We start from the raw sequence: 56,753 nt of genomic DNA on the forward strand, positions 1-56,753 counted from the left end.
GTAAATGGTTTATTTATTTATCAGAAGACCTTAAAAGCTGTGGAGGATATAATTGGTAGCATTAAATCTTAATTATCTCTCTTTTTTAGTTTAAATGCTCAATTATCAGGGATTTCTAAACACGCTGTATACATTATCTTAGACGGCACCAAATTTGTTAGTATTTAAAAATAAGGAAAAATGGGTGTAGTTTTTAATTGGATACAATCTAAATTATCAAAAACTGCATGTTTTTTGATAATAATTCTCCTATTTCTAATTTTACAAGCTAAATTCTGGCTTTTAACTAAAGTAGGATGTGGAAAACCATTTAAGTGATATTTATCTAATTAAAATACCCTAAAGTGTAAAAGACATAAATTCGGAACGTTGATAATTATCTAATTTTTTAATTTAACTGCTTTTATTAAGGTTCCCGATCACGCTGTAAACTTTATCGTAAATAGCATCGAATTTTAAACCAGCAAATTCATAGGATATCTCAAACAGCAGGAAATATAAAAAGGTCTGAATTCCTAAGAAGTAAATTCCATAGATTTTAAAGTCCGGATAAAAGCTTTGAATAACTCCAAGTACTGCAAGTATTAAAATCGCTGTTTTAAGGGCAAATCTGTATTCAAAAAATATTTTCAGTATCCTGCTTTTTTCATAAATTCTTTTGTTATCGTTGCCTATTTCATCTATATAAGCTGCGATTGTGCATATGGCTAATGTGCCTATTCCAATTGCAGGAAAACCTAATAAAAACACAATTACAACAAATATAAGTGCTGTAACTATGTGGTTAATACAGTTCACTTTTTTTGAAAGGAAAGTCCCAAGGAAAACCCCAAAGAATATATAAGCTGCGTCTATGCTAATTGTAACTAAATATCCTAACATAAATCCGCATAAAATCCCTGCAAGTGTTCCAAGGACCATATTATTTTTTTTATCATGCATATCATCTGATATTTTCATAAAAAATCCAGATAAAGCGTAAAGGGGTATCTCTAACATAAAAATCACTGGTTAAATAATTAAAGGTAGAAAATTTTTTTATTATACATTTAAAAGTTTTTATAAGCTTAATAATAGATTAAAAAAACATTAAGTTGGTATCTTGAATTATTTTAATTAAAATGTAAAATTTTCTGGGGTAATTCAACAAACTATCAAATGTTATCTTTGAGTTTAAAGTAATTTAAGTTTTTGGAGATATATGATTTAATAATTATTTACAAAAAATTATTATATTAAGAAAAACATAACAGGTACCATATAATAAAAGGGGGGTGGTCATAGGACGGTAAAGAAAAACCGGTATTATGAGTACACTTATGTCCATCTTACCAAAAATGCATAAAAAAGCTTTAAAACATATAATACCGGCTTGAAGATGCTTGTAGAAAAAATATATATTTATTTTCCAAAAATTCAGTAATACCTGTAAATACTTCTTGAGAGGATGGATCATACAATAAAACCGAAAACTATTTTTTTGTTTTTACATTACTTAATTATAAGCCGTTAAAATTGGAAGTTTCCATGTGAAAATTCTACGAATTTTCGGACATGTAAAAACCAAAGATTTTTGGTGTAGAAAAACTTTCGAAATCAAAGATTTCGAATGCACAAAAACTTAATGTTTTTGCACGCTTCGTTTTTCTAACTTTCAGTTTTGCAAACATTGAAAATCTTTGATTTTCAATAGCTTCGTAGCATCCAAAATTTTAAATTTTTGATAGGTGGTGTAAAAATGGGTTTAGATCTTGAAAAAGAAATGACAGCAGGCACCGTAATGAATGTGTTTGTAGATCCCGTATTTAAAAAAGAAGTTGATCCAAGTACAGCTAAACACGTGGCAGGATACGATGGTAAAACATATTATTTCTGTTCACTTTGCAGTAAAAAGCTCTTTCTGGAACACCCAGAAAGGTATGTTGAAAGTTAATCTCAGTTAGATTAACTCGTATCAAAAAATAGGCGTAATTTACGTCTATTTTAATTAATTTTTTAGCTAATTAGTGGATTCCATTTAAAAATTTGGTTATATTCACAATTGTAAGTAATAAACTCATTTTAATGAACTATTTCATATGGTCAGCGTGCTATAATTTCCCTTGCACCTGCAACCATCATTGGAAAGATTATAGTTACATCCCCAATTACAGTTACAAGGTTAGAACCAGCTTTTGCCTTTGCCCAGGATTTTGCTTCTTCTAAAGGTGCTCCACTTAAACTCCCAGTTTCACTCCTATCCATGGTAACTTGAATAGCCGCATCTACACCGCCTTTAAGGAGGTTGGATGCAAGGGCATAGTGTTTAGGTAAACCTCCTCCAAGGAGCACAGCTGTTACCTTTTTAGCATCAAATACAATATCTGAAAGCTCATGCATGTCTCCAACAGCATCAAGGTGGAGTTCTTTATCCTGGGTAAACATCCAGAGCTGAAGACCAAGCATGCTGTCGATTATACCTGGCGCATAAATAGGAACGCCTTTTTCGGCTGCTATTTTAAGTATTGAATTTTCATCTTCAATCATGTTTCCAATTTCAAACAGGAACTCTCTAATTGAAATGATTTTCTTTTTTTCCGCGATTTTACTTAAAATTTCGCTGATCTTTTCCTCAAATACTTCAAAATCATGTGATTTAGTGTAAACATCGCCAATTCTTCCCATTCCATGCTTCTGCAGCTCTTCATCATCGGCACTGATGCCCCTGTAATGTCCCCCGCCGAAGGATTCAACCAGATCATGGGTTATATTGGCCCCGCTTGTTATTAAAACATCTACAAAGCCGTCATTTATAAGATCAAAAATTATTTTTCGAAGTCCCCCCGGCACCATAGGGCCTGCAACACTTAAAAAAATTGATGTGTCTTCATCTTTAATTGAATCTGCAAATAATTGTGTAGCTTTAGATACTCTGCCCGCGCCTAAAACTCCTGATTTACCCATCTCTTCTATTAAATCAAGAACGCTCATGTTTTCTTTGACTTCCATGTGTTGAATTTTCAAGTTTTCACATCCATAATCAATCAAATTAAAATTAATTAAAACTAAAAGTAACTATTTAAATTTATTTTCCATATAGTTTATGGGTGGCTTAATAAAATTAATTAAATTTAAAATATACAGTTAAATTAAAAAAAGTTTTGAATTATTTTATACCTGCTATTTTATCCAGAAGATCGGTTCTTGTTACGATACCAAGGGGAAGATTATCGTTATCCACCACAATAAGCCTGCCTATTTTGTTTTTATTCATAACTTCAATGGCGTCTGCAATCATAAGGTCTTTTTCAACAGTTATGATATTTTTTGACATGAGTTCTGTGATTTTGAGGTTTTCTTTTCCATCTGCAATTGCCTTTGATATATCGCTTAAGGTTAAAATCCCCACTACTTCTTCATTTTCAATTATAGGGGCACCTTCTATTTTGTGTTCAGAAAGCACTGTTGCAGCATCTTTTACGTTCATGGAAGGCTTCAATGTTATGAGGTTGTGGCTTGCAACTTCGATCACTGATTTTTTGGGGATACTCCTTATATTTGTGGTATCAAGGAGCAGAAGGTTGTCCACATCGTCTCTTCCCACCACCATACCATTTACTATGAGCTTGTTCACGGGTGTTGGGCCCACTTTTATCCTGTCTCCCAGATCAAGCTGTTTTATGTTTCCCACAACTTTTATGGCGGCTTCACATTCTCCGGGGTGGGGAATACTTGTAAATTCTATTTTGGCAACGCTTAAGTCTCCCACTCTTTTCCCTTTTTTGAATATGGGCACCAGAGCTTCTTTATCAATTGCACTGATGTTTAAAGTGTGATATGCTTCTATCGTCGGTTTGTACCCCCCTCTGGGTCCGGGGACACCTTTAACAAGTCCTAGACTTCTTAGGGACTGCATCTGGTTCCGTATAGTCCCTGGGTTACGGCTCATAAGCTCGGCAATTTCTTCTCCTTTAATGGATTTGCCTTTTGATTTCCTGTAAAGGTTTATCAAGCTTTGCAATATTTCTTTTTGAACAGATGTAAGCATCAAACCACTCTTTTTTAATTTGTTATTATTTATAATTATAATTATAAATCTATCATGTTTATGTATATATAAGTCTTTTTATTTTTTTTGTAAAGTTAATACTCGTTTTTAAAAATGAGCCTTTTACTGAACTCCAGTTTGTAAAGTATTCTTACTAAACCCCGGATGTTAAAGAGACTGTAAAAAAAGTTTAAACTTTAATGTGCTATTTATACAATCCTGCATTATTTTAATGTAAGATTTTAAGTATATAAAGGTTTCTCTTTGAGGTTTAAGGAATTGTGGTTTTTTGATCCTAAAAATAAAACGGGGGTATGCGGCCTAAACCACATAAATTTTAGCTGCTGCACTGCAGTGTTTTAGTTTTCCTTCATATTTTACTAACAGGTTGTAAGTACCCTTCTCGTTAAGGGTAAATCCATCAGGATTGGCATTAGCTGTGAAAAAGTTAGTTATTGCTGTATCTGACCATACTAAGTCCCCATTACTTCCATCTGCATTTGATTTATACACGTAAAAATTTAAATAGCGACATATTTGAGGGATCCATTGAGCATTTACCTGATCAACAGTGTACCAGTACCAGTATAATCTAGCCTGTAATTCTATGGAATCTCCAGCGTTAACTGTTATATCTTGCAGTGGTTCACCGTTTTTCATTGCTATTTTTGTATCTTCTAGCTGCGGGTTAGCAGCAAATATGGGCTGAGCTAGAGAAAATGCCATTAAAACCATCAAAAATAACGGTAATATTTTCATTTTCATTTTATTTAACCTCCCTTTAAACTATCTATGCGTAAATTTAAGAATTTGAATATTTTAAACCATTTAGGCCTTTTTATATAAATATAAATAATAGCTATTGCATTTAAAACTACTAGAAGTACCTTATCCACATTATCTCCAAAAATTAGCTCTAAAACAGTGCCCAATAAAAAAAACCCAATACTAAATAATAATATGCGTGTTTTAGATCCACATTCTGTGGTTTTATTATTAATTTCTTCTTTATTCATTTTAATAACCATTTCACGCTTTTGGGTAAGCTATGAAATAAATCCTCTGCTAGTGCAGTGATCTTCTTATCTAACTTATAATGTAAAAGTTTAGATATATAAATGTTTCTATATAAAAAATTATTCATTCGTAGAGATATTATTAACGGATTTGAAATAACTGTTTGATTAAAAATAAGGTTTTTATTTTTTAACCAACAACATGAATTCAGGAGTATTTACAGATAGATAAAAAGTGAAAAATTTGGTGATTAAATGGAAAATTATGCTTTAAAGAAGGAGTATGCTGGAATATTAAATGTTACATTAAAACCGGAAGACAGTATAACGGCTGAAGATAAAGAGAGATTAAAAGACCAGATTAAAGGTCAAACTGTTGATATGTGTGGAACCCCTTATATTATTCTAGATTCGTGGATTGATGGTTGGGGATATCTGGTATAAAGCAGTTGTAAGTGGATAAAAATAATACGCTCATGCTTGAATGTTGTGTAAATAATATCGCTTCATTTTCGTGTGTCTGGTTAAGTAAATTGCATTTTTTTTAAGATAAATCCTATATAATCAATTAAAAATTACAATTTAACGTAAAGTATAACTCATGCACAGGATCATGGAAATGAGCGAATAAAAAATAGTAGAAGTTAGGGGTATGATAAAATTATCCTAAAAATATTGAATTAATTAAATATTAATTTTTAAATACTGATAACAAAACTTATGCAATTTTAATGTAAGATTTTAGTCAAGGTTTTTGAATTTTTAGGATATTGATATATTTAAAACCAGATTTAGAAATTAAAAACTAATAACTTATTTTTGTATTATTATGGAAATTCAGGAATATCTTTTAAATTGTCAGAATTTTTATCGTTATTGTCTGTGCGGATATATTTTTTTCCATTTACAGTAACTATACTTATATCTAATCCTTTTTTTAATCTATCGCCGTGTTTTAAAACTGTTATGAAAGTTTTTCCTTTCTCAAATTCTGAAATCACTTTAGTCCGCAGCCAGTTTTCTCGTATTCCAAAGGAACTACCTGTGAATTCACCGACTTTAACCCATTCAATGTGTTTGCCGATACTATCATATTTAACTCCAGTAATACCATAATCTGCCATATTATTCCTCTTTTAATTCAATAAAATATGTAATGGAGTTTAAAAAATTAAAAAATAGATAAATTTAAATGAAAATTAAATTTTAAAAGCTCATGATCCGTAGTTTTAATGATAAGACGTGACATCTTAATAAAAAAACGTTCACTATAATTGTAGTACAATTTGAAGCATTAATATAGATTAAGAGCATTAAAAATTAACTTAAAACCTAAATTAAGCTATTCTACTACGTCTGCAAAAGCAAAGTTTCTTCTTACAGAATTGATTTTAATTTTAACTTCATCGCCTTTTTTAGCTCCATTTACAAAAACTATGAAACCTTCTATTTTAGCGATTCCGTCTCCATCTCTTCCCATATCTTCTATTTTAACATCGTATTCTTCACCTTCGTTTATAGGAGAAGAATTTCCTTTATTATCTCTTCCGTAATTATTTTTAAACAATTTTTCACGTCCTTAATATAGCCTAAAAAGGCTTGAATAACTTTCTATTTTTGATACTATATAAAATGATGTATTTTAAAAAATAAAAGGAATAAATTAATCTAATCATTTTGCTTAAACAGTTTTGTTTTAGCTTTTTTCCATACTATTTGCATAATGAGCAGTTACTACTCTTTAAATATGCGAGTAACACCTATCTAAATTGTATTTGGTAACGGCATTTTTTATCTAAATTATTTAATTGTGTTATCTCCAGAGTGTTTTCAGGTCAAAGGGCGTCCAGTCTACAAAATAGTCGGGGTTTGGTACTTTGAGCCAGATCTTTCTCTTTGAGACATCGGTCACTACCTGATGGGTGGTCTGGTCGATGTCTATTTTGGTGGGCTTGGTACATCCCTTACCTATGGTACCGTCTGCCTCGAACAGCGGCAGGTCCATGAGTTCACATGTCTTTTTCACGTCAATACTGCCTTTATTTTCGTCTAACCTGCGGGTCATGTTGGATAAACGTTCCAGTGAGTGGCTTAGTGTGTCTCGCCTGTGGATTCCCCAGTCTGGGTTTAAAAATGAATTGACAGCCACCATAGAATTATTGTCTGAAAGTCGAACCCGGTTACCGCCTAAAGAGGAACATTCCATGGATGCTGCACTTGATTCATCTGCAAGATTCAAAATTAAGGATGCACTGCAGTTGGTACCGTTTAAACGTTTAATAAGCCCTTCTACTGATGCAGTATCTGAAATTATGTCACTTAGTATGCCCGTAATCGGCGGTCGATCCTTATAAATTACGATCCCTCCCATGCTGGTACCATCGTGGACATCCAGGTAAACACCGTGTTCATTAAGTGCAGTGAGGGCGCAGTATATTCCTGGCCATCCAATGCTTGCATAGCGGTAGCGGCCGTCATCAGGATTGATTACAGTTAAAACCTGGGGGAACTCGTTGTACTGCATACTCCAATCCATATTTCGTCCGATATACATGTGCCCGTCCTTGGAGAAGTTTTTCCAGGCGAAAATAGATGTGCACCCTGAAAAAGTATGTAAAGCAGCTTGATAAGCTCCAAATTCCATTAACTGATCGAGTATGCCTATTTTAACCTGTGACCATCCCGTACTTTTTTCTAAACCTTTATAAAACTCCCGGTTATGGTTTGAAAATGTTGAAACTGCTCTTTCAGCCCACACCTTGGCATCTTCATCTGCGAGAACGCCTGATTTGAATGCAGGCTTCACCAGCACATCGTAAGCCTTTTGCATTGATTCTACCATCATGGTTCCATACTGGGTACCCATTTCCCTGCTGGAACCGGAGAGAACAGGGACTAAAAACCCTTTGCATTCATACAACTTTCCATTACCTTCTTCAGCTATTAAATTTAGCTCTTCTTCGGGTTTAGCAGTCTTTATCATTATTTATCACCATCCCATCTGCAATTCCATTTAACTGCTTTTTTATTGGACATTTTTTCATCTCTTTTCATTTCATTTTGTTTAAATATTCAAAATATCTTTTAAGGAGTATAAAATATTATATATGTGAATCCTGTCATTTTAACTAGTTTAAATAACTAAATTTGGATATATTATCCCTTATTTAAGTTATTATCTTTTTTATTTAAAATATTACTTATTACATTTTTTAAAATATTTATAATTATGGAATTTATTAGTTAGTGTTCCTTCACAGGCCCACAATCAAAAAATTTGACATTATTTTTCTGTGGATCATGCTATAAGTTAATGAAATACAGATGGGCAGGCTTAAGTTTGCACCAATTATATGGTGGTTTAATTCAGCCCCTATTGATTTAATTACATTGAATTACTCTGATAAATCACTTAAAATCTATGATTTTCAGGGACAAGATTGGAAATTGCTGATTGAAAAACAATAGAATTTTATAAAAAATTCTTGGATAAAAAATTGATGAATGGGAAGGGCCATTTGATTAATGGCTTGTAACAACTGGGGGAGAAGATGAACCTGTATAAAATGGTGTAAAATATCAAAGGGGTAATGTGGTTAAAAATACGATCGTTTTTTTAATTTTCTGGAGGAACAGCTAAAAAAATTGAAAATGCTGGCTGAAGATGATGGTTGAAAAACAGACAGTTCCCAATGCAGGTGCCATGGCTGCATTTGAAGATACAGGGGGGTAAAGTGTCAGTGATACTGGAACCTGTAGCCGTAGGATAAAATGTTTAACTTCCCAGCTTTTTTACTGTTTTTCAAGCTTTGCAGACTAAAAATAAAAAAATTAGCAGTTTGTAGAGTTCATACGCTATTTTTTTCCTGTACTTGCCGGTGCTTTTTCACCTAATTTCCAGACAATGGATCTTAAAATGACTATAATAAATACTGCTAAGCGTTATACCGAAGATTTTATAGAAAATTTATTTTTAACTTTTCCTGTTAAATCTAAACTTTCTTCGATAAAGTAATCACTTTTTGGATCTATACCATAGGTTTCGGGTCTTGTACCTGAAATCACACTGATTTTAGGTTCGATACTTAATTTGGATAAAACTCTGTCTATAATTTTATAATTTTCGCTCATGCCCAGAATGTTGTGTAAATACTATCACTTCACTCGTGTGTCTGGTTAAGTAAATTGCATTTTTTTTAAGATAAATTCCATATAATCAATTAAAACCACAATTTAACATAATAGTATAACTCATACACAGGATCATTGACATGTAAAAATCGCAGATTTTTACGGTCACAAAAACCGAAGTTTTTGTGAACATGAGCGATAATTTTATTTTATCATTGATGTCTTTTACTTCACTAGTTCCAACTGGGGCTAAAAGGAATTTATGGCCATTTAACATCTTAATTTTAATTTTGAATAAATTTCAATTTGTGGATTGATCTTAAAAATTAATGAGTTTAAAAGGGGATGAAAGGAGATGAAAAAAACAATGTTTACTACATCTCCTTAAGTGGAGCGATTAATTCCACTTAACTTATAATGTAAACGTTTTAGTATATAAATATTTCCTTTTAACTTATAAGTTATATTCTTAACGCAGTGTTTGGTGAAATGATAATATGTGTTTTAAGCTTTACTTTAAAATGTAAAACTGTATCGTTCATGTTGGAGTATTGTGCAAATGTTAGCATTTAAATTATTATGTAACCTTTGATTAAATGGAATTTTTTAAAAACAAGTTCAACTTAAATTAACCAGTAAACATGTTAATGAAGAAAAACTATGTACATGGTAATATGCCTGAACGAACTGTATTTATAATATAATTAATAATTAGTGCAGTTTAGAGGCTAAATTTTGATTTAGATTTTTTAAAAAAATTCAATATGCATAGCTTCATGATTATTTTCATTTAGACATGTAAATTTGTGTCATCTGGCCTTTTGACATATTTGCATTACTATTAAACATAACTTAATAACTGTATAACTTATAAAGTGAACAACTGATTAAGTTAATCTGGTTATCATATTATTTATCTGATGCTGTATCAATTTTTAATTAATTTGAAGATTCAGCTTATGATTTAAGCCATAAATTCAAAAATCTGAAACTATATCCATCTGAAAAAGTATTTGTAGGTCAAATTACATATTAAACATGTGCAAAATATGATTAACTCTATTTTTTAAAATTGATTGCCACAAAAACAATTTTTGTTTAATCATAGAAAATATGGTTTAAAAGGAGTTTTAATTGATGTTTATGGAGTTAGTGGTATTTTTAGAAGAGTTTATAGTCACTTATGGTTCATGGGGTATCTTTTTTGGAAGTGTCCTTGAGGAGATCATTGCTCCCATACCATCAACAGCTGTTATAATGGGTTCGAGCTTTTTTATAATGGAAAATATCCCTATTTCGTTTCATGCATTCCAGATCCTTTTAATTAATATAGCTGTACCTGCGGCGGCAGGGGTTACCCTTGGATCTTTACTTATTTATGGGATTGTTTATTATGCAGGTAAGCCTTTTATCGACCGCTGGGGGAAATATCTTGGGCTGTCATGGAATGAAATAGAAAAAACAGAAGAGAATTATTCCAAAAATAATTTAATGGCATTATCTATTTTTACTGCGAGGGCTCTTCCTATAGTACCAAGTGTTGTTGTCAGCGCATTTTGCGGCTTTATCAAATATGATATTAAAAGGTATATTACAATTACTTTCCTTGGAACTTTAGTAAAAGCATTTATTTTTGGAGTTATGGCATGGCAATTTGGAAGTTTATACAGGACTATAGAAACAGAAATTGGCATATTTGAAGAAATAGTAGTTATTGGATTTGTGATAGTGGTGATATGTTTCATCATTTATAAAAAATATAAAAAGTAAAAATTAATTTAATTGATAATTTTGACGTGTAAGCATGAACGAATTTCTGTTAATCCTATTATTTTCGTTACTACCTGCTTTAGGGACTTTTGCAGGGGGTATATCGGCTGAATTTTTAAAAATAGACAGAAAAAATTTAAGTTTAGCTTTGCACGTAGCGGCAGGGATTATACTTGCTGTAATTAGTATAGAATTAATGCCTGAAATTTTAAAATCGAACACGCCATGGATAACTATTTTAGCATTTATTGTGGGTGGCATTTTTTTTATTACTATTGATCAACTGATTAACTTCGTACAGGGCAGATTAGGTAATGTAAATCACTCAACAACTGCTTGGGCAATCTTTTTTGGCGTTGCAATAGATTCATTTACTGATGGTCTTTTAATCGGTGCAGGGTCTTTAATAGATTTACAAATTGGTTTTTTAGTTGCATTAGGTGTAGTTTCTGCAGATATACCTGAAAGTTTTGCAACCATTGCATCCTTTAAAGAGAGGGGTATTAAAAAGAATTTAAGGATAGTTCTAAACCTTCTTGCAAGTTTACCTGTTTTGTTAGGTGCATCTGCAGGGTATTTCCTTGTTAAAGGGCAGCCTCCGATTGTAGAATATATCATACTGGCTTTTGCTGCAGGTATTTTATTAACAATAACTGCTGAAGAAATTATACCTGAATCTCACAGAAATGGGGAAGCAAGGCTTGCAGCATTAGCTTTTATTGGAGGTTTTGCTTTTTTTGCATTTATTTCAAGCTATTTGAGAATTTAAAAAAATATTTTGCTCTTAATCAGCCTACTTTATTTTTAGAGCACATCTGGGCCATGCTGCCTAAAACGGCACTGCTAAAAGGTATTAGATAATTAGTAGCTACATAACTTATGAAGTGAGTAACTGAATAAGTTACTAATTCCTTTAATCTTGCTGTATGTAAATATTCCTTTAAAAACTAATTTTTGTAAATAAAATTTACTGAGTAAAAATAAAAAATACAGCTATTTATTCTTTTAATGTCCAGTAGCACCTTTTAGGGGAATAAATAGTTTCATCTTTTTTAAGTTCTTTCATTATTTTGGCAACTTCTTTTTTGTCTACACCAGAAATCGGGCTGACTTTGGTGGCTCCAGCGAAAATTAAAAATTTTCGATGTACCAAACACGAAGCCCTCGAAACTTTGTTTTTTGGGCGTCAAAATTCATAGAATTTTGACAGTGTTTGAGTGCTGCAAAATTCATAGATTTTTGCAAGCTTTGATTATTTTTTCTTTATTTTCCATGATATCACATTAGTTAAATTATTCTTTTAACCATATATTTGTTATATAGTTTAAAAGGTATAATAAAATAGTACTTAATTGAATATAGTGTCGAACAGGTGCATATTTTAAAGTTAGATATCCCATGGAATTGTAGAATATACATTTTAGAGAAGTTAACACTTTGAACTAAAAATACATAACTAAAATTAATTGTTGAGTATATTTTAGGAGAAATTAATGTCCTGGACTGAAAAAGTAGAATTTTCTATAAATCATCATATATTGGTAAATCAATTAATTTGTATTTAACATTGGCTTAGGGACACTCAGTATAGGAGTGTAAGCGAGTGTCCCTAAGTGGTAGGTGTTTGTTTTTTTAGTGGTCTAACACCTTTGAGGGCGTATAGATACAAATTGGTAAAATACGCAATATCCATTATTAATTTTAAATTATTTAAAGTAAATGGTCCATTATGTGATTTTAATCACATTAACAACAAAATAAAAACATTTAACATTATATTCCACTACAGATAACCATGAATCAAATTTAATTTACATATTATACATTATTAGTGGTGTGAATTTATAAATAGAATGTTTATTATGTATATTTCATAAAATTTATGCTGCATATTCTTAGTTAAAAATTTAAATTTAAATTTAATTGTGAAAAGATATTTATTTATATTAAATCAAATTAAATAATAATTTAGATGGGGGAGGCTTATTATGGGTAAGGAAAAAGCTATTAAAATTTTACGAAAACATTTTAAGGCATTGTATGATTATGCGGGGATGGAATGGACTTCTGATGATGATGAAGATTTAGAACAATTAGTTGATGAACTTGGAGAAATTATCGAAGAGAAATCAGGTTTTCCGGAATCTAAAAATATTCTGTAGATACTATTTTGAAGTAAAAATTTCAATAAACTTTAACTATTAAACATGTAACATATTTAGAATGGGTAAATGTCCAAAGATATGGACTTTTTTTAGATATCTTAAACAGTATTAAAAAATATTTATGTAATAATTTATTTAATAATAGTATGAATATTAAAGGGGATACCCTGATAAAAATTGTTAAATTAGGAAGGCCGATGTTCCTATTTGATGGATTTTTGCTTTTTATTATGGGTGCCCTGTTAGCGGTTATTTTCAATGCTGAATTTAGTTTAACTAAATTTATAATGGGTTATTCAATTTTGCTTTTATGCCATCTTGCTGTTCACTACAGTAATGATTATTATGACTTTAAAACAGACAGCCTTTCAGGGCCCAGCACTGTTTCTGCAGGTAGCGGCGTACTACTTGAAAACCCTGAATTAAAGCAATTTTCAAAGGGATTTGCTGTTGTGCTTAACTTGCTGTCAGTCGTTCTTGCAGCTGTTTTCACTGTTATTTTTTCATACCCTGCTGAATTTTTCTTACTGGCAGTATTTGGTAATTTTTTAGCATGGTTTTACACCGCACCTCCTTTAAAATTAGCTTACAACAGGCTTGGCGAAGTTTCAAATGCACTTTATGGGATTTTACTGCCTTCTGCCGGATTTTTTACTTTAATGGGAACTTTAACTATTCCCATGCTGATTTTTACTATACCTCTTGCTTTTTCAAGACTTTTTTTAACTAACAGTGCCAATATTCCAGATATGGAAGGAGATAAATTAGGTGGTAAAATAACTTTAGTTGTAGCAAATGGCCGTAGATTTGGTTTTAAGTTTATTGGAGTTTCTGCGTTTATGATGACACTATCTTTTGCTTTAATATCAGTTACAAGTCTTTATCCACAGGTCCTAAATTTTAAGGTGATTACTTTTATTTCATTAATTCCGTTAAGTTTGGGGATATTGGAGCTGCTGAAGATGCCTTTAGATAGAGAATCAGCTACTAAATATGCTACATTCAATATTAAATCAATATTTTTAATTGGAATTTTAATTAACAGCTATTTTGTATTTCTAATTTTATCGTGAAAGTTTTTGATGTTATGTTTAAAAATATAATGGAGGAAAGTTAGTATGAGCTGGTTAATAGATATAATATGGAAATTTGTGAGCTTTTGGCTTCTTTCAAAGTTTGGAATATTTGGACGTATTGTAATTGGAATGGCTATATTGAATAGGTTGGTTAAAAGCACATTTATGTTATTTAGATTCATGAGCTGGTTTATGAGATAAATAAGTTCATGCTTTAAATTGTATCCATTGATAATTATCATTTTAAACTTGGGCGTTATTTAGATATAAATACATTTACTTACTTTTTTTTATATTATTGGGTTATAAATGCTTTTTTTCACTGTAATTAAAATTCATTCTGATTTTTTAGGGATGTAGGACATTTTTTTAAGGTATTTTGATTTTGACTATAACTCTTGCATAGTGCAAGTATATATGTGATGAATATCATACCCCCTAACACTTGCTCCATGCAATTATTGATGGACGCAAGAGTACTGAACTTATAATTTTCAACAAGAAAATTTTCAATTTTTTTGGAGGCTATCAAAAATCATAAATGATTTTTGGAACCCCAAAATGGAAAATTTTGGAGGTAAAAAATGACAGATGAAACTAAAAATGCAGATAGCAGGATTAAATTGATAACCGGAGATCCTAAACGAGCCATAAGAAATTTATCTTTTCCCATGATGTTAATTATGATCCTTATAGTTAGTTATCAAATAGTTGACAGTATATGGGTAGCAGGACTCGGTGCTGATGCACTGGCTGCTTTAGGATTTATTTCGCCAATATTTATGGTAATTGTAGGGCTTGCACAGGGCTTAGGGGCAGGTGCTACTTCCCTTATAGCTCGGTGTATAGGGGCAAAAGATAAAGATAATGCAGATAATGCAGCTATGCATGCAATTTTAATAACTGCCGTACTTTCTGTGGTGCTCCCTGTTGTTTTGATTCTTCTTTTAAAGGATATACTACTTGCAATCGGTGCGGCAAGTGTGTTAACCCTTGCAACACAATATGGGCAAATTATATTTGCCGGGTCTTTTGCATTGCTGTTTAATTCAGTTGGGTCCAGTATTCTACGTGCAGAAGGGGACATGAAGAGGGCCACCTATGCAATTGCAATAAGCAGTATATTGAACATGGTTATAGCTCCCATATTTATTTACACACTCAACATGGGAATTAGCGGGGCAGCAGTAGCTACTGTATTATCCTCATCTGTAGCAGCAGTTGCCATATTTTACTGGATACTTATAAAAAGGGATACATACTTGGCATTTAAATTTAAGGATTTCCACTTTGATCCAAGGATCATTAAAGATATACTTGGAGTAACATTACCTGCAAGTGTAGAGCAGTTTATAATGTCTGTGCTGACAGTGGGCATTAATACAATGTTAGTTATTGCCGCTGGAACAACTGCTGTGGCTGTTTATACTGCTGGATGGAGAATCGTGTCAATGGGAATAATTCCTGCTCTTGGAATAGAAACGGCCGTACTAACCGTTGCGGGAGTCGCCTATGGTGCAAAGAACTATAAAAATTTAGAGATAAGCTGTCATTATGCCATAAAATTAGGGGGGATTATATCTCTGGTTTTAGCTGTAACAACCTACATTTTCGCCCCAAATATTGCCTGGTTATTTGCTTATTCTGCAAACAGTGGAGATATGATACCGATGATCGCAGAATTCCTTAGAATTTTCTGTGTATTCTTTATGGCAATTCCATTTGGGCTTGCATCTACTGCTGTTTTCCAGGCAGCGGGTAAAGGAACTACCTCACTGCTTTTAGTTGTTATAAGAGACTTGGTCTTATCATTAATTGCTGCCTATATCCTGGGAATTGTGCTCCATTTAGGAGCTACAGGAATTTACTGGGGAATAGTGATTGGTGTTATTTTAGGGTCTGCTATCAGTTATCTATACTTCAGGCTGTTTTTAAGGAGTTTAAAAAGGGAAGAGATGGGAGATGTGAATATAAGAAAATTTAAAGGAGAAAGGATAAACTAATCTGCTTTTTTCTCCTTTTTTTTAAATACAAAAAACATTAAAATTAAAAATAAGGTTACTTAAATATAAAAATCGGGAGAAAAATGAAAGAAAGAGGACGTTTATCAAAGGAAGAAATTTTGGACATGCCCTTAGGGTCTTTAATAACCACTATCAGCAGATCTCACATGGCTTTTTTATTTAGTGAAATAGAAAAGTTAGGGATTGGGGGGCAGTTTCAATTTTTAATGGGTTTAGCCCGTGAAGACGGCATAATTCAGGAAGAACTGGCAAGTAGATTTCACTTGAACGAAAGTACAATAGCAAGGGCATTGAGAAAATTGGAAGATGCAGGTATGGTCCAACGTAAAGTTGATGAAAACAACCGCAGAAGAAAGATAATTACAGTTACAGAAAAAGGAAGGGCTGCGGTAGATGCTATTTCAGAAATAGATAAGAAATGGGAAGAAAGAGTTCAGTCTTTATCACTTGATGAAAAAAACAAATTAAAAGAGATGTTACAGGTTTTGGCTGTTGAATCTATGGAATTGATGTATGAATTCAGGAAAGGAAAGCGTTAACATTTTATATTTCTATTTATGGATTATTTTTGTATTTTAATATTTATATGAGGTTATTCAGTTAATAACTGTATAACTTATTCAGTGAATAACTTACTCATACTATTCTATTGTACGGTGTTTTAGATGTTAAGTAAAACAATTTAAAAAGTGTATATACACGGGCATCAAAGATGAGCATTTTTTTATAGAATCCCTTAGATGGATCCAGAATTTAGTCTTAGAATAGTAGCCCCTAGCGGGAAATTAGGCCTTTTGAGAATTAGAAGTGATTAGTTCCTTGGGAAAGCTTTGCAGTATTGCAACCCTGGATAAAAAGGACGGTAGTTCTATTGGATGTACCACAAGTGAATCCATTAAAAGGTACCTATCAAATGAATTCAATAAAAGAGACCAATAAATGAATTCTATTAATGGCTTCTTTTTTTATGAAATTATGAGAGATGATGGTGATTAGTGGAGAAATAAAGTTGAATAATCTTTGAATGGTTACATTTGTTTTAAAGATAATGCTTTTTCTATGAAATTACTTTTTGTAATAGCTACAGCCATAAAGCAGGTCATACATGTTACTATAATAAGCACAATGTGGGGAGTAGAGCCTTTACCGATCATTATCAAAAATCTGCCAATTATGATTATAGCTAGTATAGTAATAGCATAACAGGCCCACCCTTGCCAACATATAGGTTTAGGGAACTGTAAAAACGCTTCAAATTTAAACCAATGTTTTTTAGGATATGTTTCCATAATAATCACATTCTCATAATATTATTTATAATTAATGAATTCTATTGATGGCTTCTTTTTTACGAAATCATATCAAATGAGGTTCTTTTAACGATTCCAATAATGAAATCTTTAATGAAACCATAAACGGGGGCTAGAAAGTAAGATTAATATCTAATCCGCCCTAGTCGTTAAATTCTTGAGATATTACGTCCGGTCGCAGGCTCCCAAGCTTTGAAAAAAAAATAAAAAATTTTTTAAAAACTTCGTAATATCTCGTTTAACAAAATAGCCCACTACCTCCCAGTAAAAAACTGAGTCTAAGGGCTGCAATTACCGCTTCGCGGGTTTATATTAGTATTACTAATTAAACAGTTAATTTAAATATTATAATCTCATAAAATTAGGTAAAACTAAATCAGTCATTAAATAAAAAAATAGGATGATTAAAAAATGGAAGCAGTTATTAAATCAATTATTTATTTTATAGTTGCAGGATTTTGTGAAATCGGGGAGGCTATTTAATATGGCTCTGGTTACGTGAAGGAGGAGCTATATGGCTTGCAGTTTTAGGAGGAATAATTTTGGTTTTATATGGAGTAGTAGCAACGCTTCAACCTGCAAATTTTGGAAGAGTTTACGCTGCATACGGGGGAATTTTTATAGCAATGGCCATAATCTGGGGATGGCAAGTAGATAAAGTAACCCCTGACCGATTTGACATTATAGGTGGGTTAATATGTCTTGTAGGAATGGCGATGATAATGTACTGGCCAAGAAATTAGAGTTTAAAAAAGAAATATTAATAGGTTTCGTAGCTGTAGCCTAGCAGAACTAAATAAATTTCTAGAAATGATTGGATAAATATTTTTTTTAAAGTGGTGGGGTCCGTTTCAGTACAGTAAATTGGATGGATTGTCTGAAAAATGGTAGTACTATGGCCCCTTGCAGAATTTTAGGATTATTTTCAGGTGCAAACAAGTATCTGGAATGAGTTCAAGTAAAATTATTTTGAAATTAAACAGCAGGTGCCGAACAAGTACTGCGGAAAAGTTCAGTGTATTTAATTTTAAATTGTTCCCTACGGGTTTAGAGTGTAAATTTCGGATACACTCAAATCAATAAAAAACTATTAAATCTATAATGGGTTGAAATAGAATAAATAGAAAGTTAATTTAGATAGATATGCTTATTTGATAAATTTATATTGAAATTGGGTTTTACCTATCTGCATAACTTAATAACTGTATAACTTATAAACTTAATAAGTAAATAACTCATTGATTTTATGGAAATAGTTTATTTAGCAGTTCTTTTTATTAAAATGGGGCATAAAATTCCATATTATTTGTGGTGTATGGCTTTAGTTAAAAGTAAAAAGTGAATAAGTGAATAACTTATTCATTTCTTAATTGTTTTACTTCTGTCCAGATTTCAGGATACTCTTTTTCCAGGTATTCCTGCAGAACCCTGGAAATTTCTTTACTGATACTGAACTTGGGTTTGGTTTCTTTAAGATAATTCAGGACAATTTTAGATTCAGGGTCCCAGAATGAGATTCGTGGTTGATTTTTAATTTTATCGTGAAGTTCCTCGAGTAATATTGCATTAATTTTTTCAGATGCAAATTCTGATTTTTGAGATTTTTTCTTTTCCCTGCGCTCTAACATGGATCCCATGTCTGAACCTAGTCCTCCTTTATTCATTGTTCTCCCTCGCTAAAAATTCATCTGCCAGTTCAATGTAGGCTTTGCTACCTGCACAATCTGGATCATAGACGATCACTGGCTTGTTGTACCCTGGAGCTTCAGATACCTTAATGTTATCTGGAATGGTGGTTTTAAATAGTTCGTTTTTAAAATATTTCTGCACTTCTGCTTTAACCTCTTTACCTAACTTTGTATTGGCTCTAAATTTAGTTATAAGAACTCCTTTGATTTCTGTAGGGCTGTTAAGGTCTTCTGCTATAATATCAATAACTTCAAGCAGGTCTACCATTCCCTCCAGTGCAAATGGGTCTGCCTGGATTGGTATAATTACGCTGTCTGCTGCCGTAAGCACATTTGTGGCTATAATGTTTAATGTGGGGGGTGCGTCTATGAAGATGTAGTCATAGTCCTCCTTGATATTTTTCAGCTTACTTTTTAATACTGAAATGGGGGAAGTTTGAGCATTGAGATACCCTTCAATACCTGAGAGTTTTATGTTTGATGGAATTAATTCCAGCCCATCATATTCAGTAATCCGTACTGCATCTTTAGCATCGATCTTCTCGTGAAGTACGTCTCGCATGGTATTTTTCATTTCTCTTTTCATCAACCCCAGATAGGTTGTTGCATTACCTTGGGGGTCAAAGTCTACTAGTGCTATTTTTTTACCCTTTTTTGCCAGTGCTGTAGCTAAATTTACGGCAGTGGTTGTTTTTCCACTTCCTCCTTTCTGATTAAGGACTGCTATAATTTCTGCCATGTATTTTCTCCTTTTTATTAATAATGTGTTATTAAGGTATAACTGATTAAGTTGCTAACTTATGTGGTTGTTAAGGTATAACCTGGTTAAGTTATTAAGTTATACCTTACTAAGTTACTCATAGTTTGAGTATTTAAATATAAAAAGATTTCTACAAGTTACAGATGTAATATTAATCAAAAATATAATTCTGTACAAAAATAGGCACTAAAGGCCCATTTATATACAAATTAATATTTAATAATGTATTTGGTTGTATTAAAGATTTTATTTGGTATTTTCATATGTTTAATACGTTTATTATACAATTTTTTGGATTAAAAAGATATTTTTTAGCTTTTATTTTGATATAAAATACTATTTATTATTGTGAAAAGATTATATTGGGCTAGTATGATATATAGGATATCTAGTGAGAATTGTGTACTGAAAGATATAATCACCAAATATTTGGAGAGGATTTCATGGATCTATTTGTTAAAGAGACAGGCAGAGAAAATGAAGAGTCAATAGTTTTTATAACTGGTGGCGGGCTATCGGGCTGGATGTGGGATAAACAACTGGAAGAATTTGCAGATTATCATTGTTTAGTCCCTGATCTTCCTGAACATGGAAAAAGTAAGCATATAACTCCTTTTACAATTGAAACAGCTGCAGAACAAATTATAGAACTTATTAAAGAGCGGGCCCATAATAAAAAAGCACATATAGTTGGAATATCTCTTGGCGGCCAGTTAGTGATACAGATTTTAGGTACGGCGCCGGAAGTTGTAGATCATGCAATGGCAAGTGGAACAGTAGTACGGCCTTATTATGGAAGGTTTGCTTTAACAATGATGCCTTTGAGCATCATATTTCGGCCTTTTTTGAAATCTGATTTTATATTAAAGAAATTTCTGGAAAATGGAAAAATACCCCTTGAATATTCGGAAAATTATAGAAAAGACATAATGGAGTTTAACACTTACGGCCTTACTAAACGTATGTTAAATGAAAATGCAGCATTTAGAATTCCTAAAGGATTATGTAAAGTAGAAAACTCGGTTTTAATAACTATGGGTGAAACAGAATGGGAAATAGTGCATGAATCCGCTGAAGACTTAAATAAATGTCTTGCCCATTCTCAAATCTTCAAAGCTCCAGGTTTATATCATTTATGGAATTTACAATCACCAGAACTTTTTAATAAAACAGTAAGGGCATGGATAAATGATAAAGACTTACTTTAATTGATTACAATAGATGAATTCATGCTTTATTTATTTGCTATTAACAATGAAGAGTCAGTTCCATTATCTTTAATTTAAAATGAGGTTAATTTTCATATTCAAACTTTAATTTTATTTTTGATTTAAATTTTAGAATCAACCCCCTGAATATTTAGACCATATACAGTACCTTGAAATAATAATAAATACAATATAATTAATACGATTAAAGAGGTAAAAATTATGACACATCAAAAGCTTTATGAAATGTTGGAACATGACCATGAAGAAGTTAAAGAAATGTTTAAAGAAGCAATAGAAAATGAAGATCCTTCTAAGTATAAAGAAATTAAAAAAGAATTAGAAGTGCACATGAAAGGGGAAGAAGATTTTTATTATCCCAAAGCAAAAAAAGCTGATGAAGACTTAGTTGAGCACGGTATTGAAGAGCATGAAGAAGCTAAAGGATTAATAAAAGAATTAGATCGGCTTGGAAAGAATGATGGGCAATTCATGCCTAAACTAAAAGAATTAAAGGATTCTGTAGAACATCATGTTGATGAGGAAGAGCATAAATTGTTCCCTAAGTCTAAAGACACTCTAAGTGATAATGAAGAGAAAAAAATTGCTGAAAAGATTGAAGAAGAAAAATCAAAAATGATGTAATTTTTTTGATGATCTTGTAAAATAGAGTCTAGAATGTATTTATAAAACAACTTAATTATTTTTTTTCTAAATTTTGCTTGCATATTACTTCAATAGGACATGTGTGAACGCTGACCATTTTAATAGATTCAACATTGTTAATTATGTTTTGTTCAACCTCATGTGCTATTTTATGAGATTTTTCAAGTTTTAAATCTTTATTTAATTCAATATGCAGTTCCGCAGATGCATAAGGCCCCATATTATTCACTTTTACATCATGGACACCTTTAACACACTCTGATAATAATGCTGCGCTTTTAATATCTTCAATAAGCTCTTTTGAGGGTATTTTACCCATTAACGTGTTAAAATTGTCCAGTGCTAGATGAAAAGCTGTATTAAGTATTATTATAGCTATAAATACTGATACAATAGTATCTATGATAGGTATTCCAAATTGAGATATTACAACTCCAATTAGAACAGTTATGCATGAGAATATATCCACTCTTTGATGTTTCCCATCAGCTACAAGCGCAGGGCTATTAATTCTTTCTCCAGATCTTGTAAGATAGGTACTCATTGTATAGTTTATCCCTATTCCAATTGCAGCCATTAGGGCAGCTATCAAACCTGGAGGTGCAACTATTTCTCCAAGAATAATTTTGGCATAAGCCCCATATATTATCTCATAAGCCACGATTAATAAAAACACAACAATAATAAGCCCTACAATAGGCTCTGCTCTACCATGACCATAATGATGTTCTTCATCCGCTGGTTTCATACCTATTTTAAAACCTATAAATGCTATAACTGAAGTTAAAACATCAGATAATGTGTGAAAGCCTTCAGCTACAAGTGCGGTACTTCCAGAAAAAATCCCAACGATTATATTAAATAGTGTAAGGACTATATTTCCAGATATAGCTACATAAGATGCTTGTTTACCTATTTTTTCTCTCTCTGATGCATTCTGCAATTTGCACCCTCCAAATGTGATCTTATTTTTATTTTAATTGTTTATGATATTTTGGATTTAATGAAAATCTTTAAATGCACCAGTTATGTTACTAATTCAAATGGTATAAACTAATTAAACATAGATATGTTTTTTAGGGAATTTACTAACATTATTAACATTAATCAGTGATTATACAGTAAATAACTGCATGAAATCTTTAATTTTTAAATTAAATACTTAATTAATACCAAACTGTTTTAGATTGCCCAGATGTAAGTAATAATAAAAATATAAGATATAACAACACATTTGTATACGTGTTTCAAAATAATATTTTGGGTAAAATCATGATTTATATAAATAGTGAGACTGTAAAATGTAAAAACTGTGGAAATAATTATGCTATTCCTAAAGCAAGCAGAATAAGGGTATTAAACAGCGAAAATTTGGAATTAGAAGATAAAACTAAATGCCCATTTTGTGGTGATTCTAATTTTGAAGCTGTTTAAATGTGTATTTCTTTGGAAGTAGCTTTGGAATGTAATGGATTTTAAAATGTTTTACTGTATTTAAACCAGCTTAAGCATATTGTTGTAACTATTTGTATTTACGTGGAATATAGATTTAAACATAATTTTTAAAACCCTTGAAAAATAATTCATATCGTTAAAATTTAACGAATAATTTAAAATGTCAATATTAAAACAAAAGAAACATTGAATTTAATCTTCGAATGTAACGCCAATTTCTGGCCCTTTGAATGTATTTAAAACTTTTATTTTAGCATTATTTAAATCCTTATGACTTATTTTTGCATCTAGTTCTATGCTTTTGATTATATCATTAAGATCTTCTTCGATAGTTAAAGAGTATTGTGTTTTATATTTATTTAAAATATTAATTAACTTCTGATATTCAGTTTCTGGAAGCGGCATGTAATATAACCTCTGTTAATTTAATTAGATAATCCAATTTCAAATGATATTTTCATAAAAATACGAAACTAAGTAATAAAATATTGTCTTTATGTAATATATTATTGGAAATCAACTTTTAGGGCTATTTATGTTGAATTGCAAATGAGGGGGGATATGTCCTATGTGGTTATTAATAAGAGCTAATATTAGAGATTCATTATTTATAAAATAAGCGGCCGATGATTTAAAATTATAATTGAATTATTAAAACTGCGGGGGAGCATGTTTGGATTATTTAATTTATTTATCCATTAAAAAGGTCTTAATATGAAATTAGAAAAATTAAAAAATATAAAATGTTAGCCCTAATGGCTATTTATTAAAAAGAAATGGAATGGGTTGTATTTTAGCTTAAAATAAACCACTTTCCTTTAATTTTTCTTCTGTCCACTGAGCACGTTTGTCTACCTTCTCTTTAATCAAAAGTGTTAGAACAAAGGCTAAAATTGGGAATACTGTCAGATACAGGATATTATACCAGTATGTGCTCCATATAACTCCTGCAACTACTTCTCTTAGGGCTCCAACTCCGTATGTAAGGGGTAAATATGGATGTATCGCCTGGAAAAATGGAGGCAGTATCTCCAGTGGGAAAATTCCCGCGGTTGCTGTAATTTGCAGTACAAGTATTATGATGGCCAGTGCTTTTCCAGCGTTTCCAAAAGCAGACGTCATTGAATAAACTATTATCATGGCGCATATACCAATATACAGTGTGGTCAAAACAAACAGCAGCGCTGATGAAATCTGCACATGCAGGTATAATGACCCTATTGCAACTAATAATGCCTGTAGTATGGCTATTATTAAGAAGATTCCCATTCTTCCAAGATAAACGCTGGCAGCATTATATATTCGGCCTGTTTTTACCCTCATGCTTATCATTGCCACGGCTATGATACATCCTATCCACAGTGATATTGGTATATAAAATGGAGCTAGAGCAGATCCGTAGTTATCCACTGGATACATGCTTTCTTTATCTAATTCTACTGGGCTTTCGAAGTAATTTTTAACATCACCCTGGTTGGTATCTGAGAATGCTATTAATTTGTCTATATCTGCTACATTTATTGAGTTTAGTTTGGCTGCAGCTATGGGTATGGCACTTTTAACTGTAGGCCATTTTGAGTTGACTAAACTTAACTTGGCCGCTGCGCTGTTAATTTTTTGATTTATGCTTGCTTTGTTAGCTACTAATGTATTCACTCCATCGTCCATTTCGTCGATTAAAGTTTTTAATTGCGTTAATTCTCCTTTTGGATTTTTACCTTCTTTTATAGCAGTTTCTACTTTTTGTAATACAGCTAATGCCTGATTTCCATAGCCAATATCAGTTTCAATTTGTGTGATGATTGGTTTTAACTGAGCGTCCCCTGTTGCATTGTATAAACTGGTTAAAATAGCATCAACGTATTTAAGGCCAGTTATAGTTGTGTTTAACTGCGTTTCCATGTTTTGAACTTTACTTAAAGCTGCTTGAGGATTGGATTCAATTTGATTATATAATGAATCATAATTTTCCCTTATAGCATTGGAATAGTTCTGTATCTCTGGTAGTGCTGCGCTAACTTTGGGCCATATTTCCTGTATAGTACTCATGTCTGAATTTGCTTCTGATATATCTGAGTTTATAGCACTTATTTTTCCGTTCAGTTCATTTACAAATGATCTTAGTTTAAGGAATTCTGCTTTGTTTTCCTTAGCTATGTCCCCTACATCACTGAGCTTACCAAAAATAATCCCGTCCACAGTTTTAACTATCTCATTGTTAATTTTAGTTTGTACTTCATCAGCCCCTGCATTTGTAAGCCTTGGAGCGACTGGATTTAATTTATCATTAACTATGTATTGTATTTTAGCCTGTTGGGGGGTTGTTGTTTCAATGGAAAGTAAATCTTCACTGAAATTACTTGGAATTATTAATGCGGCATAATATGTTCCATTTTTAACGCCGTTTAGGGCGGTATCTTTATCAACAAACTGCCAGCTAAAATTTTTATTATTTTTTAATTCATCAACTAACGTGTTTCCAACATTATAGTGCGTACCATTGGTGTTATAACCGGAATCAATGTTAACTACTGCGACTTTAATATTCTGAGTTTCGCTGTAGGGATCCCATGTTGCTTGCATATTAAGTAATGCATAAAGTGCAGGTATACAGATAATTACGAGTAATACAAACATGACTACTGGGTTACGTATAATGGCTTTAATATCATTTTTAAAGATTTCTGTTATCCCTTTTATCATTAATCTCCGTCCTTATTTTTAAATAGTTATATTGAATAATTATGTGAATAATCAAGTGTGGTAGTTATGCGCATGACAACTACGTAAAGAAATATATAAAGGACCATTAACTATATAAACTTTTTGATAGTAGTTGTGTTAAAAACTACTCATTGGAGGTATTAAAAAATTTGTAAAGATCGTATATGCTGAAAAAAAATCTTAAAAAGTTGTAAAAGAGTAATTACTGATTTTTATATTGAATTAATTTTTTTGGCTTATTCCAGCGGCACTTCGGGAGTATGCTCCCATACTGCACCGGCTATTATATTCACAAGTCCGATAAGATAAGGGTTTTTTGATGTAACGCCAGACTTGGTCTTTCCAGGATATGGGGGTACAAACATAAATTCATTGTCATCGATGAATATGAATATGGATTTAGCATACTGTTCTGGAGGTAGGGGAAGACTATCTAAATATTTAGAAAGATCCCCGAAGTCTAAAACATCTATTTCATGTCCATCATGCACAGTTAAGTTTTTTAAGTTGTAACGGCTTGCAAGAGAAGTATCCTTTCCAAATATTAATAATTCAATTTTTAAGTCTTTGTTAGTTACAAAAGAAAGAAAATCTATATATTCTGTAGGGAGAAGAACCTTTATTGACTTTTTGGCTTTACTTATTAACTCTTCCATACTGTGCTCAACATTATTTTCGCCAAATAGAGTCCATATGATTTCAGAATCTTCCGCCTCTAAATTACTTTTTTCAAGATGCTCTAATTCTTCTAAAGCGCTTTTTTCTGCATTTTTATGTACTTCTATCAAATGTCTAAGGGCTATTTTGGGAGGGGTGGCCCTGTAAATTGCAGGTTTGGAACTAACCATCATTACCAGGCCTTTGTCCATTAATCCTTTTAAACTTTGGTATACACTTGGTTTGGGCACGTTTAAATATTCATATATTCGTTTAACCTCTGCACGTTCAAATAGTACCAAAGTAGAGTACACTTTGGCCTCGTATTCGGCTAATCCCATGGTTTTCAATGATTCGATTAGGTTGGTTGATATTTCATTCATATTAATAGATCCTAAAGTTAGTAGTTTTTAACTAAACTAATATAGATCAGTCATAAGGATAAAAATTGCGGTTGTAAAAAAATAATATAGATATGTATTTTACAAATTCGAGCTGTTAGTATACTTCAAACTTGATTATAACTAATTTAAAGCTATTTTTCTTTCATTGATTCTATGTACCAGTCTATAATTTCTCGGGATATGCTCATATTTGAAGGCAGCTCTGGAAGAGTATTTACATCGAACCATTTTGCATCTGTTATCTCATAATTATCAACACATATTTTACCGCTTTCATAATCGGATATAAAACCAATCATCAGTGAATGGGGAAATGGCCATGGTTGACTTCCAAAATATCTTATATTTTTAACCTTTAGTCCTACTTCTTCCATAACTTCTCTTTTTACACATTCTTCAAGGGTTTCCCCAGGTTCTACAAATCCTGCAATAATACTGTACCAGTTTTTGGGGAAATTACTGCCACGCGCCAGGAGAATTTTATCATCCTTTAAAACTGCGGTTATTATGGCTGGAGAAATACGGGTGTAACTTATAAATCCGCATTCTGGGCAGATCTTTGCATTTTCACCATTTACCTCTTCTGTCTGAGTGCCGCACCTACCACAGTACTGGTGTGTCTGATCCCAATTTACAATCTGAAAAGCTTTTCCAGCCAGAAGGAATATATCTTCCTCTAAAACGCAGTATAATGAACGCAGCTCTCTAAAATCCATTTTTTTCAGCTCATCTGTATCAGAATTGACTTCTGCAGAGTAACAGGGATGTCCATTTAATGTTCCAAGATACTGAGTTCTAATTGGAAAAATATCAACTTCTTCTATATTTTTTGTGCAGGGAATCTTAATCTCGTTATCTGTTATCAACATTTTATTCTGGTTAAACACGAACCAGTATGGGCAATTATCATTTTCGGGATCGGGAATAACTGTAGGAATGTATCGATTATAAATGCTTTCTCTTGACATAATTAATAGTAATTTAACATTTTGGTAAATAATTATTTGTATATGATGTGCAGTTTGTTTAATTATAATACTGCAAATTATGGCAGACTTTAAAGTCTCAAAATATAGGTAAACAATTTTTTATTATTTCAAAATTTTTACCCCCTATTTTTAAATAGGAGAAAAAATAATATAAATAATCTTCAAATCTCAAATTTACAATTTAAATTTTTCTATTTAATTGCAATAAAAAGAAACATATATGTAGATAAGACATAAGTAACATTGCTTATTTTACCTTATCTCCATTGGAAAATTTTAAATAAAAATGGAGAAATGAAGTTCAAGGCGTAAGACTGTATAATTAAATTATAAAAAGGAGAGAAAAATTAAATGGTAGATGCAGAGTTTTATGAAAAATTAATTGAAATATCAAATTTTATGGAAGAAAAAGGCGACGGAATTAGTTATATTCGTAATGAAGCTGATTATTATACCATTGGAACAAGAAAATACAGTGAAGAAATAGCCAAATATCTTGATGAAAATGTGGAAAAATGGGAAGGTAGTGAAGACTACATAAACGAGAATAAAAAGAAAGGAAAGAGATCTGAAACCGCAAAAAGAATTGGTTATATCTGGAAAATTCCACTGACTGCAGCAAAATAAATGTTAACTTGAATAATTAACTTTTTACGGGCTAGGACCTATTTACGCTCATGACTTGAATATTATTCTGTATATCTTTTTTTATAGTTGTTTAATTTATTAAACGAATCAGTACAGTTTACACATGTCATGAATGAGCGTAACATGTTCAAGTCCAATAATTATTAATTTTGTTGAATATTAATATCAGCTTGTTAAATATCAGTTTTGTTAATTAGAATATCAGATAAGTAGGTTTGCATTGAAATTACTTGGCAACTGGTCTTATAACTAATTAAATAATCTATTAAGTTTAAACTTATAAAATAATGAGAGATTATAATGGTATTTTACCGCTATCTCTCATTGAAGCTAACCTGCTGGTAATTATGGTCTTTGCTATTAAAAGGTCATGATTTTTCCCTTTACACACAACAATTTCCGCTTCAATTTGTTTAAGTAGTTCTTTTAGCCCTTTAGGGTTGCATCTGCTCGCTTTTTTTAATAAATCCTCTGATTCTTTTTTGTTTTCTGTGTTTTTCCTGAATTTCATTTGTGGTCATTCCAATTTTTAATATTAGATACAATTTAACAGTATAAATGGAGATTAATTAACCTAAATGGATGAAAACCTCCATTTTAGTTAACTTTTATTAAAAAAGAAATATGAATCCTGATTTAAATGGTAAAATCTGATTCTAAATAGATATAATCGCAATATAAAGATATAATGAAGATGTTTCTAATCAAATATAAACTTTGCGACTCCAAAAATTAATAAGTTCATGTGTATTTAGAATACATAATCATGTTGTTTTAGCTATGCTCACATATGTAATCATGTATATGAATATACTTTATGTTAAATTATAACTTGTATGTGGAATTATCTTAAAAATATGTGGAATACTTCAGTTCCACATGAAATATATTATCTGCACAACTTGGAACATGAGTGTTTAACTATTAAATAATTATATATTCTAGATTTAATTTTAAAATAGTTAAATGAACTTTTTTTATTAATTTAATTTATATTTTAAAAAAATAGCTTTAAGAGTTAGAATTTTTCATTACTGAAAAATTTAAAAAATTAATTAAGTTTTAAAGAGAAAAAGATTTCTCTTTAAAGAGAAGTTTTTATAATGATTTTTAGATTTTATTTGCTGAGTTGTATTTCAATGGCTGAAACGTTACTGTTTGATCCTTCCATGTTTGATACTTCTTCCGTGCTGATATCTATAGCTCCTACTTCCGCGTCGGTTATAAATCTATTTCTTACAATTTCAGCAACATCAACTGCCCTACTTATGGCTCTTCCTCTGGCCTTTAACATAACTGATGGAACGCCACCATTCATTTGAGTTACTACAGCTAGAACATAGTTCATTACAGGTTTATTTCCAATGTATACAATATTTTCTTCTGACATATTTTTAACCTCTAAAAATATTGGAGATATTTTTGGGGCCGTCGAACACTGTCAAACACAATGTGTTTGACGCATGCAAAAATTACGGTTTTCGAATGCTTTGTGTTCGAGGGCATCGAAAATCTTTGATTTTCGAATGCTTTGATTTTTGTGGCGTCAAATCAAAGATTTGACAGATTTCCAAAGGTTAGAAAATACAATGTATTTTCTAAAATCTCAAGAGATTTTCTTCAACCTCCAAGAAAAAAACTTCTAGTATTACCTTATTTGGATTTAATATTATATACATTTATGCATTTAAGATTTATATTGTGGGGTTAATAACAGGTTAAAAAGTAATCGATGAGGATATACATAATGTTAGGATTAATCTTTAATTCTAAATCTTTTAAATGTTTTTTAGTAGGGAGAATATATCTTGAAATAGTAATTAAATTTATATTTTCACGTTTTTATGTTCTTCTAATTTGTAGATTTACTTGAAAATAGTTAATTAGTCTTTTTATCTTAAAATATAATTATTCAACTTCTAAATCATAAATAAACTTTAAAAATAATCTTTTAAATTATAATGAAAAATAATGGGGGTTATACAAAAAGCAAATTATATAGAAATTAGGCTAATTGAATATTAAAAATTCAATTTCTGCAATGCAGGCCTTAAATCTATATTAATATATTTTTCTAACCCTGCTATCATGTCTTTTGCTTCTTTCATTCTTTGTACAAGTTCCATTATCTCTGCAGGCTCTAGATAGTCCCATAAAGAGCTGTCATTTTTTAATTTAACTATGATATTCCACCAATTTACTACAGTATTTTTCATATCTATCACCTCGAAATTTTGATTAAAATAAACAGAATTATTAATATAATGGGGTACATTTGAAGCGGTGTAATTAGTACAGATAGTTATAAATCAGTAATATACTAACATATTGTATCTAAATCATTAATAAGCTTTTCTATACATTTATAATAGTATTACATTCTCTGGCTATTTGTTATTATTTTAATTAAAGTATTTGACCTTTCAAATTAATTTTATTACATTTCAAAATTCTAACAAAGATTTACAATGTATTTAAAGAAAAATAGTTGGTTTTTTGTTTTATCTTGATAAAGATGGGGTTCAAAAATTATATCTCGTAATGGATTACAGCTAAATACTGATTTTTTAAACCTTAATAACATATTAATGGTTGATTTGAATGAAAACTTTGATGAATTAGTTGATATATAAAGTTGACAAAATAAGAATCATTTAAAGAATTTTATAATAAATAAAGATGATATTGAGCTTAATTTTATACAATAACCAGTATAAACGGATATTAATATGATTTTATGAAATAAAATTAGTTATTTAACTTTGAATTTAGTTACAATTCTTTTTGGATTTTAATTAGTTGAATATGTTTGTCAGTTTTTTTTAAGTCTTCTTTAACTTCATCATCCAGAACTTTTTTGTGTTCAATTAATTTTACGATTTTATTGTGCATTTCTTTATTCTTCTTGTCCATATATTCCAGTTCTTTTTTGTAATTTTTTAATATATATTCAATATTATCTAAGTAATGAATATCTGCTTTCTTTTGTTCTTTAAATGTTTTCAATGTGTTTTCTATTATGTCTAGATAGCCTTCCTCTATGCTTTCTGGTTTTTTAATTGATTTTTCAACTATCTGTTTATCATTCATTTTTTGATCTGACATAATACTATTTTTATAAATAATAATATTAAAAATTTTGTACTTTTGGTTCTTTAATTTCTGAATTTATTTTAAAAGAAAGATAAGTACTTAAAGAGAATATATTTTGTTAATACCTATTTAAATAATGTTTTTGATTTAATTGACTAAATTTTACATTAATCTGCTTTAATTATCTAATTTTAAGGAAGGGTGGCATATTAAATGTACGATAATTATTTTTTGATTTTTAAATTCTATTTTACTATCTGCTCTAATTAAACCTTTAATTTATATAGATGTAACTCTAATCATAGTATAATACAAATAATTGCATATTTTAATAATTTTGGAATTATATTAAATTAAATGAAGGACTTTAAATGTGTATAAAAGTTTTAATCGTTGAAGATGAAGTAATCACAGCTTTAGACATTAAGATATCACTAGAAAAGTTAGGATTTGAAGTACTTTCAATTGAAGATACTGGAAAAGATGTTATCAACAAGATAAAAAAGTTAAAACCAGATCTAATTTTAATGGACATTGTACTTAAAGGAGAACTGGATGGTATAGAAACTACAAAATTAATTAAAAAGCGCTTTGATGTTCCAGTAGTATATTTAACTGCTTATTCTGATAAAAAAACGTTTGAAAGGGCTAAATTAACTGAACCCTATGGTTTTATTGTAAAACCAGCAGGTATTTATGAACTAAAATGTAACATAGAAAATGCTTTTTATAAATACAAATTAGAAAAAAAATTAAAAAAACAGGCTGATTTGCTTAATCTCACGCATGATGCCATAATTGTCCATGATATGGAAGATAAAATTACTTTTTGGAATAAAGGTGCTGAAGAAAGGTATGGCTGGTATGAAGAAGAAGTTTTGGGGGAAGTTACTCATGACTTACTTAAAACTGAATTTCCAGATTCATTAAATGAAACCTGTGAACAGTTTCTTTCTAAAGGTTACTGGGAAGGAGAATTAATTCATACAAAGCGCAGTGGTGAAAAGATTATAGTTTCCAGTAGGTGGGCATTACAGAAGGACGAAAATAATGTCCCAATTGGTTTTATGGAAATTAACAGCGATATTACAGAGCGTAAAAGGGCTGAAGAATCATTAAGGGAAGCACATGATAAACTGGAACTAAAGGTTCAGAAAAGAACTGCTGAATTGAATATTCTTATAGATGAACTGAAACGTTCCAATGACGAACTGAAACAGTTTGCCTATGTCACTTCCCATGACCTTCAGGAGCCGCTTAGAACAATAGCTAGTTTTACACAACTTTTAAAGCGACGGTATAATCATCAGTTAGATGAAGATGCGGATGAATTTATAAATTATATCGTAGATGGTGCAAATCGGATGCAAATAATGATTAAAGCACTATTGGATTATTCGAGGATTAATACAAGAAATAACGAATTTAAACTCTCTGATTTCGAAGAAATTTTAAATCAAACATTAAATAGTTTGAAAATAGCTATTGATGAAAGTAATGCAGTAATTACAATAGATCCACTTCCTACCGTAATGGTAGATGATAAACAAATGATCCAGCTTTTCCAGAACCTTATAAGTAACGCAATTAAATTTCGTAAAAAACAAGGAGAAGTGAAAATTCATATTTCTTGTAAAAAAGTAAGTACTAACTATATATTTTCAGTTGCTGATAATGGAATAGGTATAGAACCGCAGTTTAGAGATCGTATATTTGAAGTATTCCAGAGATTGCATACTCGAGATGAATATTCTGGGACTGGAATTGGACTTGCAGTTTGTAAAAAAATAGTTGAACGTCATGGGGGACAAATATGGGTTGAATCAGAATTTAAGGATGGTTCGACGTTTTATTTTACTATTCCTTCTGATTTTAGGGTTAACTAGATTCAAGTTAAGTAAGATATCCCTACCCTACATAACCTAATAAAATAACTGAATCAAAATAGATTGTAGTTACGATGATTGCAATAACTGCTAAAATAAGATAGCTATTACATTTGAGGTGCAAGCAGCCATTAAAAGACATGAAGTGAAGTTAATCAGTAAATGTGATGAGTAATGGTGTCATAAGTAACATTTCACTAAAAAACCATAAAACCGTTTGCGCATCTGATTTTCGGGTCATATTAAAGGCGAGGTTTTATATATTTTTCCAGGTGGGTTGACAGGCGAAAAGCAGCATCCAGTGCTTAAATTCTTTTTGACATTTTATGATTCATCAGGCGGTTTGAAATTAAATAATATTTATTAAACATTAAACTGGTACCTATAATGAATATGATTAGTCCTGCAATTATGCCTGTTCTGGAGGTGATGGGGGTATCAAAAAAGTACGGTCCTACTCCATACAGGTTATTAGTTTTCCTCTTTTGCCCATAATCTGTAGAAAATCTTTAAGAGCTGCTTCATCTCTATATTTTTAGTGATATGGTGGTGAGTAGCATCCATAACACTCTTGCATCTCAGGATCTTGTAAAACTATATAATAATATTGCTGAGATGTATTTTCATTTTATATCCGATTTTTATGGGTTATTTTAAGTTCTAAAAAGTAAAGGGGGTATTTGTTCTGATTTTGATTTTAATTTGGCTGTATTTTTGCTTTACTTAACTGTGTTATAATGCAGTATGTCTGTAATTGGATACTTTTTAATACAAATAAGCATAAAATTATTACACATAAAATATGGGGGTGATAATGTGAAAGAGGAAATGATGATTGGAAAAATGAAAGAAATGATGATGATGGAAAAAATGATGAAAAAAAAGATGATGACTAAAGAAATAATGGAAATGCTCTCAGATGATGACAAAAGGAAACTTTTAGCCATGAAATTGGATCTTAAAATTGATATGATGGAGCAAAAACGTGAGATGATGGAACATAAAAAGAAACTTATGGCTGCTAAATTAGATATGAAGAGTTCTATGATAAAAAAGAAACTTGAGATAATGAAAGCGGTCAAAGAAATGTTAAAATAAAAATAACTTGATAAACTGATAAAGGTCAGTAACTATTTTTATTGGCCTTCATTATTCTATTAAAAACTAATATCATCAAGTTTTTTTAATTTATGGTTAATGATATTGATTATTATAATAAATTGGATGATAATTAAAGGAATTAATTACGTTTAACTAATTTTAATGCCATAAAATAAAAAATGGTGGATTAGAGATGTTTTTATATATTGTACCTATAGCTTTGAAAATTATAGATGTACCATGGATCCGTTAAAAATTGTAATTTTTGCAATGCAGGGCCTAAATGGATACGAATATATCTGTCTAGCCCAACTATCTTTTCTTTTGCTTCAGTTACTCTCTGCAGGATTTCTACTATTTCTGCAGGTTCTAGATAATCCCATGTGGATTTATCGTGGCTGATTTTGTTTATAATATTCCACCAATTAACTGATTTTTTACTCACATCATCAACCTCCATTAATTTTGATAAAAATAATAAGATCATCGTTAGAGGAGACTATCATGTTAATAATAACTGAATATATCGAAGTTATAATAAGTTATAGAATATGATTATTAATATTGGTTTTAATGTCTTATATTTTTTCCTGTTAATCCAGTACATGCAAAGTCACCTGAATTAAAAAAGCATTAAATTTTTGTTAAAATAATTTATAAGTTCGGGGGATAACATCAAAAATTTTGGGGGATCAATTAGTTTAAATTAAAATGAGGAATCTAAAAGTTAATATTAAGCTTTAAAAATGTTATTTTATTTAATATCCCTCATTTCTATTGCTTTTACAACTAAATAGGGATATGCAGTAAATGGACAGTTGAAAATAGTATCCAAATAATAAATAACTATCAAATTAACTTACAGCACATTATTTATAATTATCTGACAAAAATTAGGTAGGTGCTATTAAATTATCATTAATTAAGTTCTCTAATTTATTTATTTTATAATAATACTCACTAAAATCCATTATATGTCTGTTGATAAATTCTTCTAATTCCTTTTTATCTTCAGGAACTTTTCTACTTGGAAATGTTATAATCATTTCAATAATAATTTCTTTTTTATTTTCAATATTAAATTCACCTTTACAATCATATTCTAAATACATTTCATATTCATTTAGTTTTTCATACATACATTCCAGAGATTCTTCGTTTAATTCGTGATCTGTAAAGCTGAATTTAATTGGAGTAATTAAGTTACTACCACTATCTAATATTTTGAATTCTCTAAACTCCAACATGTTATTTACCTCAAATAGCAAGTACAAACTTGTAATATTATTTAAACTAGTTTAAATTTTGAAATCGCGGTGTTATTCTGTATTTAAAAATTAAGAATTCCAACTCTGATTTCTGTAGTCATACTAAAAAATTTTTAAACATTCATGTCCGGGAGGTGAATTAATGTAATTTCACGTGTATCGTTGATAGTACATGTTTTTAATTATTATATCCAATTATAATTTAACTAAAGTACAAATTCATGCACATATACATGAGTGTTTTTAAACTCATTTTACTTTTATTAATTTTTTATATATATATAATTAATATTTATTTTCAGGTACTCAATTTTGGTTTAGCTTATAAAAATATATTTTAGTGATTACAAAAATTTTAAATCAAAATGTAAGCTCATTTACTCATAAATGTATTTAAAGGGGCTACATATCTTTTTTAGGGATATAACTATATTCTCACAGAATATGATATGGTCTCGATTATTCGGCGAATTTATATCCCACATAAAAAGTGAAAAGAAGATAAGTAAATAAAGGGGATATGCAGCGGTTCATGATTTTATTGTTGGGGTGAGATTAAGTAAATTTGAGGAATGGTACATTATGAAAATTTAAGAAGGTCAATTTGATTTATGTTGAATTAATAATTTTAAAACTGTAAAATTTGATTCAATTTACACCGGATCTAAAGAACGAATAGTTGGTGATACAAAAATGAGTCTAAAATAGTATTATTTAGTTATTTAACAGTGGCAGATTAATTTCATTTTGGGCTAAAAATATAGAAAACACAAATTTATTAGTCCATAAGAATATACCATAATTATGAGTTCTGAAGAAGTAAAAGAAAATATTAAGCTGCTGCAGGAAAGATTCAAAAGTATTGCAGATATAACTGTCAGCTATGATAGATACGATATTATAGTATATAATTACGATGAAGTTGAGGATATATCCAAATTTATCAAGGAAGAAACCACTATTAAATCCTGGACTGTATTAAAAACCAAGGTGAATCCAAACACGGAGTTTGATTGGATTTAAATTTAAAAAATTTAATTTAAGTTAAAGTTTTATAAGTTAATGCACGGGTTTATAACTCACGTCATGTTTTTATGGGGTTAGCTTATTAACTGGCTGATTTGAAACCTAAAAATATTAATTATGCCTATATTTGAATAACATTTTTAAAAATAACTGTATTTAAGCCTGTGAAGGGACTCGAACCCCTATCTGTTACTTACGAGGCAACTGCTCTGGCCTTTGAGCTACACAGGCTAACGAAATCTCTTATAAAAAAAGCGCTATGAACTAATTTAATGGATTGCAATCAGTTCAGGCCAGTGCTTTAAAAAGCAGCAAATTTCTGGGTTTTGAAGACACCTTTTAAAATATCTTCAATGTAACATTGTTATAACAGGTATATAACTTTTATTATTGATAAAACACGAAAAACGTTTAGAAATGATAATGAAATACATCTTCAATTAATAAGCATAAAGAATAATAAAAATAGTATCTTTTTTTATTTCCTAATTTCTTTTTTGAGCATTGTTATAATTTTTAGCTGACGTTTCCCATTTATTCCAATGTCTTTTAATTCTTTCAGGATATTTTTTATTGTGTCATCAGAATTCAATTCTAATTTTAGATTTTCTAAAGATGTATCCATCTTTGAATCTTCTACAAATTCTTTGAAATCTTTTAATTCTTTTTTATCAAATTCTTTTAACCTTTCCTTTTGAAAATCTTCAAATTTCATATCATTAAAATATTTATGTTCCAATTCCTTAAATGAATGTACTTTAATTTTATCAAGCTCTTTTAATGGATTTTCTTCTTTATTTTTAGAATATTTATTCTTCATAATACCACTTTTTTAGTTGATGGATTTAAAACAGAGGATATTGAAATTAATTAATGAAATGGTTTATATTCTACAAATTTAGTTTTTATAGTTATTTATTTGCAGCATTTAATTAATGGGTTTCTATTAATTTAGTTTTTCGCTCATGTTTACAAAATCTCTCAAAATCCTCAAAAATCTAGATTTTTGGGCCCTCGAAATTCATAGAATTTCGGGGCATGTAAAAACATTCGGTTTTTACGGTTGTGAAGCTTGCTTCACAAACACCGAAAATTTATATAAAAATTTTCGAGTGTTCAGAAAATCTCAAGGAGATTTTCTTCAACCTCAAAAAATTCATAGAATTTTTTGGGACATTCAAACGCAAAGCGTTTGAGCATGTAAAATTTTTAATTTTGCGGCCGAGGAAACAGAGTTTCCTCCGGCATCGGAAATCTATGATTTCCGAAAGGTTAGGAAATGTTTACAAAATCTCCGATTTTGTAACCGCAAAAAACTATTGAAATCTCTGATTTCAATGCATCGAAAATTCACAGAATTTTCGAATGCTTCATTTTTTGCATGCTTGCATTTCCTAAAATTCGAAGAATTTTGGGGCATGCAAAACTTTGTTTTTTGCAAGCTTCGTTTCGTACGGCACTCAAACACGTAGTGTTTGGTGCATCGAAAGCAAAACTTTCGAATGCACAAAATCTTTGATTTTGACGCCCTGAAAACCATAGTTAGAGAAAAATGCGTAGCATTTTTCTATACGTAAAAAATCTACGATTTTTTAAGGTTTTCCTGAACCGCAAAACGTAGTTTTGCAGGCGACAAACACATCGTGTTTGTTAGCTGCGATTTTTTCATGTTCATGTGTACACTTCATGCTTCATGTTAAATTATAATATCAATTAATTATATGAAATTATATTTGGAAGAGTGTAATTTACTTAACCATATAACTCATAAAAATTCAAAGTAACATCGGCACAACCATTTAGACATGAGCGTATATAGTTTATTTAATTTTTAAAAGTATACACTAAAATTGTTAAAAATAAGTTAATGATCAACTTTACTTTCATAAAATTCCTGAAAATCGTCTGCAAAATCGTTAATTAGTTTAATATCTCTTTGTTCCTCAACAGGCCATTTTTTAAGGGGATAATGTATTATTACATTAATGATTTTGTCTTCAGGGTCTATCTTATATTCATAAGCACTGCCGTCTTTAAAATGAGTTATATGTGATTCATATTCCAGTAATTTTTTACTTATATCTTCTATATTTTCTTTAGACAGCTTATCATCTGTAAATTCTAGTTTAAAACTAACGAAACCTTTTCGAGGCTGTCCTATTTTTTCTTGATTTAATGTTTTAATCATAATATCACCAATTAATCCTTAATTCAATCAGATTACAAATATTGATCAAAAATGGACCCTACATTAATTCAGAAGATGATTTAGTTTGGGTTGGAATGTTCATTTGTAGGATACAGGTTATACCCGAGAATATGCAGTAGAATTATTTTTTTTTACTTTTTCAGCTTACCCTTTAATTCAGCGGATTTGCCTTTAAGTTTTCCTTTTTCTTCTGCAGTTTTACCCTTTATTTTTCCTTTTAACTCTTTACCTTTGCCTTTAATATCATGGGTGTCAACCATAAGACCACCATTACTATTTTTGATTGTGATCATACATATATTTTATTTTTTATTAAATAATTATGGGGTTACTGCATTACTCCAATTAAAGTATAAAAGATTAAAAGTAATTTAATAGTTATATTGGCTGTAATTTAATTAAATTGATGGAAAATAATTAAAATAATCGCCTTAATAAATCATTATTTAGATAATAAATGCTTATATTTACAAAAAAGTTAATTTAAGGATTTAATTAGGCTTTAACTTATTTTAAATGTTTTCGGCTTCTAAAGTATCATCGCTTGCGAAATCCACATGTGGAACTGTTTTTTCAGCTTCATTAATTTCAAAATATCTTTCTTCTTCAAATCCAAAGAAGTTGGCAACGATATTGCTTGGAAACATCTGGCATTTATTGTTATATTGCCATACCACATCATTGTACAATTGACGGTAATATGCAATTTGGTTTTCGGTTTCAGACAGCTGTTTCATTAGATCTTCGAAACTTTCGTCAGCTTTTAAATCCGGATAAGCTTCTGCAACTGCAAATAAGCTTTTTAAAGTTTTAGTTAGATGAGTATTTGCTTTTTCATTTTCTTTTACAGTTTCCGCATTTGATAGCCCTGTTCGTGCTTCAGTAACTCCTTTAAGTGTAGTTTTTTCATGTTTAGCATATCCTTTCACTGTTTCAACCAGGTTAGATACTAAATCTGCTCTTCGTTCTAATTGAACATTAATTTGTGACCATGCATTATCTGCACCGTTTCTAAGCTTAATTAAACTGTTATACATAACTATAACAGCTCCGGCTAATCCTCCAATAATTAAAACGACTATCAGGAAGCCTATTTCATTCCACATCTCAAACCACCGTTTTAAAATAATATAATTTATTAATTACAAACTATTTTCTTATGATTAGATATATAAGCTTTTTCAAATTATCGTGGGTACTATAAATTAATCTTAAAAAATATGGCAGCCGCACGGGATATTTTAAGAAGTAAAGGGGATTAAAAGTAATTTTTAACCGAGTTTTAATTTCATTAACTATCTATTTAAATCTAATTTTATATTTTTAGCAGTTTAATGTTGTTATATTTTAAACAGGGTATAATGTAGTTAATAATTTATATTTATTTCAATTTAAAAATTGAAAGATAGGATAATATATAAATAGAAAAATTAAGTTATTAACATATGAATTTTTAATAACTAAAAATGGTGTTAAAATGGCTTTTCATGTAATGATAATTCCTACTTTGGGCTGTCCTTCTGAGTGCAACTACTGCTGGAGTTCGCAGGAGGGATCTCCTGTAATGAGCGTTGAAACTGTTGAAGAAATCGTTAACTGGCTTAAGACATTCCGCAACGAACCAGTTACATTTACATTTCATGGGGGAGAACCGCTACTTGCGGGTTTGGATTTTTATAAAAAAGCGTTGCCAATGCTTAAAAATGGTTTGAATGATCTGAAACCTGCATTTGCCCTTCAGACTAATCTATGGAATATGACAGATGAACTTGCTGAACTTTTCAGCGAGTATAATATTCCAATAGGTTCAAGTTTAGACGGGCCTAAGGAACTTAATGACTTTCAGAGAGGGAAAGGTTATTATGAAAGGACCATGAGGGGCTATGAAATTGCAAAGGCACATGGTTTAAAAGTCAGTTTTATTTCTACATTTACTTCTTATTCTATAGATTATAAAGAGGATATCTTTAATTTTTTCCTTGAAAAAGGTTTGACACTTAAATTACACCCTGCTTTACCTTCACTGCGCAGTGAAGACCCTACTAAATGGGCTATTGATCCGCAAAAGTATGGGGAGCTTTTGATCTATCTTTTAGACAAATATTTAGAAAATATGGGCGAAATTGAAATTATGAACATAGACCATCTCTGCAAATGTGTACTTACTCGTAGGGGAACTGTCTGTACTTATGTGGACTGTATGGGAGATACATTTGCTGTAGGGCCTGATGGGAGTATATATCCTTGCTATAGATTTGTAGGAATGCCTGAGTACGTGATGGGTAATGTCAGTGACCACCCAACAGTTGAGGATCTCTCTAAATCTGCACCTGCAAAGCTTCTTGATGAATTTAAGGAATATGTAGATAAAGAATGCAAAAGATGTTCATATATGAAGTTTTGTAGAGGCGGATGTCCTTATAATGCTTTAAAAATTAATGAAGAAACTAATAAGGCGGAAATTGATGGTGTGGACCCTCACTGTGATGCGTATAAAATAATATTTAAGGAAATTACAGATCGTGTAAATAAAGAGTTTTTGTCATCACAGGGTATGATGGCATTTGGGGCAGGGAAACCCGAGGAAAAAGTGCAAAAGCCGGGGATAATGTCAATAATGCTTAAGCGTATTTAACCAGTGATCTAGTTATGGGATATAGTTTTTTTAGTTTAATTAGACTATATTGTGGGTTATAATTCTGTAATTTAAAATAAGAAGAAATATGTGAGTTTTAGGGCAAGGAGTCATTAAGATTAACCCTAAATCTCGTTATTTATTCAAATACGTATCCGCACTCAGTGCAGCGGAATTTAGATCCCTTTGGGACTTTGGATCCGGAGTGTTTGTATTCAACACCTACAAGCATCCCTGTTGAATCATTTTGTATGATATGTTTATCTTTACAACCGCATTTAGGACATTTTTTGCTTAATTCTTCTGTTTTCATGTCTTGGCCTCCTAAAATTATTCAAATTTTAGAGATGTCTATATTAGTTCGGTCTTCCCCGAATGTATTATAATATGCAGATCAAAGTATATAAATATTGCTGCAAGCTGAACTCTAATTTAAAACAAGTGCTAAAAAGTCAAAAAAAAACATTATAATACGATTTTAAAGTAGTAAGTTTAGTCAGGAGGTTTTATTTACTAATTTATTTATTTATTTAGATTCTTATTTGTATATGGGTAGTTTAAATATAAACCAATTTTATTATGTTGTTTTTAGATTTATCATAAGTTTAATTAAATTAGAAGAAGAAATAGTTATTTGATAAAAAAAATGTTAAAATAGTAATTGTAATGTTTATAAGAGGTATGCTAAAATGAAAATAGGTGACTTGGCTAAAAAATGCCCTAAATGTGGCGGTGTAGATAAAACAGTTAAAAGAAATATAGAAACTGAACATCATGCTCATGCAACAACAGGGGCAGTGATTTGTACTAAATGCGGATATGTATTTAAATCAAAGAAAGATGAGGAAGAAGAGTAAGTAAATCATATATTTACTAAATATTCTATTTTTTTAAATAACTTAAAATGCACAAAATATATTTATATTATTATTTAATACATATTGTAGTTTAAAAAACCTTAAAAATAAATTTTTAGCTTTTATATTAATCTTTAAATATTTTTTAGATACCTATTAATTTATTTACAATATTTGTGATGGGTGTGATATGTGTATATGTGTTATACATACACATTAACATGTGCTTAAGTTGTCTGAGTGTAATTTCATATATACACATTTAACATACTTGCACTTAGCTTGCAGGATTCTACTACATCTTCTAGAAAGTACATGAAATTTTACACTTGAAATGCATGTCTAAATTTGAATCATAAAAAATTGTTATAATCAAGTTTTTATACTTGATCTTCCAATTCACTTTATATTAATTTTAAAGTGGATGTAACTTTTTATTATGTGAAGATTAATAAAGGAGTTATAATAAACTGAATAAAAGTTAAATCCGAGAGTAAAAAAATCAGAAAAGGGATAAAATGAAGATAGTTAAAGAATGGTGTATGTATTGTGGTGAATGCGCAGGCGTATGCCCAAGATGCCTGATTGAAGTAGGCGAGGCAACCATAACGTTTGATGAAAGTTCATGTAAAGATTGTGAAATATGCGTACAGGCATGCCCAGTGCGTGCTTTAATAAAAGAAGAATAAGGTGAATTAATGTTAATTGAAACTGATGTTCTAGTAATTGGGGCAGGTCCCGCAGGTTCATCTGCCGCCAAACACGCTGCTTTAAACGGTGCAGATGTGTTAATGATTGAAAAAAAATCTGAAATAGGCGCTCCTAAAAGATGTGCTGAAGGTGTATCCAAGGATGGTTTAATTGAATTAGGCGTAGAGCCAAGCAGCAGGTGGATAACTTCAGAAATCAATGGGGTACGTCTTGTATCTCCAAATGGAACCGACGTCTGGCTTACTGAAGACACAGTAAAACTTCCAGAAATGGGTTACGTGGTAGAAAGAAAGGTATTTGATAAACATATGGCCATGGACGCTGCAAGAGCAGGCGCAGATATAATGATCAAGACTCTTGCTAAAGGTTTAGAAAGGAAAGATGGCCATGTAATTGTAAAAGCAGAACGCATGGGTGAAGAGTTCGATATTAAGGCAAAGATAGTTATAGGTGCAGATGGTCCAGAATCAAGAGTTGGAAGGTGGGGTGGTCTTAAAACTGCAGTTAAGCCTAAAGATATGGAATCTGGTGCCCAGTTTGAAATGGTCGGTGTAGAACTGGAAAGTGACACTGCATTAGAATTTTACTTTGGAGATGTTGCCCCTGGAGGATATGCATGGGTATTTCCAAAGGGAAAAGACATTGCAAATGTCGGTCTTGCAGTTATATCAACACTAACAGAAAAAAGTGCCTACGAACACCTCGTTGACTTTGTAAAAAACTGCCCTACAACTAAAAATGCTACAGCAGTGGAGCTTAATATAGGTGGAGACCCTGTAGGTGGAATCATTAAAAAAATAGCAACTGACAATGTTATGGTTGTAGGAGATGCAGGTGGAATGGTGAATCCTTTAACTGGTGGAGGTATAATAAGCGGTATGCAGGGCGGACGTATTGCCGGCCAAGTCTCTGCTGCAGCAGTTAAAGATAATGATTTCTCTGAAAAGAGGCTTGCAGAATATGGAAAACGCTGCAAAGAAGAAATTGGGGATTCATTTAATAAGTACATGAAGTCAAGAGACTATCTTGAAAGTCTTTCAAATGAAGAACTAGACTCAATAGCAGAAGTATTCAGGGAAACTAAATTTGAAAAGATAAGTACAAGCGAACTCCTTAGGGTGCTTGTTAAAGTCTCACCTAAAGCTTTATTAAAGCTTGGAAAACTTTTCTAAATAATTTTAATCAAATTTTTGACCTCTTTTTTATTTTACTTGAAAGTATATTCAAGTGCCATTTTTTTAATTTTTTAAAACAGAATAATTAAAATAACTATTAAAAAGAATACCATCGCGACTTGATGATATAAAATGTCAGCAATCTGAGTCATTTTTTCTTTATCTATATAAACAGAAAGGTATAATGGTATTGCAGCTAAAAATGATGGTAAAATCGCGACTGCAAATTGTATAATGTTCATTTCTCCAGTGTACAGTACATAAATTAAACTTACGCCAGCTATAACCCCTACAATACTTGCAGAAATTTGCTTTGATTTATACATAACATAAGTGGCCATTCCTGCCATGTACATGAAAAAATATACGCTTACTGGAACTAAAAGCACGTTGCCCAGTAGCACGCAGCATGAAGCTATCCTTAAGACACTGTTTGTGGCAGTACTTGTAAAAGGTGCAAATGGAGTGTCTTTAAGCCTTACAGGAGGTAATGTATAGATCAACTGATTTAAGAGCATTAATCCTAAAATTATGGTAAATGGAGGATCTAAAGTAGTCAGTGAGATTATAAATACTGCAACTATCAGAAAACTGGAGAAAATCAGTATCCACTTTTCATCAATCTTATTTTCAATAAAAGCTCTGTTTCTTTTAGTGTGATCTTTTTTATCTACTTCAAGATCAGTCAGGTCATTTAAACTGTACAATGCGCCCCAGAACACTGAAACAAGTAAAAGACCTTCCAGTATTTCAAAAGGGTTTGTAATCAGTGTTCCTGAAAAATAAGCATATGTAAGGGCAAGCAGGTATGCATTGAAGTTTTTAGATGCCCATGATAGTCTTGTAGATTTAATAAGGGTCTTTATCATCTTTTATCCTCATTACATACTCAACTTGATTCATGTATCTATTTGTAGTTTGACAGTTAACTGGGAAAAAAGTTTAATCTTATTTTTCGAGTGCATCACATATAAATCTTGGTTTATGGCCATATTTCTGGATGTATTCTCTAACTGTATCTGTATCTGCATCTTTAACATGCATTTTTACAATTTCTATAGTTTCTTTTTCTGAGTAACATATCAAGACAACATCAAAAAATATGTTGAGTATATTTACAAGAATTTTTGAAAATAAGCCCAGATCTGAAAATAAATCATATTTTTTCCCCATTATATGAATTCGCCATGCAGTCTGTAAAATAATGTTTATATTTTTGAAGTATTTTCTGTGCCTTAAATATTCAGTTATGCACAGTAAATAAAAATAAAGAGCTTTAAAACCCGAATAATAAGTCCATTTACTAAAACCTATGTAGTTAGGGTCTAAATTATGTGAATCATGAAAATTATCTGCAATTAAAACTGCATCATATTCTGAAAGTTTTCTATAAATTTCTTCTTTTGATTTTACTTCCAGATCTTCACTTACTCCTTCAAACATGGTGTTAAAAACCTGTTTTGAGCTTACATCCGCTGATTTTAAACGTAATTTCATGTCATAAATATTTAAATTAAGATCACCTATGGCGCGGTAAATATTCGCCGATTTACCAGTACCTGGAGCCCCGATTACATGGACTATTTTATCTCTGTCATTTTTCAAGCCTTTCATTATCTGGCAAAGCTTTTTGTAGCAATCGGTGATTAGGAAAAGTTCATTATTACCTGCAGAACTTACTTTATATTTTTCCATAGAGTAATGTTTTGATTTTAAAAGTATATAAATGCAGATAACCGGTAAAATAGCTGTTTCAACATTGAAACCTTTATAACAAAATTTTGAGTTACTGGTTAAGCATTTAGATTATTGTAAGTTCATTAATTGAAAACATTATCATAAAATTCAGTTATGAACCAATCATATCTTAAATCCTTATTTTTAATAATTTAAAGCTTTAAATGTGGAAACACTTTATAATGTGGCATAGAATATTTTATTACTTTTTAGGATCATATTAATGTATGATAGTAACTTTATGGCAAAAATTAGCTTATTATGCGCAGTTTCGATGTTTTGCAGTTTATAGGGCATATTGTGGAATATGAACGTTTTTAATATAATGAAATAAAATATTTTAAGTTGTATTGAAATTTAAAATGGCTTGGTGACTCACATGGCAAAATATAGATGTACGGTATGTAACTATGTGTATGATGAGGAAAAAGAAGGCACTAAATTTGAGGACTTGCCTGAAAACTGGACGTGTCCAGTTTGTAATTCTCCAAAGAGTGAATTTGTACTGCTTACTGAAGAAGTTAAGGAGCTTAAGGAGGATGAATCAACAGTTTCTGATGTTTTAGTGGAACAGATGGCCGAGTGGGGAGTGGAATATGTTTTTGGGATACCTGGAACTTCATCCCTTGGAATTATAGATGCAATACGGAAAAATGAAAAAATTAAATACATACAGGTACGTCATGAGGAATCTGCGGCATTTATGGCATCTGCCCATGGTAAATTAAAGGGGCATGTGTCAGCATGCCTGACAGTAGCAGGGCCGGGGGCTACAAACTTAGCTACTGGACTATACGACGCTAAACTGGACCATTCACCTGTTTTAGCACTTACTGGAATGGTTAAAAGACAGTTAATTGGCCCGGGATCTTTCCAGGAAATAGACCAGCACTCTTTTTTTAAGCCTATTGCTATATTTGATGAGATATTGATGTCTGAAAACCAGACAGTGACCCTTACAACCTTTGCAATGAAACATGCAATCACAGATAGGGGCGTGGCACATATTGGTATTCCAAATGATGTCCAGAAATTACCTCATACTGAAAAAATAATTTCATTTGATGGCAGTTTTCCAAATAAAGCTATATCGCCGCCAATGTTTGTGATAATGCAGGCTGCCCAGATCATTAACCAGTCAAAAAGACCTGTGATAATCGCAGGTTTTGGTGCAATGGGACAGGGAGCTAACCTGTTAGAACTTGCAGAAAAAATTTCGGCACCAATTGTCAGTACCTTTAGGGGTAAGGGGGTAGTAGATGAGTTTAATGATCTTTATGTAGGCAGCCATGGGGGAATTGGGTCAACTGCAGCCACCAGATTGGTTCGAAGTGCTGATCTTTTAATTGTGGTTGGGTCTTCATTCTCAGATATGACTCAGATACCCGAAAAGAAAACCATACAAATCGATATAGATCCAATGATGATAGCCAAGCAGTACCCTGTAGAAGTTGGACTGCTTGGAAGCAGCGCTGAGATACTACCTAAACTTAATGACCGGGTTAAAGAAAACAAGAAAGAAAGTTACCTTGATGAAATTAAAAAATTTAAAAGTGACTGGTTAAAGTTATTGGAGGGAGAAATAGATTCAAAAACAACACCAGTACGTCCGCCGTATATAATTAAAGTCCTCAACGATAAACTTGCAGATGATGCGGTTATAACTCTGGACATTGGGGAAAATACATGGTGGTTTGGAAGGAATTTCTGGATGAAAGACACACAGAAGATGATACTTTCGGGTTATTTAGCTTCTATGGGATTTGGACTTCCAGCAGCGATTGCAGCACAGCTTATCTATCCAGATAGGCAGGTGGTATGCATTGCTGGAGATGGTGGTTTTTCAATGCTAATGGCGGATTTTGTAACTGCTATTAAATATGAACTTCCAGTAAAGATATTTATTTTAAATAACAGTGAGCTTGGTATGATTCGTCAGGAACAGTTGATGGAAGGCTATGAAAACTGGCAAACCGATCTTTACAACTTTGATTTTGCAGAATATGCCCGAATTTGTGGTGGTATTGGAATCAATGTTGAAAAACCTGAACAATTAGAAGATGCAGTTGAAAAAGCTCTTTTGGAAAATAAACCAGTTATTGTAGATATCAATACAGATCCTGTAAGATTTAAATGAATGATTAATTAGATTAATTTTGTTTTAAATATCTTATTTTTTATCTAAACATGTTTTTGGTGTCTTAAACATTAATTTTAATTTTTAGTTCTATTTTTATTTAGAAAAGTGCATAATGATCCTATGTTGAGAATTAAACTATTTTTAATGTTCTTTCAGATATAAATAATAATATTAATATAGTAAGTAATAACATACTATCATAACATGAAAATAGTATTGTCTGTCTGCATAATAGGTGCAGTTGAAATGATTGTAAAGTTCAAGCGGGTTTTTAAATCTCGTCTATCTTTTGAGATTTTATCCTTTGCATTACATGATCCAGCTGAGCTTATCTCAAGGAATAACTATTTTCTAAGATGATTATTGAATATATGGAGGTGGAATAATTAAAAGGAAAATAACAGCAGCATTTTTAATGACATTTATAGTTCTTGCAGCGTGCAGTGTAGCTACAGCACAAATAATCGATCCAGATCCGACTAATAATGAAGCAACTGCATCAATTTTGGCCGAACTTCTATTACTGCCCGGCAGTGGAAATTTAACCATTGGTGGCAATGCATCAGTACTTAGTCCACATCAAGACCCTGTTCAATCTCAAGCTCAATCCCAGTCCCAAACTTCAACAATCGTAAATAACAACCGTTTATCAAATATCAACGCTAACGGTGCAGCTAGTAACTCCTCTTCAACTAACAATCAGGTTATAAGAAATATTAACACATTTAATCCAGTTATAATTTCGACTAACTCAAACAGTGTGGGCAGTATAACTGTCAGGTCGGCTAACGTCAATATTTAAAAGGTCTGATTTCAAAGTAATTAAAATGCAGAATGTGTACATTTTTTTTATTTTTATCTCTTTTTAGATGGGACTTAAGAAGTTAAAGCTTTAATCTGTTTATCTGTATATTAACTGAATTTTTAAACTATTTGTGTAAAATACAACATAAAATCATTATTTATTTAAAAAATTTATTTTTATTTCTTTTTAAACTAAAATTAACATTAATAGTGTATATATAACATAAATTATGTTTAATTTCATCTTTCTGCATATATGATCATATTTATATATGGGGATTTAACAATATATGATCATATGGATTATATTTATGAAATGATTATTTGGAGCTTAAAATAATTACTAATTAATAATCCTTGATGCGTTATTTGCTTTTTTATTTGTAATGAAAATTAAGGGGGTGAAAAAATTAGAATACAAACAGATTACATTAATATAAACAGTTTAATAACAATAATCTTACTTTTAAGCGTTTTTTTAACTGTATTATCTGTAACAGATGATGTTTCTGCCAGTTCTTCAGTTATTTATGTAAATGGTTCATCTGGAAATGATGATAATGATGGTTCCACGTGGCTACTTGCAAAAAAATCAATTAAAAACGCTACAAAAACAGTAACAAATGGAGGAACAGTAAATATTGCAAATGGGTTATACGCTGGAATAAACAACACTAAAATTACTGTTGATAAAGATATAATAATAAAGGGGCAAAGTAAAAGCGGTACTATTATAAATGGGACTAACAATGCATGGATATTTAAGATTCAAAAAGGTAGAAATGTTGTAATTAAGGATTTAACCCTTACAAATGGATATAGATCTGCAACTGAACATGATGAAAATAGTGATGAGATATATGATAATGATGGTGGTGCTATTATCAATAAAGGTATTTTAACAGTTGAAGATAGTAATTTCATAGGTAATACTGCTAGTGATGGTGGTGCCATATGTAATTGGGGATTCTTGACTGTAACTGGCAGTACTTTCACAGGTAACACTGCAGATGTTTCTGGTGGAGCTATTTATGTTTTAGGTACTTCTACTATTATTGACAGTGTCTTCACAAAGAATACTGCCACCTATGGTGGTGCTATTGGTAAGGAAGCTGATTTAACTTTAAAAAACTGTATTTTCATAGACAACAATGGATACGCAGGTGGTGCTATTCTTAATGACGCTGATTACGGTGCTTTAGATATGGTAGGCAATGTCTTCGAGGATAACGCTGCAAGTTATGGTAACAATATTTGGACTATAACAGAATTCGATGAGGAAAATGACACTTCTGATCCTGCAGACACAAACCAAAATCCAGAACTTTCAGTAAAAGCGGCCAGTAAAACAGTTGGAATGCAGCCAACGGGAATACCAATTGCAGGATTTATGGTAGCAGTCCTGATGGTTTTAAGCAGTTTAACTATGTCTGGAAGAAAATAATTTCCTTTTTTTTATTTTAAATAATCAAAAATCATTTTCAGTGGTTAATTTTAAGGTATATTTCACGTTTTAGATGTTCCTTTAGTGGTTAATTCAATAAAATGAGGTTCATCCATTTTGAACTTGTATTTTTAATTCTATAAAGGATAAATAGTACGGAATATAAAAACTGTATAAATGAAAAAAAATAATCTGTAAATTTTGTTATTTATTTAATTAGAGGAAAAAACTATGAAAGTTCTCTGTATAACTGAAGAATCACTCTTCCGTCCAGAAGCAGTAAGATGGCGGGAGAGAATGGGCCTTCTTGAACCATTGGGCGATGCGCTGGTTATTTTGCCGTGCAGTATGAAAAAACCCTATTCATCATCACGATCTCACTCAATATTTATGAAAGCGACAAAGGGCATACAGGAGGTTATACTGACCTCTCCATTTGGAGTTTGCCCTCGTGAAGTGGAAAAAATATATCCCCTACAATCATACGACACTTCAACAACAGGTGAATGGTCGCATGAAGAAATTAAAGTTGTTGGGGAATGTTTAAGGGATTATGTCGGTGAAAAGGAAGTAATAGCTCATGTTGAAGGCGGTTATAAGCAGGTCTGCGAAGAATACTTGGATAATGCTGTCTACACATCAACTGGTCAAACCACATCGTCAGAATCTATGAACAACCTTAAAATGGAAGTTAAAAAGCACCTTAAACTTAAAGGAAGAGCTAAAACACTGCATCAACTCAGATCAATTGCAAGATATCAATTTAACAGCAAAAAAGCTGATTGTTTAATACCTGATGATGTTAAAACCCGTGGAAGATTTGACAAACGAATATTTAAGGATGGAAAACAAATCGCTACCTTGCATTTTAATAATGGATTATATTCATTGAATCTGGAAGCCGGAAAAATTCTGCAGAATATCAATAAAAAATGGGTTAAAATTAACTTTGAGCTTAAAACAAACACTTTATTCTCTCCAGGGGTAACTGAAGCGGATCAAGATATTATCCCTGGTGATGAAGTGGTGATTTTAAAAGATGATGAAGCTGTAGCAGTTGGAAAGGCTATTTTAAGTGGGGAAGAAATGGAAAGGGCCGTTAAAGGTGTTGCAGTGAAAATAAGGCATAGAAAAAAATAGCCCTCAAACATGTAAAAAATCTTCGATTTTTTACGGTTGCAAAACTGAAAGTTTTGCAAACACTGTCAAAATCTTTGATTTTGACACAGCAAAAACCAAAGCTTACAAACATGGAGTGTTTGTGCATTCAAAAACCAAAGGTTTTTGAAAGGTTTTTGCTTGTTTTTGTTTTTGGGGCCCTTGAAATCTATGATTTCGGGGCATCGAAAATCCTTTATTTTCGAAAGCGCCGAAAATTCATAGAATTTTCGAGTGATGGCAAAAAATTATAAATAACTATAAATGCAATAAATAAAAACATATAAAAACACCCTATTTTTAGATATTATTTAAAATTTGTTGAAATAGGAATAAATATAAACAAAAACAAGTTTAACTGTTTAAAATAGATATGAATTAAATTTATGTATTTGAGGAGATATCATGGCAGATGAATTAGTTGAAAAGATAAAAGAAGCAGTTTCAACAGTAGCTGACCCTCACATGGGTATCAGCATAGTTGAAATGGGAATTCTTGAAGATGTTCAAATAGAAAAAAATGGATCTACCCTTGCAAAACTTACAATTAGACCAACAAACCCTGGCTGTATGAGTGCAGCAAACATAGCAATGAATGCAAAACTCGCAGCCGAAAAAGTAGAAGGCGTAGATAAAGTAGAAGTACTTATCGAAGGCCACATGATGGCTGATGCAATTTCTGAAATGGTCAACAAATAATTTTTAAGATTCAACTGGAAGTACCATAATAACTCATCGTTTGAACTTCATAACATGCAAATGGTGTAATGAAATGGAATTACCTTGGAACGTTGTAGTTGTTACTGGTGTTCCTGGAGTTGGTAAAACAACTCTCTGTAGAAGAGTTTCTGAAGATTTAGGTTACAATTATGTAAATTATGGAGATCTGATGCTTGAAATAGCTAAAAGCGAAGATCTCGCTTCTACAGATTCTGAAATGTTTAGTTTGGACATAGATACCCAGCAAAAAATTTGGAAGGGCGCAGCTTTAAAAGTAAAAGATATGAACTGTGTTCTTGTAGATTTACACGGTGTTGATCAGTCCCCAATTGGTTATATTCTTTCGCTGCCCATAGAAATTATATCTCCAGATATAATTGTGGTAATAGAGTCTTCTAATGATAATATACTCCAGCGAAGGCATAAAGATACTAAAGAAAGGATAATTGACACTATAAATAGTTTAAATGAGCATATAAATATGTTAAGGACTTCAATGGCTGTATGTTCTGCTATTTTGGGGTGTAATTTGATAGTACTTGAAAACGATGATTTGGAAGGTTGTTTTTTAAAACTAAAAAATCTTTTAGGTACTGGCAGTGTATTATAAAAAAAATCCAAATTTAAGCGTAAAGCTTATATAAGATGAAGACTAAATCTTGAATCTACCCCTTTACAGATTTCAAATTGTAAAACTGTATAAGTGAAATAATTTGTTTCTATAAATCAAATGGGGCCCGTGGCTCAGCATGGTTAGAGCGCACGGCTGATAACCGTGAGGCCCTGGGTTCGAATCCCAGCGGGCCCATTTACTTTTAATAAAGAATGTTAAACATTCTCTATTTTAATAATATATATCTAATATTTTCATATTTTCAAAAATTACTCTCTTATTTTTAGTTAAAGTTATATTGATATTAAATTAAAAAAAATCAAATTTTAATTAATTTGAACTTATTTTGAAAGATATAACTTGGTAAATATGCTTTAGTTTATATTTGATGGAATTACTGAATTTATAGCTATTTGAAGTTAATATCTATTTATAGCTTATTTATTCATTTAAATTAATATTTAAAATGTTAGTATATGATTAAATGGATATAATGGGCCTTAAAATATAAATAGATTGATAATAGGATAACTTTACTGTAAAATTTATTTATTATATGCTATTAAACATAATTTAATAATTAAAATAGATAAATTTAATAAAGAGAAAATTAAAAAGTGGGATATCAGTTGTAATAGGTATTACCATGAGATTTATTAACTCCAATTTTGAACCAAAATATGACTTTGCCCGATCTATTTCCCGCCTGGTACAACCTATAATAATTACTATGCCTATTTTTGTCATTTTAAATTATTTTGTAACGGGTGGAACTGGTTTTTTAATATTTACATTAATTTGCCTGCTGTTTGCAACTTTTTTACCATTTACAGCAGTTTGGATGTGGATTAAAAATAGAGATCTAGATTTGGATATAACGGATAAGGATGAACGCACATTTCCATTACTTTTTGGGGTTTTATCATACCTTATTGGTACAGTTATACTTTTTACTGCGGGAGCACCTGCCGCTGTCACCGTGTTAATGTTCTGTTACTTTTCAAATGCATTACTGACCATATTTATAACGTTTTTCTGGAAAATCAGCCTGCATTCTATGGGCATTGCTGGACCTACAGCAGCAATGATATATGTCTTTGGATCTTCAGGACTTTTATTTTTATTTCCATTGTTCATGGTCATGTGGAGCCGGCTTTACCTTAACAAACATACACTGGCACAGGTTGTTGTAGGTGCTATAAGCGGCTTTGTTTTTACATGGCTGCAGTTTAAGATATTTCTAGTATGAACTGGTATGATTTGAGTCTATTTTTTAAACAGATTCTTTTATTTTCACTAATAATTTGTTTAATATATGATGGTACTTTGAAAATCAATGCATTGTAGAAAAGCTTCGAAAATCAATGATTTTGGGGGTAAAATCTTTGAAAACATTGAAAAAATTTTATAATATTGTAAGAAGATGTTTAAAAGTAGTTAAACAAAATTTAAGAATAATTTCATAGATATATGGCAATTTTAGAGAGCTTAAATTAACTCTATTTTTTAATTAAATAATAGCAAATTTTTAATATTAAACATAAACTTCTTTAAAACAGTTTAATCACATTAAAATTTATTATTTGTTCTAAAAATATGTATGCTTGGGAATTAACTGGATAAAATGGTTATTGAAAATTTATTTAATAAATAAGTCAATTTTTGAATTTTTATAATTTTAATAAAAAAGGGGGATTTTGGTTATAAAAAAATTTATATTTCAAGATGTTCCATATTATAGATTGGAGCAATGATGGTAATCAATTACCTCATTTTATTATATTTTTTTTATAAACCTTTTTAAATACCTTCTGTTTTCACACAACACTATTTTAAGGAGTTATTATTTGTATTTTACTCTATTAACTATTTTCTACAAATTCATAAAGCTTTTTAAGGGCTGATCCTGATTCAACTGCATTTCGAGCGACTTCCACGCCTTCTGGAAAATTATCCACGATTCCACTTATAAAAAGGATAGCTGCTGCATTTGTGAGACATAGATCAAGCCTTGCCTTTTCAGTCTCATTTCTTTCCATACATTTAAGGACATCAACTGCGATCTGCATATTTTCATTGATATCTGAGGAAGCTTTTATCAGTTTTTCACGGGTCCTCTGGATACCGAAGTCTTCAGGGTAAATTTCTTTAATACTGATTTCCCCATTATCAACAATTGCCACTTTGGTTTTTCCCAGTGTAGATATTTCATCCATCGCTGGATTTCCATTGCTGTCAAACCCGTGAACTACCATGGCTTTTTTTACACCTAAATTTTTAAGTACATCTGCCACCAGTTCAACATAGTCCGGATCGAAAACTCCAAGGAGTTGAATATCTGCATTTGCCGGTGATGTAAGTGGGCCCAATATGTTGAAGACTGTCCTTATATTAAGCTCCCGTCTCACAGGCATTACGTACTTCATTGCAGGGTGAAAGTTGGGCGCGAACATAAATCCTATGCCTGTTTTTTCCATACTTTTTTCCACTTCTTCTGCCCCACTGTCAATGGTTACACCAAGGGCTTCCAGTATATCTGCACCACCACATTTACTTGTTATACTTCTGTTACCATGTTTTGCTATTACCACACCGCAGGATGCTGCTATTATCGCTGAAATGGTACTTATATTAAATGTTTTTAGTTTATCGCCGCCAGTACCACATGTATCTACAAGGGGCGCGTTTATATTTGGGGATACTGGTACGCAGACTTCCCGCATGGCCTTTACAAAACCGGTTATTTCTGGAACAGTTTCACCCTTCATGGAAAGGGAAGTTAAAAAAGAAGCTATTTGAATGTCACTTGTATTCCCATTCATTATCTGGGTCATACATCCATAAGCTTCTTTTTCATTTAGATCTTCAAATGAAGCGACCTTTTTTATGCATTCAGCTATCATAAAAATCACTTTTTAACTTATAGTGGCTTCTTTAAGTTCGGCGCAGAATTTACCAACTTTTTGCAGCATTTCTTCTTTATCCTCGAGATTTTCAGTTATTATGTTTAATATGGCACTTGCAACAATTGCTCCGTCAGCACCTGCATTTATAACTTCCTTAACGTGCTTTGGCTTTGAGATACCAAACCCTACACTTATTGGAATGTCGCTGTGGCTTTTTATTCTTTTAATAAGGTCAACAGTGGTTGTTTTGAGTTCAGCTCTTGCACCGGTGGTTCCCATAACTGCAACCACATAAAGGAAACCAGAGCACATTTTTGTTATCTCCTGCAACCTCTCATTACCTGTAGTTTGTGCTGCCATGAAAATCTGCTGAACACCGTTCTTTCGAGCGGCTTCCAGGGCATCACCCGCTTCTTCAGGGGGTAAATCTGCTGCAAGTATTGCATTTGCACCGTTATCTCTGGCCATTTCATAAAATTTATCAATGCCCATTTTGTAAATGAGGTTATAGTATGTGAGAACTCCAACTGGAATATCTGTAAATTCACGGAT

The 56,753-nt window shown here is 31.2% G+C and carries 65 protein-coding genes and 2 tRNA genes (1 of these 67 running past the window's edge); 31 read left to right on the top strand and 36 right to left on the bottom strand.

What is annotated here, in order from left to right:
* Nucleotides 1–393 precede the first annotated feature (393 nt).
* Nucleotides 394–999, bottom strand: coding sequence for a hypothetical protein (locus ASJ80_RS03240; RefSeq protein ID WP_069584081.1), 606 nt, complete (start codon nt 997–999; stop codon nt 394–396).
* A 739-nt stretch (nt 1,000–1,738) separates the two neighbouring features.
* Between ASJ80_RS03240 and ASJ80_RS03245 the strand changes: the two genes are divergently transcribed.
* Nucleotides 1,739–1,933 carry a YHS domain-containing protein gene (locus ASJ80_RS03245; RefSeq protein ID WP_048079907.1) on the top strand — a complete coding sequence of 65 codons (195 nt, stop codon included), beginning with the start codon at nt 1,739–1,741 and terminating at the stop codon, nt 1,931–1,933.
* Nucleotides 1,934–2,082: 149 nt separating this feature from the next.
* Here ASJ80_RS03245 and ASJ80_RS03250 read toward each other — a convergent pair whose 3' ends face one another.
* The 4 genes from ASJ80_RS03250 to ASJ80_RS03265 all read right to left on the bottom strand — a co-directional run bounded on the left by ASJ80_RS03250 (nt 2,083) and on the right by ASJ80_RS03265 (nt 5,055).
* A complete protein-coding gene (locus ASJ80_RS03250; protein ID WP_069584084.1) occupies nt 2,083–2,988 on the bottom strand; it encodes a deoxyhypusine synthase in 906 nt (301 codons plus the stop codon).
* Between the two features lie 157 nt (nt 2,989–3,145).
* Nucleotides 3,146–4,027 carry a CBS domain-containing protein gene (locus ASJ80_RS03255; RefSeq protein ID WP_069584080.1) on the bottom strand — a complete coding sequence of 294 codons (882 nt, stop codon included), beginning with the start codon at nt 4,025–4,027 and terminating at the stop codon, nt 3,146–3,148.
* A gap of 321 nt (nt 4,028–4,348) precedes the next feature.
* On the bottom strand, nt 4,349–4,792 hold the full coding sequence (locus tag ASJ80_RS03260) for a hypothetical protein (RefSeq protein WP_069584079.1): 444 nt from the start codon (nt 4,790–4,792) through the stop codon (nt 4,349–4,351).
* A gap of 5 nt (nt 4,793–4,797) precedes the next feature.
* Nucleotides 4,798–5,055: a hypothetical protein gene (locus tag ASJ80_RS03265; RefSeq protein ID WP_069584078.1), complete on the bottom strand. Its 258-nt coding sequence runs from the start codon at nt 5,053–5,055 to the stop codon at nt 4,798–4,800.
* A gap of 243 nt (nt 5,056–5,298) precedes the next feature.
* Between ASJ80_RS03265 and ASJ80_RS03270 the strand changes: the two genes are divergently transcribed.
* Nucleotides 5,299–5,487, top strand: a complete 189-nt coding sequence (locus ASJ80_RS03270) for a hypothetical protein (RefSeq protein WP_069584077.1) — start codon at nt 5,299–5,301, stop codon at nt 5,485–5,487.
* A 383-nt stretch (nt 5,488–5,870) separates the two neighbouring features.
* Here ASJ80_RS03270 and ASJ80_RS03275 read toward each other — a convergent pair whose 3' ends face one another.
* From ASJ80_RS03275 to ASJ80_RS03290, 4 genes are all read right to left on the bottom strand, one after another.
* Entirely contained in the window at nt 5,871–6,167 is a 297-nt protein-coding gene (locus tag ASJ80_RS03275; protein WP_069584076.1) for a DUF3892 domain-containing protein, read from the bottom strand.
* Between the two features lie 218 nt (nt 6,168–6,385).
* Entirely contained in the window at nt 6,386–6,610 is a 225-nt protein-coding gene (locus tag ASJ80_RS03280; protein ID WP_069584075.1) for a TRAM domain-containing protein, read from the bottom strand.
* A 246-nt stretch (nt 6,611–6,856) separates the two neighbouring features.
* Nucleotides 6,857–8,026 (bottom strand): C45 family autoproteolytic acyltransferase/hydolase, encoded by a 1,170-nt coding sequence (locus ASJ80_RS03285; protein ID WP_069584074.1) that lies wholly within the window; start codon nt 8,024–8,026, stop codon nt 6,857–6,859.
* A 959-nt stretch (nt 8,027–8,985) separates the two neighbouring features.
* Nucleotides 8,986–9,174: a hypothetical protein gene (locus ASJ80_RS03290; RefSeq protein ID WP_069584073.1), complete on the bottom strand. Its 189-nt coding sequence runs from the start codon at nt 9,172–9,174 to the stop codon at nt 8,986–8,988.
* 1,137 nt (nt 9,175–10,311) lie between these two features.
* Between ASJ80_RS03290 and ASJ80_RS03295 the strand changes: the two genes are divergently transcribed.
* On the top strand, nt 10,312–10,944 hold the full coding sequence (locus tag ASJ80_RS03295) for a DedA family protein (protein ID WP_069584072.1): 633 nt from the start codon (nt 10,312–10,314) through the stop codon (nt 10,942–10,944).
* Between the two features lie 34 nt (nt 10,945–10,978).
* Nucleotides 10,979–11,713 (top strand): ZIP family metal transporter, encoded by a 735-nt coding sequence (locus ASJ80_RS03300; protein WP_069584071.1) that lies wholly within the window; start codon nt 10,979–10,981, stop codon nt 11,711–11,713.
* A gap of 228 nt (nt 11,714–11,941) precedes the next feature.
* On the opposite strand, the gene ASJ80_RS03305 is transcribed toward ASJ80_RS03300, so the two are convergent.
* On the bottom strand, nt 11,942–12,097 hold the full coding sequence (locus tag ASJ80_RS03305) for a MarR family transcriptional regulator (RefSeq protein WP_095651966.1): 156 nt from the start codon (nt 12,095–12,097) through the stop codon (nt 11,942–11,944).
* 835 nt (nt 12,098–12,932) lie between these two features.
* Here ASJ80_RS03305 and ASJ80_RS16805 point away from each other — a divergent pair.
* The 6 genes from ASJ80_RS16805 to ASJ80_RS17615 all read left to right on the top strand — a co-directional run bounded on the left by ASJ80_RS16805 (nt 12,933) and on the right by ASJ80_RS17615 (nt 17,148).
* Nucleotides 12,933–13,106, top strand: a complete 174-nt coding sequence (locus tag ASJ80_RS16805) for a hypothetical protein (RefSeq protein ID WP_176720264.1) — start codon at nt 12,933–12,935, stop codon at nt 13,104–13,106.
* 149 nt (nt 13,107–13,255) lie between these two features.
* The gene (locus ASJ80_RS03310) at nt 13,256–14,182 is read left to right on the top strand and encodes a prenyltransferase (RefSeq protein ID WP_069584070.1); all 927 of its coding nucleotides are present in this window, start codon (nt 13,256–13,258) and stop codon (nt 14,180–14,182) included.
* 45 nt (nt 14,183–14,227) lie between these two features.
* The gene (locus ASJ80_RS16810; protein WP_176720263.1) at nt 14,228–14,386 is read left to right on the top strand and encodes a hypothetical protein; all 159 of its coding nucleotides are present in this window, start codon (nt 14,228–14,230) and stop codon (nt 14,384–14,386) included.
* A gap of 383 nt (nt 14,387–14,769) precedes the next feature.
* Nucleotides 14,770–16,188, top strand: a complete 1,419-nt coding sequence (locus ASJ80_RS03315; protein ID WP_069584069.1) for an MATE family efflux transporter — start codon at nt 14,770–14,772, stop codon at nt 16,186–16,188.
* An 83-nt stretch (nt 16,189–16,271) separates the two neighbouring features.
* On the top strand, nt 16,272–16,748 hold the full coding sequence (locus ASJ80_RS03320; RefSeq protein ID WP_069584068.1) for a MarR family winged helix-turn-helix transcriptional regulator: 477 nt from the start codon (nt 16,272–16,274) through the stop codon (nt 16,746–16,748).
* Between the two features lie 268 nt (nt 16,749–17,016).
* Nucleotides 17,017–17,148, top strand: a complete 132-nt coding sequence (locus ASJ80_RS17615) for a hypothetical protein (protein ID WP_255360698.1) — start codon at nt 17,017–17,019, stop codon at nt 17,146–17,148.
* An 89-nt stretch (nt 17,149–17,237) separates the two neighbouring features.
* Here the strand turns inward: ASJ80_RS17615 and ASJ80_RS03325 are convergent, their stop codons facing one another.
* Nucleotides 17,238–17,498 (bottom strand): hypothetical protein, encoded by a 261-nt coding sequence (locus tag ASJ80_RS03325; protein WP_069584067.1) that lies wholly within the window; start codon nt 17,496–17,498, stop codon nt 17,238–17,240.
* Nucleotides 17,499–18,031: 533 nt separating this feature from the next.
* On the opposite strand from ASJ80_RS03325, the gene ASJ80_RS03330 reads away from it, so the two are divergent.
* Nucleotides 18,032–18,262 (top strand): YnfA family protein, encoded by a 231-nt coding sequence (locus tag ASJ80_RS03330; protein ID WP_245837445.1) that lies wholly within the window; start codon nt 18,032–18,034, stop codon nt 18,260–18,262.
* Nucleotides 18,263–18,874: 612 nt separating this feature from the next.
* Here the strand turns inward: ASJ80_RS03330 and ASJ80_RS03335 are convergent.
* Both ASJ80_RS03335 and ASJ80_RS03340 read right to left on the bottom strand, forming a co-directional pair.
* On the bottom strand, nt 18,875–19,183 hold the full coding sequence (locus ASJ80_RS03335) for a hypothetical protein (protein WP_069584066.1): 309 nt from the start codon (nt 19,181–19,183) through the stop codon (nt 18,875–18,877).
* A complete protein-coding gene (locus tag ASJ80_RS03340; protein ID WP_069584065.1) occupies nt 19,176–19,946 on the bottom strand; it encodes a ParA family protein in 771 nt (256 codons plus the stop codon). The genes ASJ80_RS03335 and ASJ80_RS03340 overlap by 8 nt, the downstream gene beginning before the upstream one ends.
* 464 nt (nt 19,947–20,410) lie before the next feature.
* Here ASJ80_RS03340 and ASJ80_RS03345 point away from each other — a divergent pair, with 464 nt between their 5' ends.
* Complete coding sequence (locus ASJ80_RS03345; RefSeq protein WP_069584064.1) at nt 20,411–21,175, top strand: alpha/beta fold hydrolase; 765 nt, start codon at nt 20,411–20,413, stop codon at nt 21,173–21,175.
* Between the two features lie 222 nt (nt 21,176–21,397).
* Nucleotides 21,398–21,820 (top strand): hemerythrin domain-containing protein, encoded by a 423-nt coding sequence (locus tag ASJ80_RS03350; protein WP_069584063.1) that lies wholly within the window; start codon nt 21,398–21,400, stop codon nt 21,818–21,820.
* A 55-nt stretch (nt 21,821–21,875) separates the two neighbouring features.
* Here the strand turns inward: ASJ80_RS03350 and ASJ80_RS03355 are convergent, their stop codons facing one another.
* Nucleotides 21,876–22,784: a cation diffusion facilitator family transporter gene (locus ASJ80_RS03355; RefSeq protein ID WP_069584062.1), complete on the bottom strand. Its 909-nt coding sequence runs from the start codon at nt 22,782–22,784 to the stop codon at nt 21,876–21,878.
* A 329-nt stretch (nt 22,785–23,113) separates the two neighbouring features.
* Here ASJ80_RS03355 and ASJ80_RS16815 point away from each other — a divergent pair, with 329 nt between their 5' ends.
* Nucleotides 23,114–23,275: a hypothetical protein gene (locus ASJ80_RS16815; RefSeq protein ID WP_176720262.1), complete on the top strand. Its 162-nt coding sequence runs from the start codon at nt 23,114–23,116 to the stop codon at nt 23,273–23,275.
* 213 nt (nt 23,276–23,488) lie between these two features.
* Here the strand turns inward: ASJ80_RS16815 and ASJ80_RS03360 are convergent, their stop codons facing one another.
* The 4 genes from ASJ80_RS03360 to nudC all read right to left on the bottom strand — a co-directional run bounded on the left by ASJ80_RS03360 (nt 23,489) and on the right by nudC (nt 28,049).
* Nucleotides 23,489–23,701 carry a hypothetical protein gene (locus ASJ80_RS03360; protein ID WP_069584061.1) on the bottom strand — a complete coding sequence of 71 codons (213 nt, stop codon included), beginning with the start codon at nt 23,699–23,701 and terminating at the stop codon, nt 23,489–23,491.
* Nucleotides 23,702–24,094: 393 nt separating this feature from the next.
* Entirely contained in the window at nt 24,095–25,999 is a 1,905-nt protein-coding gene (locus ASJ80_RS03365; RefSeq protein WP_069584060.1) for a YhgE/Pip domain-containing protein, read from the bottom strand.
* 257 nt (nt 26,000–26,256) lie between these two features.
* Nucleotides 26,257–27,060, bottom strand: a complete 804-nt coding sequence (locus ASJ80_RS03370) for a TrmB family transcriptional regulator (RefSeq protein ID WP_069584059.1) — start codon at nt 27,058–27,060, stop codon at nt 26,257–26,259.
* Between the two features lie 152 nt (nt 27,061–27,212).
* Nucleotides 27,213–28,049, bottom strand: a complete 837-nt coding sequence (gene nudC / locus ASJ80_RS03375; protein ID WP_069584058.1) for an NAD(+) diphosphatase — start codon at nt 28,047–28,049, stop codon at nt 27,213–27,215.
* 372 nt (nt 28,050–28,421) lie between these two features.
* Between nudC and ASJ80_RS03380 the strand changes: the two genes are divergently transcribed.
* Nucleotides 28,422–28,697: a hypothetical protein gene (locus tag ASJ80_RS03380; protein WP_069584057.1), complete on the top strand. Its 276-nt coding sequence runs from the start codon at nt 28,422–28,424 to the stop codon at nt 28,695–28,697.
* A gap of 316 nt (nt 28,698–29,013) precedes the next feature.
* Here the strand turns inward: ASJ80_RS03380 and ASJ80_RS03385 are convergent, their stop codons facing one another.
* The 4 genes from ASJ80_RS03385 to ASJ80_RS03400 form a co-directional block, all read right to left on the bottom strand.
* On the bottom strand, nt 29,014–29,229 hold the full coding sequence (locus tag ASJ80_RS03385) for a hypothetical protein (RefSeq protein WP_069584056.1): 216 nt from the start codon (nt 29,227–29,229) through the stop codon (nt 29,014–29,016).
* 606 nt (nt 29,230–29,835) lie between these two features.
* Complete coding sequence (albA, locus tag ASJ80_RS03390) at nt 29,836–30,108, bottom strand: DNA-binding protein Alba (RefSeq protein WP_069584055.1); 273 nt, start codon at nt 30,106–30,108, stop codon at nt 29,836–29,838.
* 631 nt (nt 30,109–30,739) lie between these two features.
* On the bottom strand, nt 30,740–30,934 hold the full coding sequence (locus ASJ80_RS03395) for a hypothetical protein (protein WP_048081299.1): 195 nt from the start codon (nt 30,932–30,934) through the stop codon (nt 30,740–30,742).
* Between the two features lie 556 nt (nt 30,935–31,490).
* Nucleotides 31,491–31,823: a hypothetical protein gene (locus tag ASJ80_RS03400; RefSeq protein WP_179288730.1), complete on the bottom strand. Its 333-nt coding sequence runs from the start codon at nt 31,821–31,823 to the stop codon at nt 31,491–31,493.
* A gap of 359 nt (nt 31,824–32,182) precedes the next feature.
* Between ASJ80_RS03400 and ASJ80_RS03405 the strand changes: the two genes are divergently transcribed.
* Both ASJ80_RS03405 and ASJ80_RS03410 read left to right on the top strand, forming a co-directional pair.
* A complete protein-coding gene (locus ASJ80_RS03405; RefSeq protein WP_083240981.1) occupies nt 32,183–33,697 on the top strand; it encodes an ATP-binding protein in 1,515 nt (504 codons plus the stop codon).
* A gap of 816 nt (nt 33,698–34,513) precedes the next feature.
* Nucleotides 34,514–34,795: a hypothetical protein gene (locus ASJ80_RS03410; protein ID WP_245837444.1), complete on the top strand. Its 282-nt coding sequence runs from the start codon at nt 34,514–34,516 to the stop codon at nt 34,793–34,795.
* A gap of 202 nt (nt 34,796–34,997) precedes the next feature.
* Here the strand turns inward: ASJ80_RS03410 and ASJ80_RS03415 are convergent, their stop codons facing one another.
* On the bottom strand, nt 34,998–35,243 hold the full coding sequence (locus tag ASJ80_RS03415) for a hypothetical protein (protein WP_069584053.1): 246 nt from the start codon (nt 35,241–35,243) through the stop codon (nt 34,998–35,000).
* A 448-nt stretch (nt 35,244–35,691) separates the two neighbouring features.
* Nucleotides 35,692–36,045, bottom strand: coding sequence for a hypothetical protein (locus ASJ80_RS03420; protein ID WP_069584052.1), 354 nt, complete (start codon nt 36,043–36,045; stop codon nt 35,692–35,694).
* Nucleotides 36,046–36,870: 825 nt separating this feature from the next.
* On the opposite strand from ASJ80_RS03420, the gene ASJ80_RS03425 reads away from it, so the two are divergent.
* A complete protein-coding gene (locus tag ASJ80_RS03425) occupies nt 36,871–37,089 on the top strand; it encodes a hypothetical protein (protein ID WP_069584051.1) in 219 nt (72 codons plus the stop codon).
* Between the two features lie 162 nt (nt 37,090–37,251).
* Here ASJ80_RS03425 and ASJ80_RS03430 read toward each other — a convergent pair.
* From ASJ80_RS03430 to ASJ80_RS03455, 5 genes are all read right to left on the bottom strand, one after another.
* Nucleotides 37,252–37,323, bottom strand: a tRNA-Thr gene (locus ASJ80_RS03430).
* Between the two features lie 247 nt (nt 37,324–37,570).
* Entirely contained in the window at nt 37,571–37,912 is a 342-nt protein-coding gene (locus tag ASJ80_RS03435) for a hypothetical protein (protein WP_069584050.1), read from the bottom strand.
* A gap of 1,044 nt (nt 37,913–38,956) precedes the next feature.
* Entirely contained in the window at nt 38,957–39,280 is a 324-nt protein-coding gene (locus ASJ80_RS03445; RefSeq protein ID WP_069583035.1) for a hypothetical protein, read from the bottom strand.
* Nucleotides 39,281–39,432: 152 nt separating this feature from the next.
* Complete coding sequence (locus ASJ80_RS03450; protein ID WP_095651969.1) at nt 39,433–39,561, bottom strand: LEA domain-containing protein; 129 nt, start codon at nt 39,559–39,561, stop codon at nt 39,433–39,435.
* A 252-nt stretch (nt 39,562–39,813) separates the two neighbouring features.
* Nucleotides 39,814–40,407 (bottom strand): LemA family protein, encoded by a 594-nt coding sequence (locus tag ASJ80_RS03455; RefSeq protein ID WP_069583036.1) that lies wholly within the window; start codon nt 40,405–40,407, stop codon nt 39,814–39,816.
* 371 nt (nt 40,408–40,778) lie between these two features.
* Here ASJ80_RS03455 and ASJ80_RS03460 point away from each other — a divergent pair, with 371 nt between their 5' ends.
* On the top strand, nt 40,779–41,936 hold the full coding sequence (locus tag ASJ80_RS03460) for a TIGR04083 family peptide-modifying radical SAM enzyme (RefSeq protein ID WP_069583037.1): 1,158 nt from the start codon (nt 40,779–40,781) through the stop codon (nt 41,934–41,936).
* Nucleotides 41,937–42,075: 139 nt separating this feature from the next.
* Here the strand turns inward: ASJ80_RS03460 and ASJ80_RS03465 are convergent, their stop codons facing one another.
* Complete coding sequence (locus ASJ80_RS03465) at nt 42,076–42,249, bottom strand: TIGR04165 family Cys-rich peptide (protein ID WP_095651970.1); 174 nt, start codon at nt 42,247–42,249, stop codon at nt 42,076–42,078.
* A gap of 376 nt (nt 42,250–42,625) precedes the next feature.
* On the opposite strand from ASJ80_RS03465, the gene ASJ80_RS03470 reads away from it, so the two are divergent.
* The 3 genes from ASJ80_RS03470 to ASJ80_RS03480 all read left to right on the top strand — a co-directional run bounded on the left by ASJ80_RS03470 (nt 42,626) and on the right by ASJ80_RS03480 (nt 44,676).
* Nucleotides 42,626–42,793 (top strand): TIGR04165 family Cys-rich peptide, encoded by a 168-nt coding sequence (locus ASJ80_RS03470; protein WP_048081290.1) that lies wholly within the window; start codon nt 42,626–42,628, stop codon nt 42,791–42,793.
* A 518-nt stretch (nt 42,794–43,311) separates the two neighbouring features.
* Nucleotides 43,312–43,482 (top strand): 4Fe-4S binding protein, encoded by a 171-nt coding sequence (locus ASJ80_RS03475; protein WP_048081289.1) that lies wholly within the window; start codon nt 43,312–43,314, stop codon nt 43,480–43,482.
* 9 nt (nt 43,483–43,491) lie between these two features.
* On the top strand, nt 43,492–44,676 hold the full coding sequence (locus ASJ80_RS03480) for an NAD(P)/FAD-dependent oxidoreductase (RefSeq protein ID WP_069583038.1): 1,185 nt from the start codon (nt 43,492–43,494) through the stop codon (nt 44,674–44,676).
* 74 nt (nt 44,677–44,750) lie between these two features.
* Here the strand turns inward: ASJ80_RS03480 and ASJ80_RS03485 are convergent, their stop codons facing one another.
* On the bottom strand, nt 44,751–45,548 hold the full coding sequence (locus ASJ80_RS03485) for a UbiA family prenyltransferase (RefSeq protein ID WP_069583039.1): 798 nt from the start codon (nt 45,546–45,548) through the stop codon (nt 44,751–44,753).
* A 79-nt stretch (nt 45,549–45,627) separates the two neighbouring features.
* A complete protein-coding gene (locus ASJ80_RS03490) occupies nt 45,628–46,374 on the bottom strand; it encodes a hypothetical protein (protein WP_069583040.1) in 747 nt (248 codons plus the stop codon).
* A gap of 421 nt (nt 46,375–46,795) precedes the next feature.
* On the opposite strand from ASJ80_RS03490, the gene ASJ80_RS03495 reads away from it, so the two are divergent.
* From ASJ80_RS03495 to ASJ80_RS03500, 3 genes are all read left to right on the top strand, one after another.
* Nucleotides 46,796–48,553, top strand: coding sequence for a thiamine pyrophosphate-dependent enzyme (locus tag ASJ80_RS03495; protein ID WP_069583041.1), 1,758 nt, complete (start codon nt 46,796–46,798; stop codon nt 48,551–48,553).
* A 207-nt stretch (nt 48,554–48,760) separates the two neighbouring features.
* Complete coding sequence (locus ASJ80_RS16820; RefSeq protein WP_176720193.1) at nt 48,761–48,916, top strand: hypothetical protein; 156 nt, start codon at nt 48,761–48,763, stop codon at nt 48,914–48,916.
* Nucleotides 48,917–48,971: 55 nt separating this feature from the next.
* On the top strand, nt 48,972–49,358 hold the full coding sequence (locus tag ASJ80_RS03500; protein ID WP_069583042.1) for a hypothetical protein: 387 nt from the start codon (nt 48,972–48,974) through the stop codon (nt 49,356–49,358).
* A 530-nt stretch (nt 49,359–49,888) separates the two neighbouring features.
* Here ASJ80_RS03500 and ASJ80_RS16825 read toward each other — a convergent pair.
* The gene (locus tag ASJ80_RS16825) at nt 49,889–50,035 is read right to left on the bottom strand and encodes a hypothetical protein (protein ID WP_176720194.1); all 147 of its coding nucleotides are present in this window, start codon (nt 50,033–50,035) and stop codon (nt 49,889–49,891) included.
* Nucleotides 50,036–50,128: 93 nt separating this feature from the next.
* Nucleotides 50,129–50,314, bottom strand: a complete 186-nt coding sequence (locus tag ASJ80_RS16830; protein WP_176720195.1) for a hypothetical protein — start codon at nt 50,312–50,314, stop codon at nt 50,129–50,131.
* 16 nt (nt 50,315–50,330) lie between these two features.
* On the opposite strand from ASJ80_RS16830, the gene ASJ80_RS16835 reads away from it, so the two are divergent.
* The 6 genes from ASJ80_RS16835 to ASJ80_RS03530 all read left to right on the top strand — a co-directional run bounded on the left by ASJ80_RS16835 (nt 50,331) and on the right by ASJ80_RS03530 (nt 54,544).
* Complete coding sequence (locus tag ASJ80_RS16835; protein WP_069583043.1) at nt 50,331–50,804, top strand: hypothetical protein; 474 nt, start codon at nt 50,331–50,333, stop codon at nt 50,802–50,804.
* Nucleotides 50,805–51,035: 231 nt separating this feature from the next.
* Nucleotides 51,036–51,944 (top strand): DUF5591 domain-containing protein, encoded by a 909-nt coding sequence (locus ASJ80_RS03510; RefSeq protein ID WP_069583044.1) that lies wholly within the window; start codon nt 51,036–51,038, stop codon nt 51,942–51,944.
* 423 nt (nt 51,945–52,367) lie between these two features.
* A complete protein-coding gene (locus ASJ80_RS03515; RefSeq protein WP_048081282.1) occupies nt 52,368–52,661 on the top strand; it encodes a metal-sulfur cluster assembly factor in 294 nt (97 codons plus the stop codon).
* Nucleotides 52,662–52,734: 73 nt separating this feature from the next.
* Nucleotides 52,735–53,292: an adenylate kinase gene (locus ASJ80_RS03520; protein WP_069583045.1), complete on the top strand. Its 558-nt coding sequence runs from the start codon at nt 52,735–52,737 to the stop codon at nt 53,290–53,292.
* A 123-nt stretch (nt 53,293–53,415) separates the two neighbouring features.
* Nucleotides 53,416–53,490 (top strand) — tRNA-Ile (locus ASJ80_RS03525).
* 451 nt (nt 53,491–53,941) lie between these two features.
* Nucleotides 53,942–54,544: a phosphatase PAP2 family protein gene (locus ASJ80_RS03530; protein ID WP_069583046.1), complete on the top strand. Its 603-nt coding sequence runs from the start codon at nt 53,942–53,944 to the stop codon at nt 54,542–54,544.
* A 613-nt stretch (nt 54,545–55,157) separates the two neighbouring features.
* On the opposite strand, the gene trpD is transcribed toward ASJ80_RS03530, so the two are convergent.
* Together trpD and trpA are read right to left on the bottom strand one after the other, a co-directional pair.
* Nucleotides 55,158–56,198, bottom strand: a complete 1,041-nt coding sequence (gene trpD / locus ASJ80_RS03535) for an anthranilate phosphoribosyltransferase (RefSeq protein ID WP_069583047.1) — start codon at nt 56,196–56,198, stop codon at nt 55,158–55,160.
* A gap of 12 nt (nt 56,199–56,210) precedes the next feature.
* On the bottom strand, nt 56,211–56,753 hold the 3' portion of the coding sequence (gene trpA, locus ASJ80_RS03540) for a tryptophan synthase subunit alpha (RefSeq protein ID WP_069583048.1). 267 nt of this gene lie beyond the right edge of the window; only the last 543 of its 810 coding nucleotides appear in the window; its start codon lies beyond the right edge, outside the window; the stop codon is at nt 56,211–56,213.

This window comes from Methanobacterium bryantii, assembly GCF_002287175.1.
Lineage (GTDB): Archaea > Methanobacteriota > Methanobacteria > Methanobacteriales > Methanobacteriaceae > Methanobacterium_D > Methanobacterium_D bryantii.

Excerpts from the sequence above, each read along its gene's own strand:
- ASJ80_RS03450 (WP_095651969.1), bottom strand. The coding sequence starts at position 39,561 with ATGGTTGACACCCATGATATTAAAGGCAAAGGTAAAGAGTTAAAAGGA.
- ASJ80_RS03445 (WP_069583035.1), bottom strand. The coding sequence starts at position 39,280 with ATGATTAAAACATTAAATCAAGAAAAAATAGGACAGCCTCGAAAAGGT.
- ASJ80_RS03315 (WP_069584069.1), top strand. The coding sequence starts at position 14,770 with ATGACAGATGAAACTAAAAATGCAGATAGCAGGATTAAATTGATAACC.
- ASJ80_RS03345 (WP_069584064.1), top strand. The coding sequence starts at position 20,411 with ATGGATCTATTTGTTAAAGAGACAGGCAGAGAAAATGAAGAGTCAATA.
- trpD (WP_069583047.1), bottom strand. The coding sequence starts at position 56,198 with ATGATAGCTGAATGCATAAAAAAGGTCGCTTCATTTGAAGATCTAAAT.
- ASJ80_RS03480 (WP_069583038.1), top strand. The coding sequence starts at position 43,492 with ATGTTAATTGAAACTGATGTTCTAGTAATTGGGGCAGGTCCCGCAGGT.
- ASJ80_RS16820 (WP_176720193.1), top strand. The coding sequence starts at position 48,761 with ATGAAAATAGTATTGTCTGTCTGCATAATAGGTGCAGTTGAAATGATT.
- ASJ80_RS03310 (WP_069584070.1), top strand. The coding sequence starts at position 13,256 with ATGAATATTAAAGGGGATACCCTGATAAAAATTGTTAAATTAGGAAGG.
- ASJ80_RS03510 (WP_069583044.1), top strand. The coding sequence starts at position 51,036 with ATGAAAGTTCTCTGTATAACTGAAGAATCACTCTTCCGTCCAGAAGCA.
- ASJ80_RS03380 (WP_069584057.1), top strand. The coding sequence starts at position 28,422 with ATGGTAGATGCAGAGTTTTATGAAAAATTAATTGAAATATCAAATTTT.
- ASJ80_RS03260 (WP_069584079.1), bottom strand. The coding sequence starts at position 4,792 with ATGAAAATGAAAATATTACCGTTATTTTTGATGGTTTTAATGGCATTT.
- ASJ80_RS03335 (WP_069584066.1), bottom strand. The coding sequence starts at position 19,183 with ATGAATAAAGGAGGACTAGGTTCAGACATGGGATCCATGTTAGAGCGC.
- ASJ80_RS03245 (WP_048079907.1), top strand. The coding sequence starts at position 1,739 with ATGGGTTTAGATCTTGAAAAAGAAATGACAGCAGGCACCGTAATGAAT.
- albA (WP_069584055.1), bottom strand. The coding sequence starts at position 30,108 with ATGTCAGAAGAAAATATTGTATACATTGGAAATAAACCTGTAATGAAC.
- ASJ80_RS03395 (WP_048081299.1), bottom strand. The coding sequence starts at position 30,934 with ATGAAAAATACTGTAGTAAATTGGTGGAATATCATAGTTAAATTAAAA.
- ASJ80_RS03250 (WP_069584084.1), bottom strand. The coding sequence starts at position 2,988 with ATGGAAGTCAAAGAAAACATGAGCGTTCTTGATTTAATAGAAGAGATG.
- ASJ80_RS03340 (WP_069584065.1), bottom strand. The coding sequence starts at position 19,946 with ATGGCAGAAATTATAGCAGTCCTTAATCAGAAAGGAGGAAGTGGAAAA.
- ASJ80_RS03290 (WP_069584073.1), bottom strand. The coding sequence starts at position 9,174 with ATGAGCGAAAATTATAAAATTATAGACAGAGTTTTATCCAAATTAAGT.
- ASJ80_RS03385 (WP_069584056.1), bottom strand. The coding sequence starts at position 29,229 with ATGAAATTCAGGAAAAACACAGAAAACAAAAAAGAATCAGAGGATTTA.
- ASJ80_RS03320 (WP_069584068.1), top strand. The coding sequence starts at position 16,272 with ATGAAAGAAAGAGGACGTTTATCAAAGGAAGAAATTTTGGACATGCCC.
- ASJ80_RS03275 (WP_069584076.1), bottom strand. The coding sequence starts at position 6,167 with ATGGCAGATTATGGTATTACTGGAGTTAAATATGATAGTATCGGCAAA.
- ASJ80_RS03350 (WP_069584063.1), top strand. The coding sequence starts at position 21,398 with ATGACACATCAAAAGCTTTATGAAATGTTGGAACATGACCATGAAGAA.
- ASJ80_RS16805 (WP_176720264.1), top strand. The coding sequence starts at position 12,933 with ATGGGTAAGGAAAAAGCTATTAAAATTTTACGAAAACATTTTAAGGCA.
- ASJ80_RS03495 (WP_069583041.1), top strand. The coding sequence starts at position 46,796 with ATGGCAAAATATAGATGTACGGTATGTAACTATGTGTATGATGAGGAA.
- ASJ80_RS03475 (WP_048081289.1), top strand. The coding sequence starts at position 43,312 with ATGAAGATAGTTAAAGAATGGTGTATGTATTGTGGTGAATGCGCAGGC.
- ASJ80_RS03360 (WP_069584061.1), bottom strand. The coding sequence starts at position 23,701 with ATGCCGCTTCCAGAAACTGAATATCAGAAGTTAATTAATATTTTAAAT.
- ASJ80_RS03240 (WP_069584081.1), bottom strand. The coding sequence starts at position 999 with ATGTTAGAGATACCCCTTTACGCTTTATCTGGATTTTTTATGAAAATA.
- ASJ80_RS16815 (WP_176720262.1), top strand. The coding sequence starts at position 23,114 with ATGATTTATATAAATAGTGAGACTGTAAAATGTAAAAACTGTGGAAAT.
- ASJ80_RS03325 (WP_069584067.1), bottom strand. The coding sequence starts at position 17,498 with ATGGAAACATATCCTAAAAAACATTGGTTTAAATTTGAAGCGTTTTTA.
- ASJ80_RS03400 (WP_179288730.1), bottom strand. The coding sequence starts at position 31,823 with ATGTCAGATCAAAAAATGAATGATAAACAGATAGTTGAAAAATCAATT.
- ASJ80_RS03405 (WP_083240981.1), top strand. The coding sequence starts at position 32,183 with ATGTGTATAAAAGTTTTAATCGTTGAAGATGAAGTAATCACAGCTTTA.
- ASJ80_RS03365 (WP_069584060.1), bottom strand. The coding sequence starts at position 25,999 with ATGATAAAAGGGATAACAGAAATCTTTAAAAATGATATTAAAGCCATT.
- ASJ80_RS03470 (WP_048081290.1), top strand. The coding sequence starts at position 42,626 with ATGAAAATAGGTGACTTGGCTAAAAAATGCCCTAAATGTGGCGGTGTA.
- ASJ80_RS03500 (WP_069583042.1), top strand. The coding sequence starts at position 48,972 with ATGACATTTATAGTTCTTGCAGCGTGCAGTGTAGCTACAGCACAAATA.
- ASJ80_RS03300 (WP_069584071.1), top strand. The coding sequence starts at position 10,979 with ATGAACGAATTTCTGTTAATCCTATTATTTTCGTTACTACCTGCTTTA.
- ASJ80_RS03460 (WP_069583037.1), top strand. The coding sequence starts at position 40,779 with ATGGCTTTTCATGTAATGATAATTCCTACTTTGGGCTGTCCTTCTGAG.
- ASJ80_RS03455 (WP_069583036.1), bottom strand. The coding sequence starts at position 40,407 with ATGTGGAATGAAATAGGCTTCCTGATAGTCGTTTTAATTATTGGAGGA.
- ASJ80_RS03515 (WP_048081282.1), top strand. The coding sequence starts at position 52,368 with ATGGCAGATGAATTAGTTGAAAAGATAAAAGAAGCAGTTTCAACAGTA.
- ASJ80_RS03420 (WP_069584052.1), bottom strand. The coding sequence starts at position 36,045 with ATGTTGGAGTTTAGAGAATTCAAAATATTAGATAGTGGTAGTAACTTA.
- ASJ80_RS03370 (WP_069584059.1), bottom strand. The coding sequence starts at position 27,060 with ATGAATGAAATATCAACCAACCTAATCGAATCATTGAAAACCATGGGA.
- ASJ80_RS03490 (WP_069583040.1), bottom strand. The coding sequence starts at position 46,374 with ATGGAAAAATATAAAGTAAGTTCTGCAGGTAATAATGAACTTTTCCTA.
- ASJ80_RS03465 (WP_095651970.1), bottom strand. The coding sequence starts at position 42,249 with ATGAAAACAGAAGAATTAAGCAAAAAATGTCCTAAATGCGGTTGTAAA.
- ASJ80_RS03425 (WP_069584051.1), top strand. The coding sequence starts at position 36,871 with ATGAGTTCTGAAGAAGTAAAAGAAAATATTAAGCTGCTGCAGGAAAGA.
- ASJ80_RS03295 (WP_069584072.1), top strand. The coding sequence starts at position 10,312 with ATGTTTATGGAGTTAGTGGTATTTTTAGAAGAGTTTATAGTCACTTAT.
- ASJ80_RS03435 (WP_069584050.1), bottom strand. The coding sequence starts at position 37,912 with ATGAAGAATAAATATTCTAAAAATAAAGAAGAAAATCCATTAAAAGAG.
- ASJ80_RS16810 (WP_176720263.1), top strand. The coding sequence starts at position 14,228 with ATGAGCTGGTTAATAGATATAATATGGAAATTTGTGAGCTTTTGGCTT.
- ASJ80_RS03285 (WP_069584074.1), bottom strand. The coding sequence starts at position 8,026 with ATGATAAAGACTGCTAAACCCGAAGAAGAGCTAAATTTAATAGCTGAA.
- ASJ80_RS03520 (WP_069583045.1), top strand. The coding sequence starts at position 52,735 with ATGGAATTACCTTGGAACGTTGTAGTTGTTACTGGTGTTCCTGGAGTT.
- ASJ80_RS16830 (WP_176720195.1), bottom strand. The coding sequence starts at position 50,314 with ATGGCACCACCATCACTAGCAGTATTACCTATGAAATTACTATCTTCA.
- ASJ80_RS03255 (WP_069584080.1), bottom strand. The coding sequence starts at position 4,027 with ATGCTTACATCTGTTCAAAAAGAAATATTGCAAAGCTTGATAAACCTT.
- ASJ80_RS03265 (WP_069584078.1), bottom strand. The coding sequence starts at position 5,055 with ATGGTTATTAAAATGAATAAAGAAGAAATTAATAATAAAACCACAGAA.
- ASJ80_RS03270 (WP_069584077.1), top strand. The coding sequence starts at position 5,299 with ATGGAAAATTATGCTTTAAAGAAGGAGTATGCTGGAATATTAAATGTT.
- ASJ80_RS03530 (WP_069583046.1), top strand. The coding sequence starts at position 53,942 with ATGAGATTTATTAACTCCAATTTTGAACCAAAATATGACTTTGCCCGA.
- nudC (WP_069584058.1), bottom strand. The coding sequence starts at position 28,049 with ATGTCAAGAGAAAGCATTTATAATCGATACATTCCTACAGTTATTCCC.
- ASJ80_RS03485 (WP_069583039.1), bottom strand. The coding sequence starts at position 45,548 with ATGATAAAGACCCTTATTAAATCTACAAGACTATCATGGGCATCTAAA.